Here is a 57,671-nt window from a genome sequence, read left to right on the forward strand (position 1 = left end):
CCCGCTACGACAAACGCGCCCGCCACTACCAAGCCATGGTCACCCTCGCCTGCCTCCTGCTCTGGCTGCCCTGACTTTGCGGACACGACCTAGGGCCGCCCATCCAGCGCTCAACGCCTGAGCGCCCTGCCACGCGAGTTCGCAGCGTTCACGGACCGTCTGGCTGTCGTCCTCGCCCTCTTCGGTCCTATTCACCGCCCGCCACTCATTTACCACGCGAACGCGCCCGGAACTACTGCAAGCTGCGCTCCAACTGGCGTGAAGGCGGGACCCCTATATCCCCAGGTCTGGATCGAGCGGCATGACGGCACTGCGCGCTGGCCTTCCGCGAGGCCGGCTCGATGCCAGCAAGGACCCAGGAAGGCATATGGCAACCGTCTCCTCGAACCGGCGCGTGGAACGGGCCGGCGTCAACGCGCTGAGGTCGTTCTTCGACGAACACGACCACTTGGTGCAGGAGATGGCCAGCGGCACGGATCACGGCGAGGACTGCTTCGTGATGCTGACCCGCCAGCGGAAACGAACGGGCTACTCCTTCACCGCCCAGGTCAAGGCGGGCAAGAAATACAAACGTGCACGCGGCTACGCGATCGACGTCGGGGACCACTTCACGGACTGGCAGGCGAGCAAGGTCCCCGTGATCGGGGTGGTGTACGACGTCGACGAACGGCGCATGTTCTGGGTCAACCTCACGCTGCGCCTCAGCGCTGTGCCCACGGCCCCGCGGTGGGTGCAGATCCCACGGGAGAACGAGTTGTGCGCCGCTTCGCTCGACACTTTTGTCACGCACATCGAAGAATTCACCGATACGCGTGAGAAGTTCTCTGCCCACTCGGCAGATGGTCAGGCGGCGGAAGGCATGGCTTCCCCTCGTAGACGGGAGGACCTCGGCGAATTGCGTGCGTTTCGCGCACCGGTACGACAGTGGACTAAAGCCACCACCGCACCTGGTGCCCGGCAGCCGCAGGTCGCTGAAGGGTACGCAGTGGTGCGCCACGGCCATATGATCCGTGTCATCGACGCGGTGTCAGGGGTCGGGGCATGGTCAGCGAGTTCGGCCTTTAGCTGGCCCTGTCCGATGGGTGATGAGGCTCTCTACGTGTCCGCAGGGGCCGGCCGCCTACGCGCCGTGGCGCTGCATTCCGGGCGCGTGCGCTGGGAGCAGCCCCTGCGAGTGCGTGACGACCTCGCCGTCTACGCCTCAAAGGCGCTCTACGCCCCTGACAAAGAGGGCAGGGTCTTTGCGCTGGACACCCGCGGGGGCAACGTCCTCTGGTTGTCCCCGGCAGCCGGGCAGCAGCTCGCAGCTCCGCTCCTCGTCAACGACGACTCGGTCTTCACCCTGCGCACAGCACGCGTCGGCAGTTCCCCAGAGCCTTCGTCGGGCGCCCGCGAAGTGGTGGCACTGAGCGTGGCGGATGGGGTCCAGAAGTGGCGCCATAGGGCCGACTGCGCCTTGTCACCTGCTTGGGCACTGACCGATGACGTTCTGTACGTCGTGGAACGGCCCGACGACGACAACAGCGTCCTGGTCGCCCTCGACTTGGCCACCGGCCGTCATCTATGGAGGTCCTCCCTGCCAGCACCGGTATCATCTGCGGCCGTCGTGTCGGGCGAGTTCCTGTACGTCTCCGGCGGACGCGGAGGCCTGTACCGGGTGTCCCGCTCTGATGGCGCCTGGCACCGCAGCGACACTGCCGCTTCCCTCATCGCCTCCCCTGTAGTGGCGGACGGCATTGTGATGGTGAATACAGGGCGCGCACTCACCGCGTTCGACGCCGCGGACGGCACCCTCAGGTGGGTCAGGCGTCTGCCCGGCCTTGCCCAGGGACAGCCCTTCGTCATCGGCAGCGCTGTGTACATCGGCCACCGGACCGGCATTGAAGCCTGCGATGTCAGGACAGGAAGACGTGTGTGGTCGGACAACGTCACCTGGGATCCTGAAAGCCAGGGAAGCCCGGTCGCTACGGCCGATGCTCTCTACGTCACCGACCGGCGCGGAGCCGTCCATGCCTTTCATGCGCCGTGACTGGGTTGGCACGTATTGCACGCAGGATTCGCTGCCGAGGCCGACCATGAGGGAGTCCCCCGACGTCCCGAAACCGCCTCCTGGAACGGGGCAAGGCCATCTCGCTGAACCGGCCTCCGGGGCTGGTGATCATTCAGGCAGCGGAGACCGAGACGGTGCTCGGCCTCATCCGATCTCCCTCGATCCGACGAACGGCCGTGACCAACCCGCTGGGGAGCTTCTTCGGATGATGCAGAAGAAGATCGACAGCTGCGACGCTGAATGACCGCCGGCGCTCTCGGGCGGCCTGCTCCTCTACCGTTCTTGCTTCGTCTCCGACCGGACTATCAACGCCTGAAAGTCGGCAACGGCCAAGCCACGCGCAACACGCCTGCCAACACGCACCAGTTCGTAAGCGGCGTGGGTCGCATATTGGCTTCCGGACACACGCAAGCGCTCGCTCTTACAGGGGGGGCACGCCCGGCTGACGATGGACTGGCTACCACTCCCGTTGTCAACCACTCGCCACAACGCCCTGTTCTTCACGGTGCTCTCCGATCGGGGTGAGTGCACCCGGGGCGGGTGCGATGCGCCGGGTCGCTCGGCACTGACACCAACTTATGGGCTGATCAACCCATCCGTAGTCCCGCAGGCGCTTGTCGGCGATAACGTTCGGTACGTTCGCGCGCAACCTGCTTTTCGCGACCGCGGCGACACATCAGAGTCCAACAGCGCAGGAGGTGAAGATGGCGCTGAACATGAAGGGTTCCCGGCGGATAACCGTTGACGGGATCGAGTACCGCTGGCGGATCCGCAGGAAGGCCTCCTACATGCAGGGACTCTGCTGGTCACCGATGGCCTATGCGGTCGAAGCGGCCAGCGGCAGCCAGTCGGGCACGACCTTGGTCGTCACCAGCGGCCAGGCCCATCCCAGCAACTGGGTGGGCGTCGAGACGGAGCCGATTCGTCCGGCTCACGTTGCTGCCAGCATCCGAGAGGCACGGCATCAAGGCTGGGATCCGACCCAAGTCGGTTCTCCTTTCCGGCTGGATCGATCCGCAGGATTTATCGCCCGGTCATGAGATCAAGCGGAGTAGGGCCCGGCATCATGTCCTGGTGACCACGTGGATGCGCTGCTACTGGGACGAGGAAGACGTCTGGTTCTACTTCGAGGTCGGCGCGGATGGCTGGGTGACCAGGCAAGTGGAACTTCAAGGGCCTGCGCTAACCCCGATCGCAGCCGCCTCGCTCGCCGAATGGCAGCAGGCCCACGAAGCGGGCCGCCTCGATGAGTACGACAGCAGGTTCGGGATCACGGCCGAGCTGCCCGTCTCGGAATGGGAAGGCCACGACCCTGAACAACTCACCTCCGCGGAGTTCGAGGAAACCTGGCGAGCTGCCCGTCGGCAGATCGCATCCCAGCCCAGCTGACCTCTCGGCTCCGCGGAAGCTTCTTGGCATCATCTTGGCATGACCCTGCCCCTTCCCCGCACTGTCCGAGCCGTCGACACTGCTCAGCTCCTGGGGCTGGCTCAAGAGGCCGCCATACACAGCTTCAGCCAGCGGCTCCCAGTCAACTGGCTCCGGCAGCACCTCGCCGCAGATGCGACGCACTACCTGTTCCCGGCACTCGTGCAGCGGCTCACGCACCGGCCCGAGACGCCGCTGCAGTGGAGGTGCCAGCAACTGATGACCCTCAGCACCGGCGAACAGATCTGGGGTCTGCTCGACGTCCTTCCCGACACCTTCGACAAGATCCCGGAGACCTTGAACACGGCGTCCAAGAAGGACATCGACAGCCGCATCGAGCGAGCGGTGAAGGTGCGTAAGTGGGTGGAACGGATAGCCGCCGATGCAGTGCGGTGTGGCGTGATCCCACAGTCGGCGTAGCTCGGGGCTGGGTAGGCTCCGGCTTATGACCAGCGGGCCAACCGCAAACGACGCGGCAGCAAGGGCGGCCGCCCCACCGGCTTCGACGGCGAGATCTACAAACCGAGGAACGAGGTCGAGCGGACGATCAACCGGCTCAAGAACTCCCGGGCCGTGGCCACCCGCTACGACAAGAGGGCCTACGTCTTCCACGGCACCGCCACGGTCGCGGCGATCCGCCTATGGCTCCCGCCATGATCCACTGGCACACTTCAGACGCCTGAGGGATCGGTGTGATCCCCGCTTCGGCGGAGCGGCAGCAACTGGCTGAGGGCAATCAGGAGTAGCCCAGCAAACAGGAGCGCGTTCCCACCGAAGAATCGGGCCTCCCAGGAAACGCTCAGCAAAACTCGAAAGTAGAAGAGGCTCTGCAGAACGACAGAGGTGCCCATGAGCAGGGCACCGAGACCGTGGAGTTGGGGCCTGGTGACGTGGCGGCGCGCCGTGGGCAGGACCCACCCTGTCCGGAGCGTGACGATTCCCGATGCGATCGCCAGCAGCCCCAAGATCGCGCCCGCTCCTACTAGCCATGCCATGGTGTCGCCCCGCTCCGATCGCAAGAGGCCCGGAACGCGAGTAGCGCGCGCCCGATGATGCCGACATTGTCGCTGGATCCGGTGGTGTCTGACCATGCCGGGCCCGGCAATCTCCGTCCTGCCCCGCTGCCGTCTGTGAGCGCAAAGTGCTCAAGATCCGCCGGACAGGGCCTAGGTTCCTTGGCGACCCCCACTCGTCTAGGGCATGGACGTGTCACGTCCCGTGAAGACAGACGGGATGCATTTGTGCCGGAATGGTCCCTCAAGGTTCGTCCATCGACGGCCATCGCTGGTACGGGTTCGCTCCCCTGGCCGAAGCACCGGCCGGACAGGGCGGCACCGAAGGGCGCGTCGCGACACGCTGTCGGACGCAAGGGTGACGCGAGTGCCTCCGGCGCATACAAGCGGCGCCTCAAGGGATAGGCATGCAGCTGCGCCAGGCGGCGACCGGATGGGCCGTGTAGCCGGACGATGCTCACCTGCCCGTCGATGACGGTGGGCGCAAGCTGCTGTGCGTCCGGCATCGCGTCCCCCATCTGTTGGTTCCTCCGCGTGCAACAGATGGTGGCGGGTGCCAGGCACCCCAAGTACCCCTCCTAGGGGTAGCTGGGACTGCTCACGTCGCCGAGCACCACTCCGCGAAGTTGGAGAGCGTTTCGGAGTCCCCGCGCTTCAAGCGGCGCAGAGTAGAGGCGTCTTCACGCACCCACGGGTGCTCGCGGGTGTGTTGCGGCGCAATGCGCCGGGCCACCTTCAGCGACTCGAACGCATCGTCGGCCATACCCAACCAGAGCTGGGCCCGGGCCAGTTCGATGTAGAACCCCGAGCGGCGCTCCGCGGGCCGGTCTGCGGGCGGCTTCCACTCGCTGGCCACGTCCAAAGCACGCCCGATGTGAGCGTCCCCAAGGCTCACAGCCACGGATACCTCGTGAATGCGAACCGAGTCGGGCCTGAAGGCGGTGCCGCCGTACACGTCCTCCGGCACCTGCTCGGCGAGCGCCTCGGCCTCCGCCAGATGCGTGACGGCAGCCGATGCGTCCCGCGCCCGGCCGGCGATGACCGCCGCCCTCATGTGGAGCGCGCCGCGCGCCGCGGCCTCCTGCCGACTTGACGGCGCTGGGGCGGCGTCCAAGGCCTGCTCGAGAGCACGAAGGCCTGCGGCGTGGGCGCGCGCGGCGAAGAAGGTCTCGGTGCGCACGTAGGCGACGGACGCAGCCAGCAGCGGATCGTCTGCTTCTGGCGCGGACCGCCTCATGAGCTCGATGAGTCGCGCGGAGAGGTCGCGGGCGCCGAACTTGTACGCGACCGCGTCGGCTGAGCGGTACGCCCGGACCAGAAGACCCGCCAGCTCGGCTCGTTGCTCCGGCGCGGCGGCACGATAGGCGCGAGCCAGCTCGGCGAGCAGGTCTGGCATCCGACGGGCGATCCGCGTGTACTGGGCGGACAGACGCCAATCGGCAGCCTCACGGACGGCGACGTGCAACTCCGGGACGGGCCGGATGGGGCCGTCTTCGGGCACGTCGTACGTGGCGATGACTGCGGAGAGGGCTGGCAGGAAGTCGCGCACCGGAGTCTGGGCCGGGCTGCGGTCTGTACGGAGCTGCGGCGGGTCCAGGGACAGGGCGGCCGCGATGGCTTCGAGGGTGGCGTCACCTACCCCTCGCTCGCCACGCTCGATCTTGCGGATCGTCCCGAGCGCGACACAGGCAGCCTGGGCAAGCTGCTCCTGCGTCATGCGCCGCAGCCGCCGGTAGTAGGCGATCCGACGCCCTAACCCGCCATACCCAAGTGCTGCCATTGCGGCTCCAGTTCAGTACGGTCATTTCAGACCGTACCGGCATCGAGACGCTCTGTGCACGCCTTGGGAGATGGCGAGGGCGCCGCGTCGGGGCCGCAGCCGTGGTCAACTACCGGTCAGCTCCACGAGCTGGGCGAGGCTATCGATCCGCCAGTCCGCCGCTTCCCTGACATCCGGGTCATCCGCCCACAGGTGCCCCCACGGGCCACGGCGCAGGTGCGCGACACGCAGCCTAGCCGCCTTCGCGGGGAAGACGTCGTTCGCCGGGTGGTCGCCGACATACAAGGTAGCCTCCGGGGCCGCATGCGCCACATCGATAACCCGCTGAAAGAACTCCGGCTGCGGCTTCGCCACCCCCCACTCCCCCGACGTGACGATCAGATCAGCCGGCAGGTCCAGGTCACGGAGAAGCTGCCCCGCGCGCGGCGTCTGGTTCCCCGCAATGATCACGCGCGAACCGGCCTGCCGGAGAGCTGCCAACGCCGGGCGCACATCGTCATAAAGGTCGCTCTCCCCCCAACTGCTCCCCTCGGCCAGCAGCCTCCCGGGCCTGATATTCGGAAGCGACGTCGATGTCCGGTCGGGCCAGGCGCAGCGCCTCGGCGTTGTCTAGGCCTTGGGCGACCACTGCACCGACGAGGGCGGACAGTGTGTGATGCGGGATGCCGAGCCAGTCGGACCAAGAGGCCCAATAGCGGTCATCCCTCGTAATGGTCTCGCCGACGTCGAACACGAACGTATCAATCACGCCTGGAGCCTACGGCGCGTCGCACCGGCTACGTGCAAGCGAGGCCGGCGGCCCGATCCCGGGATGCCAAGCAACTCGAGCACATGTTTTTCTGGGGGCGTGCTGGCTGCTCTCGCCTGGCCGAGCGAGTTCGTGCGGCGGACACCCCGATCGGCGCAGTGTCATCCTTTCGCCCGTGGGGAGGCGGAATCCCGCCTCCTTGTACAGATTCCGAACTTTCTCAGCAAGATCCGTCTGGTCATGCAGGTCGATATCAGGGGGCGTGCCCGACGGCGGGAGCGGAATACGTCCCGCGGACTGCACTGCAGCGGCCGCGCCCACGGGCCGAACGCGCCGCCGTGGCAGGGCTGCACCCGCACCCGCACCCGCACCCGCACCCGCACCCGCACCCGCACCCGCACCCGCACCCGCACCGAGAGAGAATAGGAGGTACTGAGGGGTAGTCAGGAAACCCCGCGTCAGTAAGGGTTCGACCTTTGACGGTTAGCGAAGGAAAAGAACGCGGGGCTCTGCCCGGTCCCCGCTCCGAGCCGTGTGAGCCGGAGACCCAGGCGACACCCTCAGGCGAGGTGAACTTCCCTCCGGTGCAGAACGGGGTCGACTACCTCAACAGCGCCTGCGACCACCTCCGCCTGGGCAGGCCAACCCCGAGGGGGCTGAAGTACGCCGTCCTGCACCTCCAGGCCGCCGTCGAAGTCCTACTCAAGACCCGTCTGCAGCAGGAGCACTGGAGCCTCGTCCTCAAAGACCCCGGCACAGCCAAGCGCGAGAGATTTGAAGCTGGCGACTTCGACAGCTGTACCACCGCCGCGGCCATCGCCCGACTGAGGGACATCGCCGGCGTCGCCATCGACGACAAGTCCGCCAAGAGCCTGGCCATCCTCTCCAAGTGGCGCAACGCGCTCCAGCACTACGGACTCAAAGCACCCGCCCGAGCCATCGAGACACGCGCCGCCCAGGTCCTGGACTTCCTCATCACCTTCGTCCACGACGAACTCCTCCCCTCCCTGCCGGCCCCGGAGGCCGACGCGGTCGAAGACGACCTGGCCGACGTCGGGTTCAAGGTCCGGGGAATTCAGGGGTACATCGACACCCGCCTCAAGCGCCTGGCCGAGGAGCTGAAGGACTTCCGTGACCGTACGCTCCGCTGCCCTGACTGTGACCAGTGGGCGCTGGTGATCGGAGACGGCACCGACGTGATCGACTGCCGCTTCTGCCACGCGCGTTACTATGGTCCTGACCAGGCAATATTCCACTGGGCTCAGGTCTACGCCTTGCAGCACTCGGTGGACTTCGTGAAGTGTCCAGAGTGCAGCGAGACGGAACTCTCCATGGTCCGTGTCCGGGTGCTCGCGGCTCCCGACGAGGACCGGCTCATCTGTGGCCACTGTGGCAATCACTTCGACGCCATCGAGCTGTGCAGCGCGTGCGGTACCCCCTATCAGCCCGGCGAAGACGACCTCGGCCTGTGCACCGGTTGCCTCTCGACTCACTACGTCAGGTTCTGACCCACCACACCGGATGTGCCTGGGCTGCAAGTACGCCCGTACGCCGGCCACAGGAAGTTCAGGAGCGAACACGGTGACCACGACAGCGACCGAAGTGACTGAGCCCCACGAGGTTGTCTACGACGCCGAGATCGTCGACGAGGACGAACCGCCCCTGCCCGCGGCCACGGCAGACGCCACCGCCCATTCCGCATCACCCGGCACACGATCCTCGTCGAGGGAGAGCTACCGCCACGTGCCGGTCAGCAACCACCTTCACCGAACGCGACTTCACCGTTCCGAAATCGGCCAAGCGGCGGACGGAACACCGCGGCGCCCGGAACCCCCAGGTCAACCGGGACACCACAAGGGCCCGTTTCGATGCCTGGTGCGAGCAGGAAGGTCGCGCGACCTGGCCCTCAACCACAACGGCGAACGTCCTCGCATACTTCGACAACCTCATTGAATCGCGCTAACCGGACGGCAGCCAGTACAGCCCGGACACCCTCCTCGCCTACCTTCCGTCCATCGACGCCTCCGTCGTCCGCGACGCGATCGAGGACTATCGGCTGGAGGGCTACATCAAGGCGGACGGCGAGCGGGAGCAGGCCGCCACGGTCACGCTGAAGTACCTCGTACCGATCCTCGCCGATATTGACGAGAGCACTCGCCTCGGCCGGCAAGATGCTGCCCTGCTCGTCATCGGCTACGGCAAACTGGCCCGTGGGATCGAGACCGCGGACCTGCTGAACAAGACGGTGCGGATGGTCGACCACGGCGTTTGGGTCCTGACGGCGAAGAGCAAGAGGCGGCGCAGCGGCAAGGGCAAGTGGCGGTTCATCCGGTACCGCGCCGACCTGCAGATCGTTCGCTGCGTACGCGCCTGGCAGACTGACGTGCGAGAACTCGGAGCTGACGCCCCGCACCTGCCCTTCTTCCGTGCCCCTGACCACCACGGGCAATCTCAAGGGGCGGAGCAACGCCACCGTGCGCGGCCTGTTCCTTTCCGGCCGAGCGATCAACGAGATTGTGAAGAAGCGCGCCAAGGCCGCCGCCATCGAGTATGTCGACGGCCTCAAGGTCACCCGCCACTCTCTGCCGCGGCCCCGGGCCGCAAGAAGTGGCGGCGGGCGACTGTCGTCGCTGTCGCCTGCAAGCGTGGTGTGCTGCCGCCGGCCGACCAGGACGAGCACGAGGACCTGGTCGGCGCCGCCGAGGCAGCCCGGATCCCCGGATACAGCAACGCCGACAGTTTCATCAGTGCGCTCGGGCACGGGCCCGACCTCGAGCAGCCCGACGGATAGGAATATCGACGTGGCAGCGCCGACCGTCCTCGTCAGCAGCGCTGGAAACGTTCCCGCCTCGAGGAGCTGGCCACGCGCCGCGCCTCGACGTCCTGACTGCAGCGCGCCGAGGCGCGCTGCAGGCGAGATACCGTAGGACCGCGGCTTCTGGTTTGAGGGATCGACGAAGTCCCGGCGGCCCAGACGCCGCACGATGGCCGGCATGACGCGGCTCGCCACCGCGTCCCGCAGCAGCCACAGACTGCTGAGGCCGGGCACGGCCTTCTCCGCCTCGGTGAGCGGCTCGCACGCCCCGTCGATCAACAGCAGCAAGCGCACCGCGTCCTGCTCCCGGCTGGTCACCGCAACCCCCGGCCCCTGCCCCACCCCCTCGTGATCCATCGCGCCAGAGTAATCACCGGCACACGAGCCTGACCATGGAGTGACGAGACGAATAGGAGGACCCGCGGCGCAGCGGGATGGGGACGGCGAGCACTGCGGCGGCGAGTACCGCCGGGCGCTGCAGCAGCGGGCCCCCGGCGCCGGATACCTGCACCCCAACGGTAGAACGCAACAGCAGCGCGAGGTAACCGTTTTGACGCCGCCGGACCAGGCGCGCCAGCGGGACGCGAGCGCCGCGCCACAGGGCCGCTGAGACCGAGGGCCAGGAGCCACTTCGGCAAAACGGCCATGCAATCACGAGAACTTGCCTCCATTCAAGTTCACTTGTAGTCAGTCAAAATTTCGTGCACGCTTCACGGCATGACTGATGAGACGCCGGAAATGTTCCAAGCTCGCTACGAGGACATCTCCGCCATCCGCTGGCCGCGGCCGGCTGATCCGCGACAAGAGGAACTCGACACGTTGAAGGCCAGGCACCTCGCGTGGAACGCCTGGTATAGGAAGACGGCCAAGGCGGCACAGGAGCACGGCCCGCAACACGACGCGCTCCTGGTCGCTCTCGAAGACCTCGTCGAGATCAAGCGGGATGCCGACGAGAAGATCCGACTGCTCCTGGCCTACGGACGGATCTTCCACCAGCCCCGCCCGCACACGCTGGAATCCCTCGGCGCGGCCGCCGGCCTCAGCCCCTCCGGCGTCAGCCGCGCTTTCGGCGCCGAGGAAGTAATGGCCGTAGCGGAACTGACCGGCAAGCGCCCACCCGCCGTCGATGTCCAGCGCCATGACCCCGACGTCATCTCCGGTCACGCCAGGAAGAACCGCTGCACCTGGGGAGGCAGCAAGGCCAAGCCCTGCACCGAGACGCCCAAGTACGCCGTCACCGACAAGTCCGGCGCGAAGTGGGCCTGCTGCGACAAGCACCTGCCCGGCTACCTGCGCTCCCGCGTCTGAGCCGCATGGCCACGACGGCCGCACTGCGCCTTTGTGGCCGGGTGTTCGTCCTACAACCCGGCGAACACCCGCGCAGCAGGCACTCGTCACCGTCGATCCGGCACAACAGCCTTGGCGTCACTCGTCCTGCCGGCGGCGGGATCGCCGCGGCTGCCGGCGCCGCCCCCGACGGCGCCCCGACCCCGCTCCCCGCGCCCCACCGAGACTCTGGCGGAGCCAGCTGATGGACACCAAGCACTGCGCGCGTCGACGGCTCGGTCGATGCGATACCCGCGCCTGGCCCGCGCACCGGGACCGCCACCTTTGACCTGATGGTCCGACCCGTCGACATCGACGCTCTCCCCGACGACGCCCCCGACACGGTCGTCACCTCCACCAGCGGCGACCCCCGGATCACGCACGAGCTGCTGAACGGCATCCAGCCCGGCGACCTGCTGCGCGTCACCGGCACCCTGGTCCAGCCGTCGGCACCCGGCGAGGCCGCCCGGCTCACCGTCGACGCCCTGGAGGTCCTGGACACCGGACTCATTCCGGTCCTGCGGGACATGGTGATGGACCGCTACGGCGACTACTGCGTCATCTTCGCCGCCGACCGGCAGAAGGTGCCCGTCTTCACCGCGCTCGGGCAGTGGGTCGGCGAGGCAGACAACCCCGACGCCATCGCCACCCTCATCGACATCCACGAGCGCGTGAACGGCGGTGACGCCTGATGGACAGCACCAGCACGCAGGCCCGCACCGTCCTGGAGCGGTTCCCCGCGGGAGGTCCCCGCGGCTCCAGGCTGGCCGAAGAATGCGCCGCCGCCCAGCGCGCTCAGGGCATCAACGCTCAGGTCGTCATGGTCCTGCGCACCGACCAGTTCCTCGTGGTCACCGGTATCACCATCCAGTAGCACCCCCGGAGCGCCGGGCCCGCCCCTTCTGGCTCGTAGTCGGGTCGAATGTATGACCGAGGTCTGACAACGGTTCCCATCGCGACCAGCCAACGAGCCAAGCAATCGAGGCGGCTGCTTCGGACTGTCGGCGGAGCCGGCGGTGGCGAGCGACGACGCTGCCTCGGAACTCAAGCCCAACGCATACGGCTGCGCAATCGGCTTCAACAACCCTCACCAGACGCGACTATTGGAAGTTCACATGTCGACCCCGTGCACAGAAGCCCCAGACGGCGACAGGCGCCGTCTGGGGCTTCTGTGGTGTCAGTTACCTGTAACCCGGCAGCCAATCCAACCGCTGAAGTGCGGTCAGGTCACCACGGGTCAACATGACCAGCACTTGGATCATGTCGGCACGCGAAACATCTTGGAGATGGCGAGGCTGGACGTTGCTGTCGTCGAGATTTTCAAGCACCAAACTTCCATCTTGGAACGCCGAAACGGTCCAGGAAGAGTTGTCATCCGTGACCGAAACGTCCGGGTGCTCATCGTCGATGGGCCCGTCGAGTTCGGCGACGAGCGACGGTACACCGGCCTCGTTGCCTTCGTCCATCCCCCCGTCTCGATGTGTAAACGTAATCGACATCGTGGACTCACCTTCTATTACGTGGGGCACCGTTCGGAATTGCCCACTCTGAGTATCCGCCGGAGCCACCTGGATGCAGCAGATGCTGCCAGAGCGATCCGGGATCATGCTGCGAGCGTGGTACGAGACGCATCACGCCCTGTCGACCGTCGGCATTAGACATCGGCTCATGTTGCCAAGTCCACCCAGCCGGGGTGCGCCTCCCTCCCCTCGAGGAGACAGCTGCATTGACTCCCGGAATCAGTTGCTCCATCGACTGGGCGAAGCCAGCGTCCGACTGAAGTGCCGCGTCAAGTGCCTCGTTCGCTCGCCTGAAGTGCGTACCCCGCGATCGACCGAAGTCCGCCGCATCGAGGGTCATTTCAAAGGCAACGGAATAGGCTTGCGGCCCACCCCCGCAATCACACGCCTCACCGGCAGAATCCACGCCAGAGCTGCAATTGTGAACAAGGACTGGTACCGAGCCCGTCATCACGAAGTACGTGTGGACGTCGGACACCGTCACGTTGTGGACGGTGACGTCCTGGACGGTCCAGCGCTCAACCGCCGTGATCTGGACGTAGGTACCCGCGCTGGTCTGCAGCCACTCGCCGACCCCGAGATCGGTGGCCTTGATCCAGGCGTGCAATGCCGGGACCCAGAAGGGGTGGCCGTCGGTCGCGACGACCGAGGCGGTCTTCGGACCCTTCATGCCGTCGATGCCGATCGTGACCTTGACCAGGTGCTTCAGGCCGTGACCGCGGATCTCGGCCGTGACCGTCTCGATGCGACGCTCACCGGTCTTAGGGTCGGTGGTGACGACCTTGTCGCCGGTCTTGACCTTCTCGATCGGCTTGGTGGTGCCGTCGGCCATCAGGACCCTGGTGCCGGGGACAAAGCTGTTGCACGTCCCGCCCTCAGCGCCGGCCTTACCCGAGCCGCCGCTGCCGCTGGATCCTCCCTTGCTCTTGGCAGAGCCGCCGGACTTGCCGCCAGGTTTGGAGCCCCCGCCTCCCTTGCCACCGCCGCTATGGGACGACGATTTCGGGGCTGCCTTAGCCTGGGCCGCCTTGTGACGAGGATTGCCCGTTTTACGAGCGGCAGCAGCCGCCCTGTCAGCTGTTCGTTTGGCCGCCTCCGCAGCCTTCTTTTTCGCTCTCTGCGCCGCGAGTTTCTTGGCGCGTTCGATGGCGAGTTTCTTCGCCCGTAGAGCTGCGGCTTCGGCTGCCTTGGCCGCCTTGAGTACCAGTTCGGCTGCCTTCTTGGCCGCCTTAAAGGATTCGACGGCCTTGATGGTGCGCTTGACGGCCTTGATGACGGACGGGATCTTGCCGAGCTTAGTCCAGGGGATGGCGTCGACCGCGATGCTGATGCAGGACCACATGTCGCCGCCGAAGCACGCCATGGCGTCGTTGATGCCGATGAAGTCCTTCAGCGTCTCCCACGCCACGGCCAGGATGACCGAGGTGAGGGACTTGCCCTGCATGGCCTGCGCCTGCGCGACCTGCGCCGCGGACAGACCCGCGCCTGCCAGGGCTGCTGCCCGCTCGGAAGCGGTCAGCGCGATCGATTCACCCGTCGGGTCGGAGAAGGTGACGGGATTGTTGTGGGCGTAGGCGTACCCGTTGGACTGCAGGACGTCGTTGAGGTCCAGCACCGGGTCGGCGGACAGGAACCGTCCGACCACCGGGTCGTACAGACGGGCGCCCAGCGGGGTGAAGCCCGAGCCGTTGTCCTCTCTGGCACCGAGGAACCCCGAGTGTGACTGCCGGTTGACAGCGGTAGTATCCGCGCCCCTTTGGTTGCCGAACGGGTCCTGCTTGCGGATCCGCACGGACATGCTGCTGTCAAGGGTGACCTCGGCGTACGGGCTGCCCTGGTGATCAGCGCACACAGCGACAAGGCGCTCGATGCCGGTGCCGTAGGCGTAGCGCATGACGGCGCCGCCGGGAGCGTCATAGGTGCGCTGGGTGTTGACCAGCACACCGCCCTTCTGAACGGTCACCTCGGCCTCACCCAGGCTGAGCGTGGCCTGCTTGCCCTTGATAGTCAGCAGCGTCGAGCCGTCAGGACCGTAGATGTACCGGGTGTCGTTCTGCGGCAACCACAACTGCTCGACCTTCGTGCCGTCGCAGGTGGCGAGCACGATGGGGGTCGAATTCGCCGAGTTGGCGCCCTGGACCGCCAGGCACAGGCCCGACGCCACGTGGGTCAGCTGACCCGAGGCGTTGCGCTTGAGCTCCTGGCCGGCCGAGCCGTCGCACTTCTGGAGCTGAACGGCCGAGCCGGCGGTGTTGCCGGCGGGCTGGACGCACCAGTTGTCGTAGACGTTCAGCGTGCCCTGGTCGGGGTTGGTCCCGCCCGGGGTCTGGCTGAAGCGCCAGTTCTGCGCCGGCGAGGCGTTGCAGCCGTAGAGCTGGATCGCCGTACCGGCGACCGCGAGGCCGCCCCTGAGGTCCAGGCACTTGTCGGCGAGACCCACATAAGGCGTTTTGCCGCCGGTGCCCGCACCGGTGATGCGGTCGACCTTGCCGTCGTACGTCCAGGACAGGGACTGCTTGTCGCCGTTCTGGATCGAGGTGACGGACTTGGTCTCGCCGGTGAGCTCGTACAGACGCTCCGCCTCGGCCTTGACCTGCGCACCCTGCGGGGTGGTGTAGGTCTTGGACACCTTGGTCAGCGTGTGCGGCTGGGTGCCGTCGGCCTTGCCGTAGGCGTAGGTGCTGGTGGCGTCCTTGGCGGTGTTGCCGGTGAGGTCCTTCTCGGTCAGCTTGGTGCGGTTGCCGAGCAGGTCGTACTCGTACTCCTGCCAAAAGCCGGACTTGTCCGTGCCCGGTGCCACGTTCAGCGAGCCGTCCGCATTCTTCGGGGCGGTGCAGGCGTTCTGGTCCTTGGAGGTCCAGGCGCTCTTCAGCTGGCCCAGCGGGTCATAGGCGAAGCACTGCCGCTCGTCGATGCCGGTCGCCGACTCCTTGACGGACGTGACGTTGCCGGACGGGTCGTAGGTGTACGACCGCTTGGAGACGAGGTTGCCGGCAACGAGGGACTTGTCGCTGGTTGCCTCGCGGTAGACCTGCTGATCCTTCAGCTCGCCGCTGGACTCGTCGAACGTGTTCTGCGTCCACACCCGGTAGGGCTGTGCGCCGAGCGTGGAGCGCAGCACCTGGCCGTAGGGGTCGTAGACAGTCTCGGAGCCGTACCAGTCCTTGCCGGAGATGGAGAGCGGCTTACCGTACTTGTTGTACCGGACGACGAGCTTCTCGGAGTCGAACTTGCCGATCTTCGGCAGTGTCGATTCGTCCAGCATGCCGGTGTCGCTGTACTTGTAGTCGTAGGTGTACGACTTGTCCAGCCCCCAGGTGGAGGCCAGGTCGTCCGGCAGGGTCAGCGTGGTTGAGGTCGGCTGGTAGTCCTTGTTGTAGCCGTCGACCTGCTGGGTGTAGGCCTCACCGTCGGTGTAGCGCGTGGCGGTGTAGGGCATGCCCTTGCCGCCCGGCGCCAGGTCGTAGGTGTAGTTGGCCAGGAGCGTGCCTGTGGAGCCGTTCAGGCGCTGTTCGGTCGGGCGGGAGATGGCGTCGTAGTCGTTCCAGACCGTGCCGCGCGCGTTGGTCGTGGTGACGGGCCGGTCGAGGCTGTCGTACGTCGTCTTTGTGGTGCCCGAGTCGGGGTCCGTCGCGGTGTCCATACGGCCTCGGTGGTCGTATGTCCACGTCCAGGAGTGTGCGGCGTCGGCGGAGTTGGTGGCCTTCACCAGCTGGCCGCTGACGTCGTACTGGTAGCGCATCGACGTGAAGCCGCCAGGCGCTGCCGGGTTGAAGGTGTCCACTCGCTGGGTGCGGCCGAGGGCGTCGGTGTAGACCCGGTAGGACGAGACGCCCTGCGGGTTGTTCACCTTGGACCAGTCCAGGCCGTACTCGTAGCGGATGGCGCGCTCAGGGACCTCCTTGGAAGAGGACTCCCCCGTCAGCGGGTCGGCGACCTTGAGGACGGGAGTCTCCTGCAGCACGCGGCCGGAGCCGTCGTAGCTGTAGCGCGTGATGTTGGGTACGAGGGTCTCGCTGAGCGGGGTGAACAGCTCCCCGGGCTTGGCTTCCTGCGACAGGTAGGCGTTGTTGGTCTGCCAGACCTCACCGGAGCTGTTGTACAGCGTGTCGGTGATCAGCCAGCCGCCGCCGTCGGCTTCCTCCTGCGTCTGCCGTTCGCGGCCGAGGCCGTCGTAGATGGTGACGGAGGTCTCGACGCGGTCGTCGTAGCCGCGGCTGTAGGTAGTGACGTAGGACGGCTTGCGGTCCTTGCCCTCCTCGTACTCCGGCACGGTGTATACGGCGCGGAAGTCCGGGACGGCCGTGTCGGACGGGGCACGGTCGGCGGCCCAGGCCTTCTCGAGCCGGCCCAGCGGGTCGAACTGAGCCTGCGTGACGTGGCCGTTCGCGTCGATCGACTTCAGCGTGGTGCCACGACCCGGCTCGACTTCACGGGTCTCGGAGTGACCGAGTGCGTTGGTCTCGGTGACCTTGAAGACCTGGCCTGTCGACGGGGTGTAGGTGATCAGGCCGGAGTTGCCCTTGGGGTCGGTCCTCTTGACCACGCGGCCGATGGCGTCGAACTGGGTCGTGCCGTCGGACTGCCAGTCGTCACCGTCACCGTTGATCGACCAGGTCTGGGACGCCTCACCCTTCGTGGTGTCGGCGAGCGCGACGCCGTAGCCCTGGCCGTCGTACGCTGTGCGCGTACCGCCGCTGAGCGTGGACAGGTCCGCGAAGTTCGCCGCCGCGCAGGTGGTCGGCGAGACCAGCACCTGCTTGGACAGACCGATCAGATTCTTCGCGAGGTTGTGGATGTACTCCGACTTCGTGCACGACTCGTCGCCGGTCTTGCCCGTGTCACCGAGGGACTCCACCAGCACGGGCAGACCGTAGGTCGGCTCGTAGGTGGTGTGGGTCTTGACGATCCGCTCGGTGCGGGTGTCATCGCTGTTGGTGCCCGACGACTTGGTATAGGCGATCTCGTCCGGCTCGGTGACACGCCAGGCGCGCAGCGGGTCCAGGCCGTCGTCGCGGTCGCGGTGGGCCAGCTCGGTGGCCTCCGGGACGGTGACCGAGCGAGACACCCAGGCGGTGTCGGCGTCGTCGGCGTCGTTGTAGTCGAGTTCCTCGGCGATCCGGCCGGCGAACGGTTCACGGTCCTTGGCGATCTCCGCACCGGTGATGTCCTTCACGGACACGGTGTCGCCCATGCCGCGGAAGAAGCGGGTGACGGACTTCGACCGCTTGGAGCGGATGGACGGCTCGTCGGCGCCGGTGATCACCGTGGTCTGCTCGAAGCCGGCGAACTGGGAGTAGGTTCGAGTCGACTTCTTGCTGAACTCGGCATCGGCGAGCTTCCAGCCGGCGTTTTTGTACGCGTAGGCCGTCTTCGTGGAGAAGGTGCCGTCCACGTTGGGAAGTTCCTCAATGGACTTCACCACGTACTTGTGGAACCAGTCGATGTCCTCGACTTCAGGGTCGGGATTCCAGAACATCGGGTAGCACAAGCGTGTGTTGGCCTTGAGCTGGCTCTGCAGTCGCGTGAGGGCCTGCTGTCGGGTCTCCCCGGGCTGCTGGTCGAGCCGAGGGAGGCTGCCGGTGGCACAGTCGCCCGCGGCGGGCTCGTACATGACGACGGTTTCGCCGCCGTACTCGTTGATGACACGGCCGATCCGCAGCCGGGAAAAGCTGGGCCGAGGGTCATTGGGGCGCATGACCCGGTTGGGCATGTCCTCATCGTTGGACTCGAAGCGCACCGCGTTCATCCGGACGGCATTGCCGCTGGGACCGTAGCCGGTGCGCTGGAACGACTCCAGCCACAACGCGGTGTTCGCGCCGGTCTTCAGAACCGGGAAGCTCTGCGTGAGCTTGTAGGTGTCCACCGCCTGGCGGGCGGTAGAACCGCTGACACGCTGCGCCTCGGTGCTGATGCTGGTGAGGCGCTTGCGGCTCCAGAAGGAAGGACCGGCGTTCCAGCACTTCCTGGTGTATGTCGAAGTGACCTGCTTGCAGTTGAGGTCGGCCGGGGTGTCGTACCAGATGCGGTACTTGCCCGGGTCCTTGTCCTCGAAGTTCGCATCCGAGCAAGTCAGGGTGCCCTCGGGCAGACAGCGCTCGGCCACGGTGAAGTTCACCCGGGCGGGAGCCGCCGCGGAGAACAGGGTGTCCTTGCGCTGGCCGTAGTCGATGTGGTCGAGCCAGCCGTCACGGTCGTAGACGACCGGGGCCTTGAAGTCGAAGTTGCGCGCGTAGTAGTTCTGCGCCTTCTTCCACCACAAGGACATCGCGTTGCCGTGGATGTCCTCGACGTAGTCGAGGTTCCACCGCCAGCCCTGAGTGCAGGCCGAGCCCTTCCAGTCTCCGGCCTTGTAGCAGTCCTCGCCCTCGTGGTTGCCGTAGACGGGAACGTTGAGGACCGAGTCGGTCGTCGGCTGCCCGGACGCCCAGCCCGGCAGCTTGTTCATGCCGAAGTAGTAGCGGGTGCCGTCCTTGGTGGTGACCACCCAGTACTCGCCCTTGTAGGCGCCGTTGCCGTTGCCACTGTTGTACAGCCGCTCGATCTTCGAGCCATCACCGTTGGCGGTGAACCACTTGCCCTGAGTCTTGTCCCAGACCAGCTCGGTGGTCATCCCGCCCAGCGACAGCGTGGCGTTGTCCGAGCCCCAGCACAGGTCCGCCGTGCGGTGCGTCTTGTTGTTGGACCCGTCCTTCTTAGAGTCCTCACGGCAGTTGGCGTAGGTGCGGGTGATCGAACCGGGGTTGTAGTCCCAGCCGTCACCGATCCAGGAGGCCTGGTTGTTCGTCGCCGAGGTACGTCCGTCCACCGACTGCGAGGAGTAGCCCAGGGAGATCTTCGGCATCAGACCGCCGGCGGTCTCCGGCACCTGCACGTCATAGGAGTACGTGAACGCGCCGGAAGAGGAACCCGCGGCCCAGGAGCCGGAGGACAGCAGGGGGCTCGCGGTGAAGTCACCGCTGGCCGAAGCGCCCGTGTCCATTGCGCCGATCACCTGCGGGCCAGAGGCATCGACGACGGGCAGGACGTCGTTGTCGCTGCGCAACGAGGCAGTGCGCACGGACGCCTTGTCAGCCGTTGTGCCTGCGTCGCCGGCCAGCAGGCTGCCGACCGGGATGGTGCCGCTGAGGATCGTGTGGGTGCGCACCGTCTTTGCAGACTTCGCCCTGGTAGGCGCCTGTGCGGCGGGCACCTCCTTGACTGTGCTGCGAAGCCGCTCGGGCTGCTTTTGGCTCTTGCCCGACATGGTTGCCACGCCGCTGTCGGCGCAGTCACCAGTGTCTGGGGAGTCCATGACGCAGTTGGGTAGCAGGACCAGGCCGAAGCGGGCAGCGGCCTGCGGGCCGTAAAGGTCGGCGAAGCTGCTGGTGTCGACGTCGATCGCGATCTGTGCGGTCGGATCAGCGTCCGCCGGCGGCGTGACCTTCATGATCATGCCGGAGACGTTCGCGTCCTGCGACGCCGTCGGCGCCGCCAGATCGACCTTCCAGGCGCCGTCGATCGCGGCGGGGTCGGTTCCTCCCGGCACGCCTAGCGCAATCGGCAGGTCTTCGACCGGAACCGTGGTGCCCTCTGCAGCGTCCGCCGACAGCGTCGCGACGCCCGAGTCCCCTGACCATGGGGTGACCGCTCTTGGTACGTAGGTCTCGACGGGCACCTCGGGTGCCGTGGTGAGGTTCTTCTCGGCTTCCTCGTCGACTTCGACGTTGGAGCCTTCCGGCAGGTCGGGGAGCTTGACCTCCTGCCGGTTCATGCCGGGAGCCGGGATCGCCCAGGCCTCCGTGCCGAGGCTGCTCACCAGCAAGGCCGTGGACAGTAGAAGGACGGTCGCCGCGCGGCTTTGCCGGCGGCGCCGTCGTTGTGACTCCGTCCCGGCGGGGCGTATCAACCCCAGCCAGGACGGCGGACTTTGAGCGCGCATTCGCGTCGACCCCACCAAGACATGCAAAAGAAACGACAGATGGACTCTGCACCCTGTGGCATGGCTGACGCCGAATTCAAGATCGTCTCAGATTGGTTCCCGGCCTTCATGTGATCTGCGGCACGGGATGAATGCTGACCAACATCGGACTCGCGGATGAATCGGCAAGATCACGATTACCCGCCCCTATGACTGCACTTCGGGTGGCGATAAGCCACATCCGGGACACAGTCAAGGTGAAGTCAAGGGCGCCCCAGCAGTCCATCTCAACTTCATAAAATTCTCATGTGTGGACTGACTGTGTGGAGCATGTGATCGTTTGCGCGACTCTGCCCCGCGGCCTGCCGACCGGGGCTGTTCGTGCTGTCCGTATCCATCTGGTTCACACGGGAGTAGACCGCCGCCGTGTCCGCGCCGCCTCGTTTCCTCAGCCCCTTCGTGCGCACGCGCACCAGGCTGGCTGTCACCCTCGGCCTCGTCCTCGTATCCCTGACCGCCGCCCTGTTGCCCTGGTGGCATCAACCCGGCGATCCCCCACCAGCCCAAGCCGGCAAGGCCGCCCAAGCCCGAAAGGCCGCGACCGGTCCGCGTAACGAGGCCGCCGCCCAGACAGAAGCCCGCCGCACACGCAAGCCGGTCCTCGTCGACACCGCCACCACGGCAACCTCGCAAACCTGGGCGCAGCCGGACGGCATGCTGCGAACGCAGATCACCACCCTCCCGCAACGGGCGAAGACCGTGACGGGCACGTGGGCGCCGATCGACACCCGGCTGCGCCGGGTGAAGAACGCCGCCCGCGGCCTGAGCATCCAGCCCGTCAACGCCGCCCAGCCCACTCGTTTCTCCGCCGGCACCAAGGCTGCCCGCGCCGACCGCTCCTTCGCCCGCATGCCGCTGGCCGACACCTCCCAGTCACCGCAGGAGTCGGTGCTGGCCGAGGTAGACATCGACGGTCACACCATCACCTACACCTGGCCCGGCCCGCTGCCCGAGCCGGTACTGGACGGCCCCCGTGCCCTGTACTCCGAAGTACTCCCCGGTGTCGACCTTCTCCTCCTCGCCCGGCAAGAAGGCGGCTTCGCCCAACTGCTGATCGTCAAGAACGAGCAGGCCGCACAGAGCAACGCACTGGCCACAGTCACCTACGGCCTGCGTTCACCGACGGCCGTCTTCCACCACGACACTGAAAGCGGCAGCGTCCTCGTCCAGGACAAGTCCGGCAACGAACTGGGCTCCATCCCCACACCCTTCGCCTGGGACTCCTCCGGCCGTGACCCAGAAGGCGACGTGAGCGAAGACAGCGTGCGCACCTCGGTCGCCACACCCGCCGACGTCCTGAAACTCTCCGGCCTGAGCGGCATCGAACCCGGCGCCCACAGCGCCCCCATACCGATGCACCTCGACGGTGACGCCACCAGCACCGCCCGGCTCGACCTGAACCCTGCCCAGACCGGCCTGTTCACCGACCCCGACATCAAGTACCCGCTGTTCGTCGACCCCACCCTCAACTCCGGCTGGCTCGCCTGGACCGTGGCCTACAAGCCCTACCCCAACACCAGCTTCTGGAACGGCACCAACTTCTCCTCCGGCACCTCCGACGCCCGCGTCGGACACGAGAGCGACAGCGGAGGCACCGCCCGCTCCTTCTGGCGCATGAACTACACCTCCACTCTCAGAGGTGCGATCGTCAACTCCGCCACCTTCAAGGTCCTCAACAACCACTCCTGGTCGTGCACCACCCGCGAGTTCCAGCTCTGGCTGACCGGAGCCATCTCCTCCGGAACGACGTGGAACGCCCAGCCGAGCTGGTCCACACTCCTGCAGAAGAAGTCCTTCGCCCACGGCTGGTCCCCCTCCTGCCCCGACAACTACGAGGCCTTCGACGTCAGGACCGCCGCGCAGAAGGCCGCAGACGGCGGCTGGTCGAACATCACCCTCGGCATGCGCGCCACCGCCGAGACCGACACGCAGACCTGGCGCAAGTTCCAGGCCACCAGCGCCGTCATGGAAGTGGTCTACAACCGGCCTCCCTCAACGCCGAGTTACGTCACCAGCACGCCCGGAAGCAACTGCAACCAGAACACGGGCGGCAACACCATCGGCCTGGCCAACCTGATCCTTTCGGCGAAGTCTTCCGACCCAGACAACAACCTCAAGGGCCTGCGCTTCCGCTTCTGGAAGTCCGGCGCGGCCACGCCGGCCGGCACTCTGGTCACCAGCGACTCCAGCGGAAAGGCCACGCTGACCATCGCCTCGACCAGCCTGGTCGACAAGGGCGTCTACTACTGGGACGTACGCGCGGAGGACTCCGGCGGCCTCAACTCCGCCTACTTCCCCACCAGCGGCAACCGCTGCACCCTCACCGTCGACGGCTCCGGCCCGCCCCCGCCCAGCATCACCAGTCCGGAATTCCCCGAAGCCACCCCTGACGGCCTGACCTGGGCCACGGTCAAGTTCGGCGACACCGGCACCGCCACCCTGAGCTCCGAAGGTGCCGCGAAGTTCACCTACACCGTTGAAGGCGTGGGCGGCTGGGGCACCGTGACAGCCACCAACGGCACAGCCAAGATCCCGACAGTCAAGCCACCGCACTCCGGCCCCAACTGGCTACTCGCCTACGCCTTCGATGCGGCCGGCAACGCCAGCAAGCGCACGGACTACAACTTCTACGTCCCGCCACGCGACAAAGCAGACGTCCCCTTCGACACCGGCGGCGACGGCATCGGCGACCTGCTGACCGTTGACGGCAACGGCAACCTGCGCAACTGCACAGGCGGACCGGACGGCGACCTCTTCCGCTGCCTGCCCGCTTCCTACGACGAGAACAAGAAGCTCGACCCCCAAGGCCACTGGTACGACCCGGCCACCGGCAAGGCCGCCCTGATCACCCACTGGCAGGACACCTACCCCAGCGACGGATCGACCGACCTCTTCGCGGTCACTCCGGACGGCCGCTTCTACCTCTACCCCGGCGACGGCTACGGCAGCTTCGACGTCGACCAGCGCCTCAAGATCCGGCTGCCCTCCAACACCCCGTCGCCCTCGACGTGGAAGCAGATCAGAGCCACCGGCGACATCACCGGCGACAGACTGCCCGACCTGATGCTGCGCTCCGGCGACGAATGGTGGACGCTGTCCGGCTACACCGGGGCCACCTTCCAGACCGCGACGCGAATGGAGACCGGTCCCTGGGCCCGCCAGGAGATCGTCAACGTCACCGACATCAACGGCGACAACACCCCGGACGTGCTCTGGCGCAACCTCGACACCGGCACCATGAACCTCCGCCAGGGCAAGCCCGGCACCGTCGCCGGCAGCGTCGACCTGGAGTCCCTCAAGCAGGCCGCCAACTCCCGTACCGGCAAGGACGAGCCCTACGGCACCGGCTGGGCCGAGACCGCCGTGTCGGCCGCCATCGGCATCCCGGACGTCAACAACGACGGCATCCCCGACATCTGGGCGCGCCTCGTCTCCGACAGCCAGATGTGGATCTACCAACCGTCCCGAACGGCCACCAACCCGCCCGTACGCGTCGTCGAACCGGGGAGCTGGAACTCCATCAAGGCCTTCGGCTGACACTCCCCCACCACCACCGGGCCCCGGCCACCCTCTCTCAGCGGTGGCCGGGGCCCGGCCGATGCACGCCCACCGTAGCTGACCAGCAGCTTTCGGCTTCGACCGATTTCGGGTCCGTCGACCCGACGCTCATAGGGCCAGGTCGGCGGCGTCGAGGCAGCCGTCGATGACCTCCGGCCGGTATTGCAGCATGTTCCGGGTCGGCCGCAGCACGGTTGCCGGTGTCGCGCTTGACCAGCGACCAGACACCCTCGGTCGGGTACAGGGTCCGGAGCATAGGTGGGCAGCTGGAACACGGTGAGCCACTCGGCGTTCGCTTCGATGAACTCGCGCATGCCGGCCTTCAGGTGCAGGCGGACGTTGTCCCAGACCAGCACGATCGGTCCGCCGAGCTGGATGCGAGCGTGGAAGATCAGCTCGCGGAAGTCGCGCCAGCCGAAGCCCTTCGGCTCCGCCTTGCGGCCCCGGTACTCGCGGATCGCGTGGATCAGCCGGGACCGCTGGCCGGGCTTTTAGCAGGTCAGACCCGCCGTCGACACGCGCCCCGAGCCCCGGCCCCTCACCATCACGACCAGAGTCTGGCCGACCCGGCCCCTGGTCCTGGCGCGCGGCGGAGTCATCGGCTACCCGGCCTCGTCCTCGAAGACGGTCGCAGCCGCGCGCTCCGCCGCGGTGCTCTTACCCGCGGCCAGATCTCCTTCTTCCACACCTCGACCGCGTCGTCATCGCGCTCGATCGCGCGCCTGGTGGGCTGCTGCCGGCTCCAGCCATGGTGCTCCAGCAGCCGCCAGGTGCCCTCGACCAGCTCGATACAGGCCTCCTACGAGAGGGCGCGCGGTCTCCGCACGCCGGATCGACCGCTCAGGCGAGTTCGGTCCAGCGCTTGGCTCCATGCTGATGGCGAAGAGCGGTCGCAGGAACTCACTGGCTTCGACCTTGCCGCGCCCTGGCGGCGCGTGGTCGAGCGGTTGCCCGCGCTTGCGGACTGAGCGTGTTCCGGTTCGATGTCAGTGTCGGCAGGCAGGACGGCAAGTGCATCCATCTCGACGCGGGAACGCCGGGTGGACGAGTCCGGCGACCTTCACCAGGGGGCAGGTTGGCGGGCGGCCTGGGTCCAGATGCTCGTCGTGGATCCGGCGGAAGGCGTCCAGGTCGGCCAGGCGGTCAGGTCGGTCAGGTCGGTCAGGTCGGTCAGGTAGACGATCAGCTTCACCACGCCCTGGAGACGGGCTCCCGCAGCATGGAGTGCCGTGGCGAGGTTCAGGAAGCCCTGCCGGATCTGAGCCACCTGGCCGGAGACCGCGACCATGGGCCCGGTGAACGTCACCGCGCGGCTGTAGCCGTTGACGGGTGGACTGCCGGGCGGACGGACGCAATGCTGCACGGGGACTCCATCGTGGCGGTCGCGACGGGGGTCGTGAGTCAGCGACCGGCACGGCGCTTGGGGCGACCGGCGCTGCGGTCGGTCAGAGCTGGGACGAGGGCACCGAGCATGGCCGCGGCGGTCAGCGCGAATGCCCACGGGTAGCCAGTTGCGGCAGAGAGCCAGCCGAAGGCTACGGCGCCGACGCCCATGCCGGCGTCGTAGGCGAAATTCCACAGCGCGCTGACCGTGCCGTAGCCGGCGGCAGGGACCCGCGTGTACATCAGCGCGAGCGTGGCGTTCTGGGCAACGCCGAAGCCGGTGCCGAACAGACCGACAGCAATGACCACAGCCACCGGGTTGCCGGTCAGCGCCATGAGCCCGGTGCCGAGCGCGGACAGCAGCAGAGCCGGCAATACGAGCCCGGCGGAGCCGTGTCGGTCTCCGTGACGCCCGGCAAGCCAGCGGGCCAGCGTGGCCGCCGCGGGCTGGACGAACAATGCCGCCGCGACCAGGCTCGTGAGCGACGCAGGGACGGCGAGCGGCAGGAAAGTAACGACAATCCCTGCCGCGAGCGCCGTGACCGCGAAGACCACGGCGGGACGCAGCAGTTCTGCCGTGCGGAGCCCCTCGGTGATGCCGATCGGCCGCCCGGAGGCGCGGATCCGGTCGGGTAGGCCGGGCACTGCGGGGATCGCGGCGAGCGCGGTCACGGCGCCGGCCGTGAAGACGACGCCGTAGCCCGCGTGTGCGGCCAGCCACACCCCTATCGGCAGGCCCAGCAGCGAAGGTAGTCCGCTGATGATGCCGACCAGCGCCAGCCCTTCGCCGCGCCGTTCGGCCGGGATGAGGGAGGCGGTCAACGCGCCGCCCGCGACCACGGTGAACGCGAAGCCGAGTCCGCGCAGGAGGCATATCGCGACGATCCACCCGAGGCTCCGGGAGAACCCGAGCGCCAGCGCGGGTGCGCCCATAAGGCCCAGGCCGACGGCCAGTACGACGCGGTAGCCGCAGCGGCGGACCAGGACGGGGGTGGCGAGTTCACCCAGTACCGTCGCCAGCATCAGCGCTCCCGTGGCCAGTCCTGCCGCGCCGCCGCCTCCGCCCCGGTCGCCGGTCGAGGCGTAGCGCGGGACGACGGACAGCAGCAGGTAGAAGCTGGTCGAGGCGCCCAGGATGGACACGAAGCGCAGCAGCAGCGGCCGTGTCAGCAGAGCCGGGCGCGCGGTGGTCGTGGGGGAGGCGGTGTCGGGTGTTTCGGTCACAGCTGGACGCTAAGAGCTCGACCGGATCGCCGGTAAGGTCCACTTCCATGCCGCTGAAGTGGTCCAGTTCCCCGCCCGAGCGGCTGCTGGCCGTCGACCGGGCCAGCAGCCGACCGCTGCACGCCCAACTGCAGCACGGGCTGCGGGACGCGATCCGCACCGGCCGCCTGCAGGTCGGCGAACGCCTGCCGTCCTCCCGTGATCTCGCCCGGTCGCTCGGTGTCTCCCGCGGCCTGGTCCAGGAGTGCTACGCCCAGCTCCAGGCCGAGGGTTACTTGACCAGCCGTCCCGGGTCCGCCACCCGGGTGGCGACCGGCGCCGCCGTACCGCCCGGCGTCCCGCAACCGAGTACCGCCGCGTCGCGCCTGGTGGCCGACTTCCGCAGCGGCGTACCGGACCTCGGCTCGTTCCCGGTCCAGGACTGGCTGTGGGCCCTGCGCGAGGCGGCCCGCACCATGCCGACCGCCCAGTTCGACTACGGCGACCCGCGCGGCGCCGCGGCCCTGCGCGAGGTCCTGACCGGGTACCTGCGCCGGGTGCGCGCCGCGGCGACCGACCCGCAGCACATCGTCGTCTGCAACGGCTACGCCCAGGGCCTGGGCCTGACGCTCCGCGTCCTCGCGGACGCGGGTGTGCACACCGTGGCCTTCGAGGACCCCGGCTCACCCGGCACCGTCACCACCGCAGCCGCCACGGCGGGCATGCGCGCGATCCCCGTCCCGGTGGACGAACGCGGCATCGACGTGCAGGCGCTGACCGCGACCGCCGCCCGCGCCGTCGTCGTCACCCCTGCCCACCAATGGCCGACCGGGGTCGCCCTCGCCCCCGAGCGCCGACTGGCCCTCGTCCAATGGGCTCGCGACCGCGATGCGGTCATCATCGAGGACGACTACGACGCCGAATTCCGCTACGACCGCGAACCCGTCGGCGCCCTCCAAGGGCTGGCCTCGGACCGGGTCGTCTCCATCGGCACCGTCAGCAAGTCCCTCGCTCCCGCCCTGCGCATCGGCTGGACCGTGTGCCCACCCCAACTCGCTGGACCGATCGCCGAGCAGAAGCACCGCAACGACCGCGGCACGTCCACACTCGACCAACTCGCCCTGGCCAAGCTGATCGAGTCCGGCCGCTTCGACCGCCACCTACGCCGCATGCGCGCAACCTACGCCGCCCGCCGCACCGCCCTGCTCGCCGCACTCGCCGAACACGCCCCCGAACTGCCGGTCACCGGCCTCGCCGCCGGCTTCCACGCCGTCGCCCACCTGCCCGCGGGCGCCGACGAACGCCACGTCGTCACCGCCGCCCGCGAACGGTCCGTCGGCCTCTACGGCATCAGCACCCACCGAGCCTCACACGCCAACGCGCCGGCGCAACTCGTCCTCGGCTTCGGCAACGTAGGCGAACGAGCGATCGCCGAGGGCATCGCGACCATCGGCCACCTGCTGACCGGCCGGTCGTAACGTACTGGCCCATGACCACCAGTACGGACCGCCGCTCCTACCAGTGAGCAACGGACGTTGCGGCAGGGGCCGGCATCACCGGCAGGTGATCAACGGAGTTCTGCATCGGGTGCGGACCTCGGTGCAGTGGCGTGACCTGCCCGAGAGGCTCGGCCGAGGAAGACCGTGCACAAGAGGCATCTGCAATGGTCGGCGGACGACACGTGGGAGCGACTCCCGCAGCAAGTCCAGGCCACAGACACCGAGGGATCCATCGACTGGGACATCTCGGCCGACTTCACGGTAATGCGCCCCCATCAGCACCCCGCGGGCGGGCTCCCGCAAGGCCCCGCCGCCAGCCTTCTCAAAGGAGGCGATGACGACAGGACACCAGATCGATCCGGCGTGGACGAGCCTGCTCGGCCACATGGAGGAGGTGGTGCTGCACATGAGGGCCTGGGCCGCTCGCGCGGCGGGTTCACCACCAAGGTCCACCTGAGCGCCGCCGTATTCAGGTTTCCGGGTCAAGGCCCACAGGGTGATGGACCCGATTCCTGTACCGGAGGATACTGAACCGCCCGCTCCCGACCAGCCCAAGGGGCCCCTCACTTCGGAGACGACATGCGCAAGCCCTTCGCCACTGCCGCCGCCCTGAGCACCGCTGTTCTGGCCGCAGGCATGCTCTTGAGTGCTCCTGCCGCCAACGCCCAAGCCTCCGCCTACCCGGTCAGCAACTTCGACGTCACCCTCGGAAACACGTACACCCGGGGCACCGTGACCTGGTACAACCGATCGGTCCTCGTGTCGGGTGAACACAAGTCGGTCGACGTGAATAGCTGCCGGGGAACCACCGCCTTCCTTCTTGACTCCAACAGCAACGACGTAGGCCACTTCACCAGCCTCTACAACGTGTGCGGCACGAGCGACAAGTTCAGCTTCACAGTGGACACGTACCTTGCCGGAGTCAACGTCGTGCGGATCTGCCTCGACGACGGCGCCAAGCAGTACCCAATCACCTACCTGAAGTGCGTTCGCTACAGCCGCCCCTGACGGTCCATAGCACGAGTCACGCTGATTGAACGCACCGAAGGGCGGCCCCGGCCCATCAGAGCCAGGACCGCCCTACAGCCCGGCTACGCCGCGCCGGCTGGTCTTCCTCGCCCTTCGACCGAGCCCTTCGACCAAGGCGCTGCCCGTGTGCCCGGGACACAAGCCGGACGTAGCGGCCCCTGCACCACCTGCGGCCGCCCTCTCAAAACCACCAGCACCAGAACCTGACGAAGCACTACTAGGAGGCTCCGCCCGGGCTCGTATGCGCGGCGAATCCCCCGCCCACCGTGTACGGGTGGCCGTCGGCAGTCCCCGTGACGGTGTAGCTGTCGTCCTTGGCGTCCCGGCCGCCCTGCTCGTGGTTGTACTGCGCGGCGAAGACCCATTGGCCCGCCGGGACCGTACGACCGTCCCTGAGTGTCCAGGTGTAGACGAGGAAGCCGTTCTGCTCCTGGAGGGTCTGCGTGAAATCCGCCTCGGGCAGGGAGCGCCAGGCGCCGGTGGCGGTCACACCCCCGGTCTGGGTGATCTTCAACTGGACGGGGAGCGCGGTGAGTTGCCCGGTTGTCTTCAGGGTGAGATCGCTTTGGGCCCAGAAGTCTTTGCTGTGCTGGTCCACGGAGCCGTCCGACGACAGGGGGCCGCTCCGCTCGCCGGGGGGCGCGGGCGGCCGGGCGGAGGATCCGGCGTTCGGCGACCGGTTGGCACGAGGCGTGCCGGACGGCCGCGTGGTGCCCGCGCCGGGCGTCGGGGCGGCGGTTCGGAGGGGCGACGGCTCGCGGTCGCGTCCGGCGAGGTGCGGGGGGTGGGAGAGACGGCGACCGTACGCTTGTGCGCCGGGGGCCCGTTCTTCACCGCGGACGCCACCGCGTACCCCCCGACGGCAAGCACCCCGGCGACCGCCACTGTCGCGCTGACCACCCGCACCCAGCGCGACAGCGCCGGCCGCATGGCCCGGTGTCCCACGGGGCGGGACGGCGCGGCCATGCCGCGCTCCACGCGGGCCAGAATGCGCGCGCGGTCGGGTTCGTTGGGCCTCGGCCGCCTCTCGCAGCCGGGCGCGCAGCTCGTCGTGCACGTCCTGCTGCCTCATCGGTTGCTTCCTCTGCTCTCGGCGCCGCCCCGGGCCATCGCCGCGTGCACCTTCCGCTCGGCATCCTGGGCGCCCAGCAGCCGTTGCAGCTCGGCCATGCCCTTGGACGTCTGGCTCTTAACCGTACCCACCGACACCCCGAGCGCGAGCGCAGTGTCCTTTTCCGAGAGGTCGAACGCGTGCCGGAGCACTACACACGCCCGCTTCCGGAACGGCAGCCGGCGTAGCGCTTCCTGGACGTCCACCATGCCCGCGACGCCGGGGTTCTCGGTCCTCTCCTCACGGCGCGACCAGAAGAGCGCGATCCGCCGGCGCTCGCGGACCGCGCTGCGGATGCGGGTGCGGGCCAGGTTGGCGACCACGCCCCGCGCGTACGCCGCCGATCATGCTCCGCCAGAGGCCGCCTCACCTTGCGGTGAACCCTCTCACCGAAAGCTTGAGGGTCGGCGTTGCCAGCGTGGAGCCCGTGTCGGGGCCGCGTGCTGATCCCGGGATCGGCCTAGGCCAGGACGACTGGCCGCTCGGCAGGCCCAAGGCACGCAGCAAAGCCGCCAGCCTGCTTTCTTCGCAGCGACAAACGCGATCGCATCCTCCGGCGCCGACAAGTTGCTCGCCAGCAGATCGTGCAAGGTGGCGTCCTCGCCCATCGGCGTGTCCCTCAGCAGAACTCGCCTGCCGTTCGAGCGGTGCGGCGTCACAAGTCGAACTAATGTGGAGCGCTAGGCCGCTCCTTCAACGAGCGGTGCGAGAGGGGCGCAGGCGACGGGAGAGGATGAGTGCGGCGGGTGTCTGGAGACGGGCAGGCGGATCTGACGAAGCTGTGGCAACAGCGTTGGCCCAGTTGCCCTCCGGTCGGGCACAAGCTCCACGACCCGTATCGGGACGTCTGGGTACGTTTTCACAGCCTGCCGGAATCGAAGCGGTACGCGGAAGGCGAGAGCGAGTACACCGTCGTCCTGGAGCGTTACAACACCGTCCTCGACGAGTTGTTCGCTGGCGCGGACGTGTACGTCATCACTCCGTTTTGGACGACCGAAGCCGAGGTTCCGTCACCAGAACCCGGAGCAGGGTATTGGCAGAGTCTGCTGGTGGAGGACGATCCCGACCCTGAGTTCCGCACGTACTGCCACCTCTTCGCCGCATGCCGGCCCTGGCAGCGCGGCTGCATCGACGACTTGCTCCGCGATACCGCCGACTACAAGGTGGCCGGAATCCTCATCACTGACACCCGCATGCAGCGCATCCACCACCCCTACGACGGTGGTGCCGACGTCTTCCTCACCACGCCCGAAGAACGCGACCGGATGCGCAGTCAGCACGCCGACTGGCTTTCCAATCACCCCTCGGGTCTCTGACCGGCTCGGACCGTAGCCCCACTCAAAATGGTCTTCACCGCACGTACCGGGTTGAGAGACGTAACGAGCTGCCTGGTGGCGACGGCCACGAAGCAGGCGGGCGCATCACCCTCCAGCAACGCGCTCACGTACTCAAGGGTTCCGCAGGCGCGAGCACAGGCAGCCGCTGGCGCAGTGTCCGCACAGCGTACAGCGGCGCCTCCGCGGAGCGCATCGTGTAGATCATCCACTGCAGTGCGCACCGGCAACCCACCTATCCGCGCCCGGTAGTCGGCCTCCCATTCTCCGGTTAACGCGGAGACGACGCCGATCTGGTGCGGCCCTACCGCCCGGCCGGCCGCTTCCCCTACGGAGCGTTCGGGGCGAACCGGAGGCGGGAATCGTCCGCACACCACTACCGTGCGCAACAGCACCACCACGCATCCCGAGGGGGGATCATGAACGACTTCTCCAAGCCGCCGTCCGCATCCGAGCGGCGCCCCATGCATAAGCGCAATGGCTTCTGGATCTTCGTCGGCACGCTCGTCGTTATCGGCGCCGTCGCCAACGGCCTCAAGGAGAGTCCGAGCGCCGACCAGAACGACTCAGCCGCACCCAAGGCGACTCCGAGCTCCGCGCCTTCGCCGACCGAGTCGTCGCTGGATGCTCTGATCGACGACGTCCAGGCCAGCAACAGCGCCGCCCGCAAGGACCTGCAGGAAAAGATCGACGAAACCTCCGCCTCCGCTGAGGCCGCCACGGCAACGGTGCCCAACGTGGTCGGCATGGTCCACGCCGACGCAATCACCGTGCTGCACACGGCCGGATTCATGGTCAACGAGGAGGACGCGTCCGGCGAGGGGCGACTGATCATCCTGAACAGCAACTGGAAGGTCTGCCGTCAGGACCCCGGTGCAGGCGCCACGGATGTCCTGCGCGTGGCGATCTACTCCGTCAAGCTCACCGAGTCCTGCTGACCTCAGACCACCACGCATCCCAAGGGGGGATCATGAACACCCGTCCGTCCGTTCCACCGGCCACGCCGCGCCCGGCCGACACCCGCCCGCTACGCAGGCGCAAGCGCGTGTGGGCCGGGGCAGCGGTGCTGCTGGGAATCGGCACCGGTATCGGCGCCAGCGGCCAGAGCGACACCGCCCAGACCGCCTCGGCGCCTACCGTCAGAGTCACGGCCACCGCCACCCAGACGATCACCGCGACACCGCAGGCGAAAGCCACAGTCACCACCACCGCGACGCCAGAGCCTGCCCCGACCGTCACCGTCACCGCCACGGAAACCAGCTACGCCGCCAGCGACAGTTCCGACACCTTCACGGACGACAGCAACGGCAGCACCAGCACGGGCACCTGCACCATCACCTCGAACGCTGGCAACTGCTACCAAGCCGGTCAGTACTGCCGTGACAGCGACCACGGTGCCACCACGACCAACTCCTCCGGCACACCCATCACCTGCCGCTACAGCTCGGGCGCCTGGCGCTGGAAGTACTGATCCCTGCGCCGCTCCTGCCATGACCGGTGGCCGTGCCTTCACCGATGCGCGCGGCCACCCCCCAAAAAATGGAGACATCGAGCACGCTGAGGTGTTAGAGGGGCCGGATACTCGGTGGCCGGCCCCTCCAACGGTCAGTCCAGTTGCGTGATCCCCGGCAGTGATCCCGTTGCCGCCGCGTTCGCGGCGGGCAGGGCGGTCGGGTAGATGCGTACATCGCTGACCGAGCCGTTGGCGTATTCGCCGTACGCGCTCTGGTAGAGGCGGCGACCTATCTGCACCCCCCCGTCGGCGTTCCACGTGGTGCCCGCGTATGCCTTGGTGGCCGAGAGCTTGCCGTCGACGTACAGGAGCAGCTGGTCCGTGTCCGCGTCGTACACGCCGACGAGGTGGGTCCACTTGCCGACCACGGGCGAGGCGCCGTACGCCGCGGTGAAGGCGGTGCTGGCCGTGTCGTCGTGGTGCCGGCCGAAGGCCCAGGCTTGGGCGCCGGAGGAGTAGTACAGCTGGAATCCGTTGGCGTTGCCCGCCCCGTCCGACTGGGAGACGAAGGTCGAGTTGCCGGTCGCCGAGACCAGCTTCACCCAGGCGGAGACGGTGAAGCTGCTCGAGGTGTCCACGGCCGGGCCGGTCGTGGCGGCGTACCCGGTGGTTCCGGAGAGGGTGAGCACCTTCCCGCGGGTGGCGTCCGTGTTCCAGGCGTACGAGCCGGTCAGTGAGGCGTCGAGAGAGCCCGGGCCGTCGGCAGCCGAAGCGCCCGCGCCCTCGTCCAGGAGCCACTCGTGGGTGGCTGTGTTGCCAACCGCGCCCAGTGAGGCGGGGGCGGTGAACGCGGCCGTGTTCCCCGTGGGTGTGGTGCCCGTGTACTCGATGAGTTGACCGGCGGTGTCGACCGTGTAGAGCTCAGGTTGCCCGTCGGGGCCGCCCGCCGGGCTGTTGAGATCGCCCGGGGACATCACTGCGGGGTACGTTCCCGACCAGAGGACCGGTGCGAGCGCGTCCGGCGGGTTGGTCCCCCAGCCGGCGGCAGCTCCTGTGGTCCAGTTCTGGGCGGTGGTGCCGTTGCAGGTGTAGATCTGCAGCTGTGCGCCGGGAGTGTTGCTGCCGTTCGGTATGTCCAGGCACTTCCCGGAATTGGGGTTTACCAGGCTGCCCGAGGCGCCGGCAGTCCACTTCTGGGCGGCGGTGCCATTGCAGGTCCACAGCCGTACCAGGGTTCCGTTGGCCGTCCCGCCTCCGGTGACGTCGAGGCAGCTGCCCAGCGCCCTGAGCGCGCCGTCCGACGTCAGCATCCAGTTCTGTGCACGGGACTGGTTGCAGGTCCACGTCTGGACCTTGGTGCCGTTGGCGGTCTGCTGCTGGTAGACGTCAAGGCACAGTTTGCCCCCGCCGGCCGCCGCCACCGAGGAGGTGAGGGCCGACCTCACCGGAGCATGCAGCAGCGACGGTATCAACGTGTCGGGGGTGTAGCTGATCGGAAAGCTGAACAGCGAGCCGCTGGAGTCGTCCCGAGCCCACAGGACCGGCCCGGTGACGTTGCCCTTGTCGTCAGCGCCCGTGGGGAGCGTGCCGGGCGCAATCAGGGTGTAGCCGGACCAGTCTCCGTCACCGAGGAGCAGCGGGTGCTTGAAGTGACCGCCGCCGTCGGCCTGGTAGATCCAGAGCTTCTTGTTCTCCACGGTGATCACCGCTGGATAGCCGGCGCTGTTGCCGTACAGGTTGCCGGCCGTGACGATCTGGTCGACGTTCCAGGCACTGGCGTTGTAGCCGGCGGTGCGGCAGCGGGTCTCGTCCGCGATCCGCTCGACGGGCTCACAGGCGTCCTTGGGCACGACGTCGAAGCGCTTGCCCATGAACCCAGGGTAGGTGGAGTAAGGCGAACGCGGGAAAGCGTCGTCGGCGGCGGGGTCGAGGTCGTTCTTGACGATGTACAGCTGGTGGGTCTGCTTGTTGTAGGCGAACAGGTCGTCGACGTCCGAGCCGTGGAGGTTGCCGCGGTGGGCGATGAGGTAGTTGTTCCAGCCCGTCCCGTCCGGAGACTGCGCCGCGGTCGAGACCGTCACCGGGCCCGTCGCCGGGGTGGCGGGACCGGTCTGCGGGGCGGTCTGCGCCGGGGCCACGGGTTGCGCGGCATCGGTGTTGCCCGGCAGCATGACCAGGTCACCGGTGCGGGTGGTGGCCAGCAGGTCGGCGATCCCGTCGCCGCTGACGTCCCCAGGTGTGATCTTGGTCGTCGGGTTCCACGGGACGGTGTATGTGTAGCCGACCGGGAACTGCGAGAGGTTGCCGGCCTTGTCCACGGCGGCGACGTACAGCGTGTGGACACCCCAGGCCGTGACAGGGACGGTCAGCTTCGCGGTGGCGTCGCCGGAGCTGTTGGTGCCGCTCGCGGGGACGGAGGTTCCAGCCTGCGGGGTGGGTTGGGCGTCGAGCCGCCACACGAAGTGGTCCACGCCGCTCATGAGGCACGGGCCCGGGGTGCAGGTGGCGGCGGGAGCGTGGTCGCCCGCGGAGACGTCGAACTGCGTGCTGTTGCCGGGGCCCGCGTAGACAAGCGGGTCGCCCGCACCGCCGCCCACCTGCGGGAAGGACGGGTTGGTGGCGATGTCCGGGGTTTCGGGCGGGCTGAAGTCCGTGCGGAACCAGCAGTGTGCGGAGACCGGCGACGTCAGGTGCGGGGCGGCGTTGTCCTTGGCGTAGACGTCCCAGCCGTACTCGTGACCGTCCTGGAGGGTGATGCCCACGGGAACGTCGGCGTCCGTGCCGGAGGCGACGTAAGAGCTGGCAGGTGTGGCGATGATGGTGCCATTGCCATTGGTGAGCACGGTGCGGTCCCACACCTCGTAGTTGGCGCTGGCCAGTTCACCCGTGACGTTCGTGGTGACCGTTGCGTGCAGTTGGAGGTTGCTGCCGGCCGCGCCGTACGTCGTGGCGCCGATCCAGCCGACCCCGCTGGTCACACAGGGACCCGACGCACCGGCGGCGGACGGGGTGGTGTGCAGGGCGGTCGGGGTGCTGGGAGGGATGTCGAAGGTCGTGGTCAGAGTGAGGACCGTGGACATCCGCAGGTAGTTGTCGTTGTCGCTGGATATCGACTCGTCGCCGAAGAGACCGACGGTCCACCAGTCGGTGCCCGCGTCGGCGATTTTCTGTGCCTGGCCGGTCACGGTGAAGCTGGCGGTGTGGTTGCTGCAGCTGCTGCCGGGGTTCGCCGCGCTCGGGATGGTGGTCTTCACCGGCGCGTAGGTGCTGTCGTTGGTGGCCGGCCTGCTGTTCCAGTCGGTACTGGAGCTGATGGACGCCGTGGTGTGCAGGGTGATGGGCTGGTCCTTGGAGCAGTCCCAGCTGGAGGCGTACGTCGAGGCCACGGTGACGAGCGCTTTGGAGACCACCATCGCGGGATTCAGGCCGCTGGTGTTGATGGCGTAGTACGAGCGCTCCAGGCCCGTGCCGCAGGCCCCGCCCCAGCGCTGGTAGCCCACGCCCTCGCCGTTGGACTGCGGCTTGTCGTACTGAGGGCTGTCCGCGCAGGTCGAGCTGGAATACACCTCGGTGAAGTGACCGGACTTGCTGGAGACCGGGTTGGTGTACGGATCGATGTAGACCGGGTAGACGGTGCCGGGGTCGGTGAGCACGGACGAATCCGGGTGCAGGGTGACCGCGCTCTGGGTGGTGGTCATCGGGACCTGGTCGACCGATGCGCCCGGCCCCGGGCCGTCGACCGAGGAGGCGGGGGTTTCGGCGGGCGCGTCGACGGTCGTCGTCCGGGCTGCGAAGGACGCCGGCTGTACGCCGGCTGTCGGGGTCTGCACCAGGTTCGCAGGGGCGTCAGAGGTGGCGGAGTCCCACATCACGGGGCGCGGTGAGACGTAGTCGAGGGTGCCGTCGGCAGTCTTGGCCTCCATGCCTCCGGAGGTCGTCGGGTGGAGGGTCAGGCCGTTGGTGGTGGCGGTGAGTATCAGCTCCTTGACACGTGGGTCGGCCGCCGCGGCCGCGTCATGGAGGATCAGGATGTCGCTGAAGCCGCCCTGGTCGGTGACGGAGACCGACAGGTCGGCGCCGGGCAGGACCGCCGGGTAGAGGGCGGTGTCGCCGGAGACCTGCGGGGCCGGCAGTGGGAAGGGCATGGTCAGCGCGAGCTGGCTGCCGTCCTGGTGGGTGAGCTTGACCGTGGGGCCGCTGCCGCCACCGGAGAGAACCACTGAGTGCGGGCTGGCCTTTGGGGACCAGTTGCCGTCGGGGTTGCGCTCGAGCGTGGCGTCCACTGGGACCCAGGTGCCGTCCTTCTGAACCCGTACGGGCATGAGGCTGGCCACATTCGTAAATGTGCCGTCCGGGTTGGCCGTCGTCTGGGTGGTCTCCGTGGTGAGCGCGTCCACGGGCACGGGCTTGCCTTCGGTGACCGCCTGCTGCTGTGCGGCGAGCAGGGGCCCTGAGGTGGCGGATTCGCCGTCCTGCGCGAACGCCGGCACGGCGGGTGTGGTCAGCGCCACAGCGAACAGGCCCAGCAGGATTCTCTGAGTCAGTGTCAGGCGTCTGAGTCGTTGCGGATGTCGATCAAGTTGGAAAAGCACGCGTCAAGTTCCTTACAAATCGTGTGGTGCGGAACCATCGATTCCCCCATGCGTCAGGCAGCGATCGCGTGACGGCATGGAACAGCAGGTCCTGCGGTTTGTCTGGTTGACTGATTCTTTATCCCGAACAAATCGGGCAGTTCGCGTGACCGGAATCGCCAATTCCGTTCGAACTGGAGTTCCGAGTCACGGTATTGATCAAACCTCGCGGACATCAATAGCCTCCCGCAGGTCGCACGCGCCGTGTGATCGATGGATGCGGTGGCCTCAGCAGCCACCGTCGGGTGGGGGGATGGCACGTGGCCGATCGGCGTCGCTGGTTCGTGGGCAGAAGATTCCGAAGATGGGGTGGCAAGGGCCTGCTGACCGTGGGTCTTCTGGCCGCACTGTCGGTGCTGCTCCCGCTGGCGTTCTCCCAGGGTCTCGACCTGAACCTGCTCAATGCGGCGTCGAACGACGACTGGGAGGGCCGGGGAGGGCAGGCCGGCCACTACCACTTCCGCGGTGAGGTCTGGAACCCGAAGGAGGTCTCCGACGTCGCTGGGGTCGGCGGTCATCCGCTCACGCCCGTCCCGCCTCCCACGGCGGGTCATCCCCGTGGTTACCTGCCGCTCAAGTCTCACCAGGTGGCGCGCCCCTCTTGGCCGGCCTCCGGCAGCGCGGTCGTGCATCTGGGCGCGCCCGGGACACGTGCCAAGGGCGCCCCGGTACCCGTGAAGGCGGGCCGCCTGCCCGTGTACGTGGTCCCGGCCAAACCAGCGGCCGGTCTTACTCCGCACAGAACCCACAGCGACACGTCCGCCGGCACGGCGGCCGCCCCCGACGCCGTCCGCGTCAAGGTCGCCTCGCACGCACAGGCCCTGCGGGCCGGCGCCAACGGCATGCTGGTCTCCATAGCGCCCGCAGATCAGAAAACCACTCCTGGCAAGGTCCAGGTCGTCATCGACTACGGAGCACTGGCCAAGGCTTACGGCGGCGGATACGGCTCCCGCCTTCAACTCGTGCGCATGCCGACCTGCGCACTCACCACCCCTGAGCTCGCCGCGTGCCGTACCCGCACCCCGATCCCCTACACCAACCGGGCGACCTCCGACCAGCTCACAGCCACCATCCCGGTCGGCAATCCGGCCCCTGCCAAGTCGGCGAAGTCCGCCATGGCCGCCACCACCGCCCAGACTGCCGACAGCACCACCACCATCGGTGTCACCTCCGGCAGCGGCGGCTCGCAAGGCGACTACGGCGTCACTTCACTCAATCCCTCGGGCAACTGGCAGGCCAGCGGCACCGGCTCGTTCACCTACTCGTACCCCATCGACGTCCCGGCCGGCCTCGGCGGCAACGCACCCTCGGTGGCCCTGGGCTACGACTCCCAGTCCGTGGACGGGGAGACCTCGGCCCGCAACTCCCAGTCGTCCTGGATCGGCGACGGCTGGAGTTACGACCCGGGCTTCGTCGAGCGCGCCTACCGCACCTGCGGCAGTCTCCGCGACGCCGACGGCAACCGCGTCCTCAAAGGCTCCGGCGACGAGTGCTGGGGCGGCGCCAACGCACAGATCTCCTTCGGCTCCCACTCCGGGGTCCTGGTGCCGGCCACCAAGGACCCGAACGTCCCCGGCCTGCTCCGCCAGTGGACGCTGCGCGGCGACGACGGCACGATCGTCCAGGAGTTGTCCGGTGCGGCCAACGGCCTCCAGGACGGCACGTACTTCCGCGTCCTGACCACCGACGGCTCCGCCGCGTACTTCGGCTCGGACCACGCCCCAGCCGCGCTCGGCACCGCCGCCGTCCCGCAGTCCGGCACCCCCACCGACACCAGCACCAACTCCGCATGGGGTGTGCCGGTCTTCCACCCGCAGACCGGCGACCCGTGCTACGACACCGCCAAGGGCAAGGCGTCCCGCTGCGACAAGCCCGAGGGCTGGCGCTGGAACCTGGACTTCGTCGTCTCACCCAACGGCCTGGTCCAGCGGTACGACTACACCACCGAAACCAACTACTACAGCCTCGGTGGCGGCCAGGCACCCGACGGCGACTTCGGCGCGCTCACCCCCTACGTCCGGGGCGGCACCCTGGCCAAGATCAGTTACGGCTACACGCTCGCTGACGCGCTCGCCCAACGCACCCCTTCCGCGCAGGTGCTCTTCAACTCCAAGCAGCGCTGCCAGCAGACCGCGGACTTCACGGACTGCTCCGCCGGTAATCTCAAGGACGAGACCTCACCACACTGGCCGGACGTGCCGTGGGACCTGCACTGCGACTCCACGGACAGCACCACGATCCCCGACGGCTCCACCACCGTCCCGAAGGACGTCTGTGTGATCGCGGGCCCGACCTTCTGGTCGACCACGCGCCTGGACTCCATCACCACCCTCGTACACGTCAAGGACGCTGCAAACAGCACCGACAAGCTGATACCGGTTGACTCCTACCAGCTCGGGCACGTCTTCTCCGACGCCGGCGGCAGCGTCGACCCGGTCACCGGCACTTCGGTGGATCCGAAGAATTCGGGCTTCCTGCAGGCCGTGATGTGGCTCCAGACGATCCAGCACACCGGCAAGGACACGTACCAGAACGGGAACACCGACATCACCTTGAACAAGGTGGCGTTCACCGGTACCGAGATCGACAACCGTGTCAACGACGTGTCGCCCTCCGCCCCTCCGCTCTATCACCCTCGGATCTCGACGATCCAAACGGAGACAGGTGAGTCGATCGCGGTCGACTACAACCTCGATCCCTGCGCGGGCAAGAGCCTGTCGTTCGCCACCGCGGACACGAACACCAATTCCTGCTACCCCGTGTACTGGAACGTGCCCGGGGCCTCCAAACCGATCGAGGACTGGTTCAACAAGATCACCGTCCACACGGTGACCACCTCCGACCTCACCATCGCCTCCACCTACAAGCCCGATGGAACGGCCGCCCCGGCCGGCTCGGCCACACGTGTGGCGGCCTACGACTACGCAGGTGCCGCCTGGCACCGTGACGACTCGCCCTTCACCGACGACCAGTACCGAACCTGGGGCCAATTCCGCGGGTTCCGCACGGTGACCGTCCGAACCGGACGCGCCCCCGAGCCGGTCACGCAGACCGTCTCCACCTACCTCCAAGGCATGGACGGCGACTACAAGGCCGACGGCACGCAGCGCTCGGTGAGCGTGACCGCCAAGGTCGGCGGCGCGGTCGTACAGACCGTCACCGACGCCGACCAGCTGGCGGGCACCGAGCTCCAGAAGGACGTCTACACCCAAGCCGGTGGCACGATCACGGCCACATCCGTCAACGCGCCCTTCACCTACACCAGCACCGCCGGCAGTCCCCAGACCGCCTGGACCGGCTGGGACGCGGCCGACCACCCCGGCGAGACCAAGCCGGCCCTGTCCACACTGCCGCCGCTGACCGCGTACCGGATGAAGAGCACCCAGAGCCACGGCTACGCGAAACTCGCCGACGGCACCTGGCGGCACACCCGCACCGACACGGCGTACGACACCCAGGGCCGGATCTCCACGGTCGACGATCACGGCGACGTGAGCGACGCAAGCCAGGAGAAGTGCACGACCACGACGTACGCCACCGCGCCGGCGACCAACCCGGCGATGCTGTCGTACCCCAACCAGATCACCACCGTGCACGGCCCCTGCGGCACCGCCGCCGACGCCTCGACTCTGCTGTCGGACCGGAAGATCTACTACAAGGGTGACGGCACCCTCACCGGGCTCGGTGCCTTCGGCGAGGTCTCACCCGGCGCCACAGCTACGGCCGTGAGAATTGCCACGGGATTCACCGGAACCACCGAGAACTGGCTGACCTCGGCCGCCATGAAGTACGACGGCGTCGGCCGGATCACCGACGCCCTCGACGCCACCGGACAGAACACCCACACCGACTACAACCCCGCCTGGGCCGACACCGGCAACAACACCGCCCCCACCACGGTCACTACCACCAACAGCCAGGGTTGGAAGGTCACTTCCACGCATTCGCCGCTGCGCGGTCTGGAGACCCTGCACACCGACGCCAACGGTCGCAAGACCGAGATCACATACGACGCACTCGGCCGCCGCACGGCGGTGTGGCTGCCCGGCCGCGACAAGGGCGCAGGCCAGAGCGCCGACCGCATCTTCACATACTCGGTCAACCCGGGCGCTGTCGCGGCTCCCGGCGACACTGTCACCCAGCCCGGCGCGCCCACCTCCGTCACAACCAAGACACTCCGCGAGGACGGCACGTACAACGTCAGTGTCGCCATCTACGACGGCATGCTCCAGCCGCGCCAGACGCAGAGCACTCCGCAGGGCGACAGCGACACCGGCCGGATCGTCGCCGACACCTTCTACGACTCGCACGGCTGGCCCATCACCTCCTACGCCCCGTACTACGAGCCGACCACCGGACCCTCGGGCACGCTCTTCGCGGCGAACGAGAACCAGATCCCCTCGGAGAGCACCACCGCCTACGACGGCCAGGGCCGCGCCATCACCTCCACGCTGTGGCACCAGGCCGTCGAACAGTGGCACAGCTCCACCTCGTACCCGGGCGCCGACCAGACCGACAGCACTCCCCCGGCGGGCGGCCGCACGACATCCACCATCACCAACGCGCTCGGGCAGACCGTGCGCACCGTGGTCAAGAACACCGACGCCAGCGTGATCCTGCGCGGCGGCGACGTGATCCCCTCCGGCACCTCCCTCGCCTCCAACAGCGTGCGGCTGACCATGCAGGCGGACGGCAACCTGGTGCTGAGCACCCTGGCCACCGGAAAGGCCGTGTGGTCCAGCGGCACTGCCGGAAACCCTGGTGCATACGCCACGTTCGGGACCGACGGCAACCTCGCCGTCTACACCACGACCGGCACCGTGAAGTGGACCACGGGCCTCGCCGCCACGACCGGCTCCACCCTGCGGGTGCGGACCGACTCCACCGTCGCGGTAGTGGCGAGCGACGACAGCACGGTCCTGTGGAAGCAGGGCACCGCCAACGCGGTTCCGCCGGCCAACTCCACCACGGATTACACGTACACGCCGGGCGGCCAGATCAAGTCCGTCAAGGACAACGCAGGCAACACCTGGTCGTACAGCTACAACCTGCTCGGCCAGCCCCTCACCCAGACCGACCCCAACACCGGCACCGTCAGCTTCGACAAGTACGACGTGGCAGGCAACCTGCTCCAGACCACGGACGCGCGCGGCCAGGTGCTGTCGTTCACCTACGACTGGAACAACCGCCGCACCGGCGAGTACACCGGCGCCTGGCAGGCCACCCCTGACCCGACCAAGCTCCAGGCGAGCTGGCTGTACGACACGCTCGCCAAGGGATACCCGACCTCCTCGACCCGCTATGTACGTGGTTCGACAGGCGATGCGTACACCAAGGCAGTCACTGGCTACAACACGGCCTACCAACCGCTGGGCAGCACCCTGACCATCCCGGCCTCGGACGGATTCGCCGCGGCCGGCCAGTCCGCCGCCCCGACGAGCGGGACGGTCACCTACAAGACGACCGCCGACTACACACCCACGGTCGGCCTCCTGTCCACCACCCACTATCAGGCCGACGGCAACCTGCCGATGGAGGACGTGGACTACGGCTACACGCAGCAGGGGAACCTGGACGTCTTCGGCGGGTACATCAACGCCGCCAACACACCGGCGTACCTCTCGAACACGGTCCACGACGCTTTCGGCCGCGTCCAGCAGACCAACTACGGTCTGAGCGGCAAGCAGATGGCCACCTTCGCCCAGTACGACAGCACCACCGGGCGGGTCCTCCAGACCAGCAGCATGCTGCAGACCTCGGCCACCGCGCTGGACGTCGTCAACTACCGCTACAACCAAGTCGGCGAAGTCACCGCCACCGACGACCTGCAGAACAACACCACACACGACACCCAGTGCTTCACCTACGACTCCTTCCAGCGCCTGACCCAGGCATGGACGGACACCGCCGGTATCACGTCCCCGTCCGCGGCACCGGTCGGCGCGGTCGGCGGCTGCACCACCGGCCGAGTGCAGACGACCAACAGCACCGGGCAGGTCAAGACCACCACGGTCGGCGGCCCCGCGCCGTACTGGCAGACGTACACCTTCGACCAGCTCGGTGACCGCACCGGCATGGTCAGCCATGACCCGAACGGCAACGCGCTCGCCGACACCACGCAGTCCATCGCCTACCCGGGCACGGACGGAACGGTCGCGGCCACCCTCCCCAACCAGGCGGGCACCACGGTCAGCGCCAACCCCGGCGAGGGAACCGCGACGTGGACGAACACCTACACGGACCCCGCCTACGGCAACAAGAACGCCGGCAACACCATCACCCGCAAGGTCACCACCACCGGCCCGCTGAGTACCAACTTCACCATCGCAGGCGGCGGCAAACTGTGCGTCGAAACCGCCGGTGGCGTCGCTACCGCGGGCACCAAGGTCCAGATCAACACCTGCTCGGGCACCAGCAAGGCCCAGCAGTGGACCATCGGCACGGACGGCACGGTCAAGGTGCTCGGCATGTGCCTGGACACCACATCCAACGGCACCGCGGCCGGCACCCTTGTGGTGATCGATACCTGCAGCGCCGACGCCACCCAGAAGTGGAAGGCCACCGCCACCGGCACTCTGGTCAACAACGCCAACAGCGCCGTATGTCTGACGGATCCGGCCGCCAACGCCACCAAGGGCACCCAGCTCACACTGGCGGCCTGCGGCGCCGCGGGCCAGCTGTGGAAGACGGCACAGACCGGAGCGGTCCCGTCCGGCCAGACGCAGACACTCTCCTATGACACCGAGGGCCACACCGCCTCGGTCACCACACCCACCGGCACCACCACCAACACCAGCAAGTACCTGTACGACGCCGACGGCCAGCTGCTCCTGCAGACCAGCACCGTGGGCGCGACCGACAAGACCCGGATCCTGTACTTGTTCGGCGGCGCCGAGCAGATCACCCTGAACGTCACAGCCAAGACCTGGACGGGCCTGCGCCACTACAAGGGCCCCGACGGCACCACCATCACCCGCACCAGCGGCGGATCCGTCAGCTACCAGATCGCCAATGCGCAGGGCACGTCAACGACTTCGGTGGACGCGAGCAGCCTGCTCGCCACCCGCCGGTACTACGACCCGTACGGCAACACACGCGGGCCGAAGCCCACGTCTTGGGTGTCTTCTGACGAGAATCGCGGCTTCCTGAACCAGCCGCTGGATCAGACCACCGGCCTGAACCTGCTGGGCGTTCGCAACTACGACGCCACCACCGGCCGTTTCCTTAGCCCGGACCCGGTGTTCCAGGCAGGCGACCCGAACCAGATGGGCGGCTACACCTACTCGGCCGACAACCCGGCCAGCAGCAGCGACCCCAGCGGCGCCTGCCCCAAGGACGTCTGCGACGGCTACGGCCAGAACCCCACCCACCCCTCCTCCCCGCCTCCGCCCAAAAACACCACCACGAAGACCACGACGGTCACAACGACCACCACGACGTCATCCGGCGGTGGCGGCAGTGACGATGACGACTGCGACGGGTTCTGGAGCTGCGCCGGTCACTACCTGAAGAAGGCCATGCCGGTCGTCGTCGTGGTGGTCGTCGTGGTCGTGGTCGTGGTCGCGGCCTCAGCCTGCACCGTCGAGTCGGGCGGACTGCTCGGCCCGGCGTGCATCGAGGGCGCCGGCGTAGCGTTCACCACCGCCTGCGGGGCGATGATGGGCGACTGCGGGCCTGGCCCGGGCGGCGAGGGGGGCCCGGAAGCGGCCCGGGAAGACGCCAGCGCCGCGGGCAAGGGAGCAAATGCTGCCGAGGCGGGCTCGACGGCATCCAAGGGTGCGGCCTCGGCCGAGGCCGGCGCCGCAGGTCCGAAGGGCGCGGCCTCTGCGGGCGGCGCGGCCGAGGAAGCGTCCAAGGACGCCGCTGGCGGCAATGCGGCGGCGCCGAAGAAGGCGACCGCCCAGGACGCGGCGGAGGCCAGTTCGAGCGCGTCAACTCAAGCGGACGAACCGAGCACCGGAACTCCCGGCACGACCTGCAGCTTCTCCCCCGAGACGCCAGTCCTCCTGGAAGGCGGCACGGCCAAGCCGATCGCGGAGATCACCGCGGGCGACAAGGTCGAAGCGGCCGATCCGGAGAACGGCAAGGAAGAGGGCTCACGTACGGTCGTGGCGACCTGGGCTCACGCCGACAGTGACCTGATCGACCTCACCGTCGAGGTCTCCCCCGGTGACGCTGAAACGCTCCACACCACGTCGGAGCACCCCTTCTGGGACGCCACGACCCACGTCTGGGTCCCGGCCGCGGCCCTGATCCCCGGCCACGCGCTCACCACCCCCGACGGGCGCCCGATCCGCGTCCTCAAGGTCCAACCAACCCCGGGCACCGCCACCCGCTATAACCTGACGGTCGACCAACTGCACACGTACTATGTGCTCGCAGGCTTTACGCCGGTTCTGGTGCATAATGTCTGTCCGACATCCGCTGCACTGAGCGCAGCTCCACATCCTGCAAATGTCTCATTCCATCCGTCGGTGGACTTGTCCTCGAAGACGGCCAGTGAGGCTGGCAGTATTCAGACTGCCAGCGGATACGCTACGGATGTGCCCGCAGGGTACGGCCGGGCAATGCCTGATCAGGTGTATGCAGCAATGCCCATTGCGCGCACACCTCATCCATTCATGGATAATTCCGGGGGTCCCGGCGCCTATTATCTTTCTCATGCAGAAAAGCAGGCGTCAGTCCTCAACCCTGGCTATGCGATTTCGGTCAGTCGAGATATGTGCAATGATTGTATATCTTGGTTCCAGAATCGATCGCAACAACTTGGGGTGCCGATATTTGTTTCCGATCCAACGGCAATCCATGCATTCACGCCTGACGGTCAATGGAATTCGTTCGACTATCCGTCGTGGTGAACTTACCCGATAGGTTGGCGTCGAGCTTTGTTTGAGCTCGGCGCCAACCTATTGACCGGGCCACTAACAGGTTCAGGTGGCGATCCGGTTCTGACCAGTACTGTAGAATCGCACCCGGATCTTTCGACTTGGAGGCACGGATGGGTGAGGGCGCGTTGGATTGGCATTCTTTTCCTGCGGGAGTGTCGACAGCAGAGCTGATCAAGAATGCGGAGGACGCTGAATCTCGGGGCGATTTGATCGGCGCCGGAAATTGGTATTTCCACGCAAAGCGTCGCGGGGCGATGGGAGTAGAAGGGAGAATTGCAGCTCTCGTGCCAGGACTCGAGTTGGCCGTGACGCAGGACAACGGTGACGCGAAGGCGTTGCTTGCTGCCGTTCTCCTGGATCGCAGGGATGACTTGGGCCGTGCTGCGCGACTGTTCGGCGAAGCGGCCGATGCAGGCATTGTAGAGGGGATGCGTGAATTGGGATTTATGCTGACCAATGGTGTCGGCGTGAATCGAGATCCCTTGCGAGCGAATGCCCTATTCCGGCGAGCGGCTGAAGCTGGTGATGGCTATGCCGCATTCAATCTCTCAGTCAATTACTATCACGGCGCTGGCACGGCGCGGAATTTTCGAGAATTTTCGCACTGGTTGCAATTTGCCGCAAACTTGGGAATTCCGGAAGCCTGTGCCGTACTTGGCGATCAATTGGCCAGGGAAGGGCGCGAAAGCGATTCCCTCGATTGGTACGTGAAGGCCGCTAAGTCGGGGCATGCGCCCGCAATGTTTGCGGCGGCTCGGAGATATCGTGATGGAGTTGGGTGTGAGGTAGATCCGGTGCAGGCGGTTAGATGGTTTCTCGCCATGCTTGATCGAGGGAATGGTGATGGAGTCCACGAGGCAATTAAGATGGCGCCATCGATGACGTCTGATCAGATTATGGAGGCGGGACGGTTGGCTGGCCGCACTTCAGAGGCTGAACTGTTGCTTCCGTCATCTCAGTGATCTGGCAGCCCTTTCTGCGACGGTTGACGCCCCACACGGCCTGCACTCGAGGACCAACGCCGCGGTAGCCCGGTCCGTCGTCGGATCGATACGTCTGGGCGCATCGTTCATGCTCACGCCCGCCTCCGCCATGATGTCGAGGCAGGCGCGCTTGTCCTCCCACGGCATGCCCGAGTTCACCTTGAGCCCGAGGTAGCAGTGCTTGCACTTGTAGTTGCAGCCCAAGTTGACTTCCAAACTCGCCTTGCCATAGCCCCAGGTCGACGGGTGGCGAACGAGGAGGAAGACACTCAACGGCCGGTCGGCAAGGTAGAGGTCTTCCCACTGCTCGCGGACGGCTTCCACGAGCCAAGCCGGGCTTGGCGCGGCAAGGTCGAGGGCACGCAGCTCCTCGTACTGGGCCGGCGGCAGGAGGGCACCACCACGGCTGCCCGGCCTTACGAGCACGTGCTGTTCGAGGAACGGGCTGGCGATGAGGGAGTGCATGACACCTCCAAGAGGCGGGAAGCTCCGGGGTGTTCCAGCGGCGGGCCGTGGAGCCTGGCACGAGGGCGTAGTAGTGCAGGGCGTGAAGGTCCATGACCACGGCGCCTCCGTCGAACCACCGGCGGAGGAATCGGTCCACCTCGGCCAGCTCCTCCGTGCCGGCTGCCGCCCACATCAGGGCCGCGGGGATGCGGACGGCGGAGAGGCTGCCTCCACAGGGCAGGAGGGCCACGTCCTGGACGTCCCACGCCAGGCGGGCGGTCTGCCTGTCTCTGTCTTTGACCGCGCCGAGGAGCCACGTCGTCACAGAGAACTGATGCTCGGCGCCGGTGATCACCAGCGGCTCCCGGTCTTCCGCCGCCTGGACCGCCGCAGTCGGGTGGTGAACTGGCTGAACCGTGCCCATGGTTCGCGTCCTCCTCATAGTCTCGAATCGGGACACCACTGACCGTAGTGAGACGGAAAGTGACCCTGAAGTGACCGGGAGTACGGGTATCCACCGGGATTGGACCTCTCATGGTTGCGAGCGCACGCCGAACCCTGACCACCGGTACGGGTAAGCGGTTGAAGGCCCGCTCGGGCCTCATCAGCGGGTACGTCATCCGCGAGCAGCAGGGCTACACACAGGAGGAGGCCGCCGGGCTCCTGCGGGTGTCCCTGGACACGGTCGCGGGGTGGGAGACCGGCCACCGGCCGCTCACCGCGGTACCTGTCGCGCAGATGCTCGGCTTACGGCACCAGCTCATGCAGATGGGCGCCGCCCCCGCCCTCCTCCAGGCTCTTGAGCGTGCCCTGGAGGCCGACGTCCTCCTTGCCTCCGCCTTTGACGAGGACACGCCCGTCGTGGAGTCCCCGCTCGGCGCGATGGTGATGCAACGCGAACTCGCGGAGGTCCTGGTGTGGCCCCTCAACGGCGTGGCCCCTGGGCCGGAGCGTGCCCGTTCCCGCCCGCTGCTTCAGTCGCTGAAACGCCACCGCGAAGAGCAGCAGCGCGACCGTGACACGGCAGGCGCCAAGTGGCAGCACAACGGCTACGTACTCACCGCCCGCAGGGAAGAGCGATCGACCTCGATCAATCACCCGCGCCTTCACCACGCTCCTCCTTACGGCCGACCTCCGCCGCATCCGCTGCCACGACCTCCGGCACTCCACCGCGGACCCTGCTCCTGGAACAGGGCGTCTAGCTCGTCGTGATCAAGGAACTCCTCGCCCACGCCCACATCGGCGTCACCGCCCCCATCCACGCTCACGTCAGCCTCCGCCTCCAGCGCGACGCCATCGACACGTTCAGCACCGCGCTCGGCGGCCGGGAGATCCCCAAGACGGTCACCTCCGACGGCGACGAGCGGCCACCCTGCGCCGCCCTCGTCCGCTGACGTTGCCGTCAACTACTGCCGTCCGCCCACGCAGAAGCCCCGCCAGGACGCACCTGGCGGGGCTTCATCTTTGCTGAGGCCATCGGATGAAATCGCTCTGCTTAACCACGTCTAGCGACGCAGCATTCGCAGAGGTTAGCGCTCCCCAAATATCTTGCGGAGATTCCCCGTCAGGTGTTCATGAATACAGAAACCCCCTTGACCAGAGTATGGCAGGTTTTCGACGAACGAAACTCTGATCAATTCCCTGACTGTGCAATCACCGTGCGCGTACGCACCCTCGATGAAGTTGATCAACCGAAGCCCGATGGCCTCCTCAGTCAAATCCCGGCCAGCCTCGCTGAACAAACTTACCGTCCATCGGACGACGTCTGCGAGGAAAACGTGGGAGAGGAACTCTTCATAGAACTCCACGTGCTCGGCATACAAGCCCTCAAGCTGCGGAAAGTTCAGGAGGAGGCCATGAAAGAACTGCTCTTCGTTCATTTCCATCAATTCCCTGCGAGGGCCGACTTGAGGTCAGCAAGTAGGCTTCTCGCCACGATCAAGTCGCGCGGGTCTCCGTTTCTATAATTCCTTCCTATCCACTTATTTAGCGCCTTAGCGTACTGATTCCCCTTGGCTACGTGGTTACGGCCGTGCACGAGTTGACCTGAGCTGAGCTCATCGCGAATCGCCGACATCGTCGTACCGTCTCCAGTTCTGGCCGGATTGGTCGTCCCCTTATAAAGGTCGTTAACCAAGTTCTGAAGCTTGGAATCAGAAACGCTTGGCGTTGGCAGGATGCAGCCGCTGCTGTTGTGAACCAAGACCGGCGTGGCGCCTGCCAGTACATAGTACGTGTGGATGCCGGTGACGGTGAGGTCATGGGTGCGCTGGCGCTTGTCGAAGTGGCGGGTCGCCGTGAGGGTGAGGACGTCGCCGGACGGCGTTCGCAGGGTCGCACCGGGCTTGAGGTCGCCGGCCTTAACCCAGCGCTTCTCGGACGACACCCAGAATGGGTGGGTCGTCGTGCTGATGAGTGCCGCAGGTCGGCCGGCCTTGGTGGTAATGGTCAAGACGACGAAGTGCTTGTCGTCTTCAGTGACGATAGTGCCAGCCACCTCGCGGGCGGTGGTCTTGCCTGTTTCAGGGTCGGTGACGACGACCATGTCACCGAGGTTGACATCCTCGATGCTTTTCGTGGACCCGTCGACTAGCAGGACTTTCGTCCCAGGCAGGAAACTGTGCGTGGGATTACATGCTTTCCCCTTGCCGGCGAGCGCATTCACCTTGGCTTCTGCTGCAGCCAGTTTATCCTTGGCCTTGCTTAGCGCTTTACTATTTTTGAACCAGTCTAGGGTTCCCTCAAGGAGTTCCTTACCGAGTTGCAGGACTCGCTTGAAGAGTGCCGCGCCCTTTTTGATTCCACTGAAACTACGTCCGTACTTGGCGAGGATCTTTCCGGCGAGTCCTCCTGCGAAGCTTCCGGCGATGTTGAGTGCGGTTTCGCCGCAGGAGCCCAGGTCTCCGCTGGAGAAGCAGTCGAGAGCAGCGTCAACGCCTGTAACCTGCAGGGCGATCTTGGAGAGGGCTTTGGCGGTGTTCTTGAGGCGCTGATTGGTGCCGTTCAGGTTTTGCTGGGCTCCCGCGACCTCTATGGCCGCCTGATTTGCGTCGCCCTGTGCACCAGTGGATGGGTCCGGAGTCGGAGGAGGTTGCTGAGGGAAGCAAACTGTCGGGTACTTCATGCATTCGGGGTCCATGAGACCCGTCGGGTCCGACAGTGTGACGGGGCTGTTGCTTGCGTAGGCGTAGCCGTTGATCTGGTGTGGTCGGGTGTAGTCGATGAGGGGGTCGACGGAGATGAATTTCCCGAGTTGCGGGTCGTATTCGCGTGCCCCGATGTGGGTGAGCCCGGCCTGTGCGTCGAGCGTGCCGCCGACGAAGCCCTTCTCGCCGGGCCAGGTGCCGCTGGCCTTGCCGCGCTCGTTGCCGTAGGGGTCGAAGCGGCGTTGGGAAACGGTACCGGTCGTGGCATTGATGGCGAGGCTGCTAGTGCCCTGATGGTCGGAGCCGAGCCAGGACAGGGTGCCGTTGGTCTCACGGACGGCGATGCTCTGGTCGGCGAAGGTGTAGTAGCGGGTTGCCTGGACTTCAGTGCCCCCCTTGGGGAGCTTGAGTTCCATGCCGGGCAGGTAGACGGTGGTCGCGGTGGCGTCACGGCGTACGACGCGTTCGCCTGAGGCGTCGTAGAGGTACGTCGTCTCCTTGCCGTCGGCTTCGGTCGTCTTGGCCAGCTTTCCCTCGGCGTCCCAGTCGAGTGTCTGGGTGTCGCCGCTGACGGTGCGGGAGTCGGTGTTGCCGGCCTTGTCGTAGGTGTAGAGGGACTGGCGGTCGCCGGTCGGTGTGGTCTCCACGACCTTGGTGACGGCGTGCGGGCCGGCGTTGTCGCCGTAGGTGAAGGTTCGCTTGCCGTTTTCGGAGGCATCCAGGCTGGTGTCGTGGGCGACGTCTTGGGTGCGGTTGCCGATCGCGTCGGTGGTGTAGGACTTCCAGTACGGGGCCGGACCGCCCAGAGCGCTGGTCCCCGGAGCGTTGGTGCAGGCGCTGGGTGTTGTGCCACCCACGGTGGCCCCGACGGTGCCGGAGCCGGTGGCCGTCGTTTGGGTGGCTGCAAGCCAGCCGCCCGCAACACCTCGTGCAGCTGCGGCCAGCCACCCGCTTCGGTCCAGTCTCGCAGGCGCCGCCAGGCCGTCACACCACTGCAGTACACCTGATCAGCCGGAACACCCCGCCAGCTCACGCTCTTGCACAGCACGTAAACGATGCCCCGCAACGCAGCCCGGTCATCCGCCGGCAACCGCCCGGGATACCGGTACCGCCTCGCCGGACGAACAGGCAGCAGCGGAGCCACACGTTCCCACAGGTCATCAGGGACAAGATCAGCAGACACTGAACAGATCCTGCCGACGCAACACTCAACTGCCAAGACCTGCCCAGGCCTGGCATGGTTGCAGCCGTGGCCACGGCGGGCGACGAGCCACTCGCGCCAGCCTGTAAGCCCCCGTCCGCCGTGGCGCATCGCGACAAAGCTCATTCGTCGCGCCCTAAGAGTTGTCCCGTAACTGGGGTTGTGGGACAGCCGCAGCCTCGTCAGGTGCTGGGGTTCCTCCACAGGTGCCGCTCGTCCAGGGTCCCGAACCGCACGTCTCCATGTGCAAGGTCGACGAGGATGGGCCAGCAGTCCAACAGCTGCTCTCTCGCATCACGCGAGGCGAGGTACTGCACGGAGTTGTAGGGCACGATCAGGAGCCCATTGCTCTCGCGGACTCGCTGAGTGTCGATGGCGAGAGGCGGCTCGTCATCGCGCTGGCTGCGTGCGAGAAACGCCACCGCGAGCTGCAAGGCTTCGTCCTGCTCCATCATCCGTCTCCAGTCCGTGGGCTCGACGAAGGCACACTAACCGGCCTGGAATGATCTCCGTGTGGCTGGTGTGATCACGGCGTCGGAACCATCATGGATTGCCCCGTTCACGGGGTTGAGCCCGAGGCAGTTCGGGAAGCTGGTGACGCTTCTGCGGCGCAAGGGTGCGGATGCCGTTCGCAAGGGCCGGCCGTGGAGCCTGCCGCTGGAGGACCGTGCCCTGTTGGTCGCGGCCTACTGGCGCACGAACCTGACCATGAGGCAACTCGCCCCGCTCTTCGGGGCCTCGAAGTCCGCGGCGGACCGCATCATCGACCACCTGGGGCCGATGTTCGCTCTCCAACCCCGCAAGCGGTTCGCCAAGGGCACCGTGCTCATCGTGGACGGCACCCTGGTCCCCACTCGGGACCACGCCATCGCCGAGCGGTCGAAGAACTATCGGTACTCCACCAACCACCAGGTCGTTATCAACGCCGACACCCGCCTGGTCGTCGTGGTCGGCCGGCCGCTCGCCGGGAACCGCAACGACTGCATGGCGTGGGAGGAGTCCGGCGCCAAGACCGCAGTCGGCAAGACGACCACGCTCACCGACGGCGGCTACCCGGGCACCGGACTCGTCATCCCGCACCGCCGGCAGCGGGGCCAGGCCGAACCCCCGGCCTGGAAGGAGGAACACAACAAGTCCCACAAACAGGTCCGGGCCCGGGTCAAGCACGTCTTCGCCCGCATGAAGACCAGGAAGATCCTCCGCGACTGCCGCCTCAAAGGCGACGGCGTCCACCACGCCATGCTCGGCATCGCCCCCATGCACAACCTCAGCCTCGCCGGGTAGAACCGCGGGTCACACAACGGCCGAGCATGTCCGAGCGACCCGGAGATCATTTGCGGGACAACCCTTAGTCAGCCATCATGTCCGTTTCAACGGCGGGAGCCCGCGGAGCGAGCCAGTGCTGCGTTTCGGTCGATTCCAGGATCCGGTCGAGACGGAGGATCGGCGTCATGTGCTCTAACACTCGACCCACGCCCATGGCGTAGTTGCCGTTCGGCGGCTGCAGGACGAGGACGCGGGTGCCTTGGAGGAGGTCTATATCGACGGGCACGCCTTCCGGGCTGATGTAGGTTCCCTGGCCGTCGAAGAGACGGAAGCAGCGGATAGCTGGGGCGCCGGGGCCGAGGTAGGGGTTGCCGCTGGTCGCCGCATCGACCCCACTAAGACCCGGCAGCAAGGGCGCGAGGGCTTCCACGGCGGCCGTCAGGCCGTCAGGGCCTTCCGCCCGAGCGGTATCCGCAAGCCGCTTCATCGCGGCTCGGTAAGCGGGTGCGGAGCCCGACTTCATTTGCGTGACGAGTTCGTCGACCAGGCGCGGTATCTCCGAGGGCACCGAAGGAGGTTAGCAGCGGTGATGGTTCGCTCAGAGTGGTCATAGGCTGGCATCTTCTCCGACGGCAACGTCGGCAGACCTCAGCGGCACTGAGCTCCGGTTGTTGATCTCGACCCTTGCCCATCTCGATGCCAGGCGACCTCATCGGGATCGGGGACCACGGCGTCCGGCACCACGGCTTCGTGCACGCCGAGCCAGTGACGCCTCAGGCCGCTGCGGTTGATGAACGTGAACAGCAGGCGCGGCAGCGCACGAATGCCCAGCTCTTCGGCCAGCTCCCTCGCGGCGGCCTGTTCGTAGGACTCGCCGGCATTTGTCCGCACCACCGACCTCGACCTCATAGAGCCCCGGGAAGCCCGATACCTGCTCCGACCATCGGTGGGCGAGGATCCGTCCACGCTCATCACGACACACCGTCACGGCGACTCGGTGCAGCCAACCCTCCCGGGTGGCCTGCCGGCGGCTGACCACCATCCCCAGTAGACGATCTTGGTTCTCGACACGCTCCACCAGTTCATTCACCACGCACACCCTGGCAGAGCCCACTGACACTGACGGAAGAGTCATCAATGTTCGTGTCACTGCGGCCGGTGTTGGAGGTGAACAGCCGGAAACCGCATCCCGTACTTCCATTGGCAGCGCCACTTGTAGCGTCGAACAGACGCTGTACGCCATGCGGATGCGCCGGCACGAGGCCGCCGCGCTCGCTACAGCGAGTGCGAGCCCTGGGAGCGCCTCGCCGACCACTTGCCGTGACCTCCCCGGTAGTCAGATGGCCGGTCGGTTACGCCTTACCCTCCGTCGCGCCAGCGGTCTGCATACTCGAAGGTCTCCCTCAGTGTCAGGAAACGGCACTCGCCCGTTACCAGATTCACGCAGACCGGCGTGTTGCCCCCAAGTGCCTGTGTGCTGTCGCCTTCCAAAAAGGCAACACTGTTGTAGGGGGCGATCAGTTCCGAATCCGTGACGTATACGGACTTCTCAATAATGCGCACTGGTTTACCCCAGGAGAGAGCACGTTCTCCAAGGTAAAGCCGGGCCAGCTCCAGCGCTTCGCCTTTGCTTATTTTAGGGTTCGTGTTCACAGATTGTCCGTTCGCAGTACCTGCCATTCATCCCAGCGACCAAGGTGCCAGGCGAAACCTTGCTGCGCATCGATGAACGCGATCTTGCCGCCGTCATTGATGACATTGAAGTAGTGGCCGATACCCTCTCCCTTACTCCTACCGAATACAATCGCTCGAGATCCAGAGCCCCAACGTTTGAGATCTCCGACTACTCCAGTGATACCCCGTCGATGACGCCAAGGCCCGGCGCTAAGGAATTCTCGCAGATGATTTGTGAAGACTATGGCGTCGTTCCCGGGAACAGCCTGCGCCGGCCTCCCTGCCAGTGCCGCATCAGCTGAGATCGCGCACAAGCCGCAGTTGTTCTCGCCTCCTTCGGGATTGACCGCCTTTTTCAGACCTGGGGTGTGTGGGGCGTAGTAGGCGTCTCCATTGAGAGTTTTCCCCGCCGACGTCATCCACCATCCGGAACGTCCGCCAGCGGCTGTGCTCCCCTTGAGACCGAACCGGAATCCTTGGAAAGCCTTCCAGACGGGCTTGACCAGGTTACCCAATCCGCCTGTGAGGGCGCCGACGAGGAGGTCTGTGGGGGTGGTGGGCTGGCATTGGGCGGTGTTGATGGCCCAGGTGAAGGCCATACCGATGCCGGCATCGGTGACCACTGCGACGGCGAGTGCGCGGCCGCCTGAGAGGCCGAGTGTTGCGGCGAGGCTGGTGCCAGCGGGGGCGAGGAAGCCTCCGATGGCGCCGATGGCTGCGCCTTCGAGTGTGGCGGTGGCGAAGTCGCCCCAGCTGAAGTCGTCGTGGTGCTGGAGGAGGTAGGCGCCGCCGCTGACGAGGGCTCCGATGCCGGCGCCGATGCACATCGGGCACTGGCCGGTGGGGTCGGCGAGGTTGGCGGGGTCGTTGTCGGCGTAGTTGTACGGGGACTGGTTGGGGTTGTCTGCCGCGGCCGGGAGGGGGTCCTGGGTGGTGAAGCGGCGCTGGGTGGTGTCGTAGGAGCGGGCTCGGAGCTGGAGGCGGTCGGGGACGTAGGCGTCCTTGTACTGGCCGGTGTAGCCGAAGGGGCTGGTCTGGCCGCCGGTGATGGTGGCCTTGCCGCTCTGATTGCCCCAGGGGCTGTAGGTGTAGCGGTAGTTGTCGGTTCCGGCGGCGTCGTAGACCGCGCTGGTGGAGTTCTGTCGGTCTTGGGTGAAGTAGTAGGTGCCGGCGGTGCGGTCCATGGAGCGGGCCGTGCCGTCGGGGTCGTAGTGGTAGTCGGCGACCAGGGCGCCGGAGGCGTCGGTGTCGGTGGCGATCTGGGGGAGGTCGCCGACGAGGTCCCAGCGGGAGGTGCCGGCCAGGGCGTTGTTCTTCTTGACGGTGGTGCGGTTGCCGTCGGCGTCGTTGGTGAAGGCGAAGGTGTTGGCGCCGATGGTGGCCGACTTCAGGCGGTTTGCGGGGTCGTAGGTGTAGGTGCCGTCGTCGTCCTTGGTCTGGTTGCCGTCGGCGTCGTAGGTGTAGCTGGTGGCGGCCGTGCCGGCGGTGGTGGAGGTCAGCTGGTCGCCTGCGTCGTAGGCGTAGGTCGTGGTGGTGCCGGCTTCGGCCGCGGTCTTGAGGTTTCCGGCCTTGTCGTAGGTGTAAGTGCTGCCGGTGGTTCCGGTCAGGCAGGAGGTGGCCGAGGTGTCGGTGCACTGCCGGGTCATGCGGCCCGCGTCGTCATAGCCGTAGCGGGTGGGGTAGCCGGTGGCGGGCTTGTCGGTGACCAGCCGGCCGTTCGCGTCGTAGGCGAACGTGCTGTTCAGGGTGGGCGTGGTCAGTGACGCCAGGCGGCCGGCTGCGTCGTAGGTGCGGGTCTCGGCGCGGGCGGTGGTGGTGGGCAGGGTGACGCTGGTGAGGTTGCCCGCCTTGTCGTAGCCGTAGGTGAGGGCCTTGCTGTTGGTCGTCTGGGTTTTGGTCCGGCCGGTCTTGTCGTAGGTGTAGCTGGTGGCCCGCCCGTCGGGGTAGGTGCGTGTCTTGAGGGTGTCGTCGGTGTTCCAGGTGTAGCTGAACGGCTTGGTGGCGCCCGGCGAGCTGATGGTGAGGATCTTGTCGTCGTTGTCGTAGGTCAGGGTGCGGGTGCCGGTGGCGTCGGTGACCTGCTGCATACGGCTGGCGTCGTCATAGGCGTAGGTCTGTGCCGGAGTGCCGTCCGAGTAGGTGATCTTCGTCGGCAGGTTACGGCCGTCATACGTCGTGACGATGGTCTGCGCGCGGGCGTTGGTGTACTTGGTGCGGTTGCCGTC

36 protein-coding genes and 6 pseudogenes (1 of these 42 running past the window's edge) are annotated in these 57,671 nt (G+C 67.0%); 22 read left to right on the forward strand and 20 right to left on the reverse strand.

Annotated features, from left to right (window positions below; all coding sequences use genetic code 11):
• The first annotated feature begins 367 nt into the window (after nucleotides 1–367).
• The 5 genes and pseudogenes from ACZ64A_RS33275 to ACZ64A_RS33295 form a co-directional block, all read left to right on the forward strand.
• Nucleotides 368–2,029 carry an outer membrane protein assembly factor BamB family protein gene (locus tag ACZ64A_RS33275; protein ID WP_469815666.1) on the forward strand — a complete coding sequence of 554 codons (1,662 nt, stop codon included), beginning with the start codon at nucleotides 368–370 and terminating at the stop codon, nucleotides 2,027–2,029.
• A gap of 725 nt (nucleotides 2,030–2,754) precedes the next feature.
• Nucleotides 2,755–3,090: a hypothetical protein gene (locus tag ACZ64A_RS33280; RefSeq protein WP_469815667.1), complete on the forward strand. Its 336-nt coding sequence runs from the start codon at nucleotides 2,755–2,757 to the stop codon at nucleotides 3,088–3,090.
• Nucleotides 3,091–3,136: 46 nt separating this feature from the next.
• Nucleotides 3,137–3,439 (forward strand): hypothetical protein, encoded by a 303-nt coding sequence (locus ACZ64A_RS33285; RefSeq protein WP_469815777.1) that lies wholly within the window; start codon nucleotides 3,137–3,139, stop codon nucleotides 3,437–3,439.
• Nucleotides 3,440–3,478: 39 nt separating this feature from the next.
• On the forward strand, nucleotides 3,479–3,898 hold the full coding sequence (locus ACZ64A_RS33290; protein WP_469815668.1) for a hypothetical protein: 420 nt from the start codon (nucleotides 3,479–3,481) through the stop codon (nucleotides 3,896–3,898).
• A gap of 27 nt (nucleotides 3,899–3,925) precedes the next feature.
• Nucleotides 3,926–4,135 (forward strand): annotated as a pseudogene (locus ACZ64A_RS33295) (IS5/IS1182 family transposase); the annotation flags it as partial.
• A gap of 954 nt (nucleotides 4,136–5,089) precedes the next feature.
• Here ACZ64A_RS33295 and ACZ64A_RS33300 read toward each other — a convergent pair.
• Both ACZ64A_RS33300 and ACZ64A_RS33305 read right to left on the reverse strand, forming a co-directional pair.
• Nucleotides 5,090–6,271, reverse strand: a complete 1,182-nt coding sequence (locus tag ACZ64A_RS33300) for a helix-turn-helix domain-containing protein (RefSeq protein ID WP_469815669.1) — start codon at nucleotides 6,269–6,271, stop codon at nucleotides 5,090–5,092.
• Nucleotides 6,272–6,376: 105 nt separating this feature from the next.
• Nucleotides 6,377–7,019, reverse strand: a pseudogene (locus tag ACZ64A_RS33305) (HAD family hydrolase).
• Nucleotides 7,020–7,588: 569 nt separating this feature from the next.
• On the opposite strand from ACZ64A_RS33305, the gene ACZ64A_RS33310 reads away from it, so the two are divergent.
• Nucleotides 7,589–8,527: a hypothetical protein gene (locus ACZ64A_RS33310; protein WP_469815670.1), complete on the forward strand. Its 939-nt coding sequence runs from the start codon at nucleotides 7,589–7,591 to the stop codon at nucleotides 8,525–8,527.
• Nucleotides 8,528–8,925: 398 nt separating this feature from the next.
• Here ACZ64A_RS33310 and ACZ64A_RS33315 read toward each other — a convergent pair whose 3' ends face one another.
• Nucleotides 8,926–10,191, reverse strand: coding sequence for a hypothetical protein (locus tag ACZ64A_RS33315; protein ID WP_469815671.1), 1,266 nt, complete (start codon nucleotides 10,189–10,191; stop codon nucleotides 8,926–8,928).
• A 360-nt stretch (nucleotides 10,192–10,551) separates the two neighbouring features.
• Here ACZ64A_RS33315 and ACZ64A_RS33320 point away from each other — a divergent pair, with 360 nt between their 5' ends.
• The 3 genes from ACZ64A_RS33320 to ACZ64A_RS33330 all read left to right on the forward strand — a co-directional run bounded on the left by ACZ64A_RS33320 (nucleotide 10,552) and on the right by ACZ64A_RS33330 (nucleotide 12,034).
• Nucleotides 10,552–11,142 carry a hypothetical protein gene (locus ACZ64A_RS33320; RefSeq protein WP_469815672.1) on the forward strand — a complete coding sequence of 197 codons (591 nt, stop codon included), beginning with the start codon at nucleotides 10,552–10,554 and terminating at the stop codon, nucleotides 11,140–11,142.
• 311 nt (nucleotides 11,143–11,453) lie between these two features.
• Nucleotides 11,454–11,852: a hypothetical protein gene (locus ACZ64A_RS33325; protein WP_469815673.1), complete on the forward strand. Its 399-nt coding sequence runs from the start codon at nucleotides 11,454–11,456 to the stop codon at nucleotides 11,850–11,852.
• Nucleotides 11,852–12,034, forward strand: a complete 183-nt coding sequence (locus ACZ64A_RS33330) for a hypothetical protein (protein WP_469815674.1) — start codon at nucleotides 11,852–11,854, stop codon at nucleotides 12,032–12,034. The genes ACZ64A_RS33325 and ACZ64A_RS33330 overlap by 1 nt, the downstream gene beginning before the upstream one ends.
• A 307-nt stretch (nucleotides 12,035–12,341) precedes the next feature.
• Here ACZ64A_RS33330 and ACZ64A_RS33335 read toward each other — a convergent pair whose 3' ends face one another.
• A complete protein-coding gene (locus tag ACZ64A_RS33335) occupies nucleotides 12,342–12,626 on the reverse strand; it encodes a hypothetical protein (protein WP_469815675.1) in 285 nt (94 codons plus the stop codon).
• Nucleotides 12,627–12,666: 40 nt separating this feature from the next.
• Nucleotides 12,667–20,433 (reverse strand): ricin-type beta-trefoil lectin domain protein, encoded by a 7,767-nt coding sequence (locus ACZ64A_RS33340; RefSeq protein ID WP_469815778.1) that lies wholly within the window; start codon nucleotides 20,431–20,433, stop codon nucleotides 12,667–12,669.
• Between the two features lie 861 nt (nucleotides 20,434–21,294).
• Between ACZ64A_RS33340 and ACZ64A_RS33345 the strand changes: the two genes are divergently transcribed.
• Nucleotides 21,295–24,177: a DNRLRE domain-containing protein gene (locus ACZ64A_RS33345; RefSeq protein ID WP_469815676.1), complete on the forward strand. Its 2,883-nt coding sequence runs from the start codon at nucleotides 21,295–21,297 to the stop codon at nucleotides 24,175–24,177.
• Nucleotides 24,178–24,306: 129 nt separating this feature from the next.
• Here ACZ64A_RS33345 and ACZ64A_RS33350 read toward each other — a convergent pair.
• The 3 genes and pseudogenes from ACZ64A_RS33350 to ACZ64A_RS33360 form a co-directional block, all read right to left on the reverse strand.
• Nucleotides 24,307–24,979, reverse strand: a pseudogene (locus ACZ64A_RS33350) (transposase); the annotation flags it as partial.
• Nucleotides 24,980–25,258: 279 nt separating this feature from the next.
• Complete coding sequence (locus ACZ64A_RS33355) at nucleotides 25,259–25,561, reverse strand: RidA family protein (protein ID WP_469815677.1); 303 nt, start codon at nucleotides 25,559–25,561, stop codon at nucleotides 25,259–25,261.
• A gap of 38 nt (nucleotides 25,562–25,599) precedes the next feature.
• Nucleotides 25,600–26,805 (reverse strand): MFS transporter, encoded by a 1,206-nt coding sequence (locus tag ACZ64A_RS33360; RefSeq protein ID WP_469815678.1) that lies wholly within the window; start codon nucleotides 26,803–26,805, stop codon nucleotides 25,600–25,602.
• A gap of 47 nt (nucleotides 26,806–26,852) precedes the next feature.
• On the opposite strand from ACZ64A_RS33360, the gene pdxR reads away from it, so the two are divergent.
• The 4 genes from pdxR (at nucleotide 26,853) to ACZ64A_RS33380 (ending at nucleotide 29,291) form a co-directional block, all read left to right on the forward strand.
• On the forward strand, nucleotides 26,853–28,262 hold the full coding sequence (pdxR, locus tag ACZ64A_RS33365) for a MocR-like pyridoxine biosynthesis transcription factor PdxR (RefSeq protein WP_469815679.1): 1,410 nt from the start codon (nucleotides 26,853–26,855) through the stop codon (nucleotides 28,260–28,262).
• A 43-nt stretch (nucleotides 28,263–28,305) separates the two neighbouring features.
• Nucleotides 28,306–28,548: a transposase gene (locus ACZ64A_RS33370; RefSeq protein WP_469815680.1), complete on the forward strand. Its 243-nt coding sequence runs from the start codon at nucleotides 28,306–28,308 to the stop codon at nucleotides 28,546–28,548.
• Nucleotides 28,549–28,617: 69 nt separating this feature from the next.
• On the forward strand, nucleotides 28,618–28,740 hold the full coding sequence (locus ACZ64A_RS33375) for a hypothetical protein (protein WP_469815681.1): 123 nt from the start codon (nucleotides 28,618–28,620) through the stop codon (nucleotides 28,738–28,740).
• Between the two features lie 122 nt (nucleotides 28,741–28,862).
• Nucleotides 28,863–29,291: a hypothetical protein gene (locus ACZ64A_RS33380; RefSeq protein WP_469815682.1), complete on the forward strand. Its 429-nt coding sequence runs from the start codon at nucleotides 28,863–28,865 to the stop codon at nucleotides 29,289–29,291.
• A gap of 238 nt (nucleotides 29,292–29,529) precedes the next feature.
• On the opposite strand, the gene ACZ64A_RS33385 is transcribed toward ACZ64A_RS33380, so the two are convergent.
• A complete protein-coding gene (locus tag ACZ64A_RS33385; RefSeq protein WP_469815683.1) occupies nucleotides 29,530–29,910 on the reverse strand; it encodes a hypothetical protein in 381 nt (126 codons plus the stop codon).
• Nucleotides 29,911–30,380: 470 nt separating this feature from the next.
• A pseudogene (locus ACZ64A_RS33390) lies at nucleotides 30,381–30,761 on the reverse strand (sigma factor-like helix-turn-helix DNA-binding protein); the annotation flags it as partial.
• Between the two features lie 408 nt (nucleotides 30,762–31,169).
• On the opposite strand from ACZ64A_RS33390, the gene ACZ64A_RS33395 reads away from it, so the two are divergent.
• From ACZ64A_RS33395 to ACZ64A_RS33405, 3 genes are all read left to right on the forward strand, one after another.
• The gene (locus tag ACZ64A_RS33395; RefSeq protein ID WP_469815684.1) at nucleotides 31,170–31,739 is read left to right on the forward strand and encodes a DUF3885 domain-containing protein; all 570 of its coding nucleotides are present in this window, start codon (nucleotides 31,170–31,172) and stop codon (nucleotides 31,737–31,739) included.
• A gap of 437 nt (nucleotides 31,740–32,176) precedes the next feature.
• Nucleotides 32,177–32,695, forward strand: a complete 519-nt coding sequence (locus ACZ64A_RS33400) for a hypothetical protein (RefSeq protein WP_469815685.1) — start codon at nucleotides 32,177–32,179, stop codon at nucleotides 32,693–32,695.
• Nucleotides 32,696–32,727: 32 nt separating this feature from the next.
• The gene (locus ACZ64A_RS33405) at nucleotides 32,728–33,228 is read left to right on the forward strand and encodes a hypothetical protein (protein ID WP_469815686.1); all 501 of its coding nucleotides are present in this window, start codon (nucleotides 32,728–32,730) and stop codon (nucleotides 33,226–33,228) included.
• Nucleotides 33,229–33,362: 134 nt separating this feature from the next.
• Here the strand turns inward: ACZ64A_RS33405 and ACZ64A_RS33410 are convergent, their stop codons facing one another.
• Nucleotides 33,363–37,721: a LamG-like jellyroll fold domain-containing protein gene (locus ACZ64A_RS33410; RefSeq protein WP_469815687.1), complete on the reverse strand. Its 4,359-nt coding sequence runs from the start codon at nucleotides 37,719–37,721 to the stop codon at nucleotides 33,363–33,365.
• 380 nt (nucleotides 37,722–38,101) lie between these two features.
• On the opposite strand from ACZ64A_RS33410, the gene ACZ64A_RS33415 reads away from it, so the two are divergent.
• Nucleotides 38,102–46,699 (forward strand): ricin-type beta-trefoil lectin domain protein, encoded by an 8,598-nt coding sequence (locus ACZ64A_RS33415; protein WP_469815688.1) that lies wholly within the window; start codon nucleotides 38,102–38,104, stop codon nucleotides 46,697–46,699.
• A gap of 182 nt (nucleotides 46,700–46,881) precedes the next feature.
• A complete protein-coding gene (locus ACZ64A_RS33420; protein WP_469815689.1) occupies nucleotides 46,882–47,691 on the forward strand; it encodes a tetratricopeptide repeat protein in 810 nt (269 codons plus the stop codon).
• Here the strand turns inward: ACZ64A_RS33420 and ACZ64A_RS33425 are convergent.
• Complete coding sequence (locus ACZ64A_RS33425) at nucleotides 47,680–48,177, reverse strand: hypothetical protein (protein ID WP_469815690.1); 498 nt, start codon at nucleotides 48,175–48,177, stop codon at nucleotides 47,680–47,682. The two genes, ACZ64A_RS33420 and ACZ64A_RS33425, sit on opposite strands and share 12 nt — an antisense overlap.
• 516 nt (nucleotides 48,178–48,693) lie before the next feature.
• Here ACZ64A_RS33425 and ACZ64A_RS33430 point away from each other — a divergent pair.
• Complete coding sequence (locus tag ACZ64A_RS33430) at nucleotides 48,694–49,371, forward strand: helix-turn-helix domain-containing protein (RefSeq protein ID WP_469815691.1); 678 nt, start codon at nucleotides 48,694–48,696, stop codon at nucleotides 49,369–49,371.
• Nucleotides 49,368–49,553, forward strand: coding sequence for a hypothetical protein (locus ACZ64A_RS33435; protein WP_469815692.1), 186 nt, complete (start codon nucleotides 49,368–49,370; stop codon nucleotides 49,551–49,553). The genes ACZ64A_RS33430 and ACZ64A_RS33435 overlap by 4 nt, the downstream gene beginning before the upstream one ends.
• A gap of 135 nt (nucleotides 49,554–49,688) precedes the next feature.
• On the opposite strand, the gene ACZ64A_RS33440 is transcribed toward ACZ64A_RS33435, so the two are convergent.
• From ACZ64A_RS33440 to ACZ64A_RS33455, 4 genes and pseudogenes are all read right to left on the reverse strand, one after another.
• Nucleotides 49,689–50,039, reverse strand: coding sequence for a DUF7674 family protein (locus tag ACZ64A_RS33440; RefSeq protein ID WP_469815693.1), 351 nt, complete (start codon nucleotides 50,037–50,039; stop codon nucleotides 49,689–49,691).
• Between the two features lie 5 nt (nucleotides 50,040–50,044).
• Entirely contained in the window at nucleotides 50,045–52,162 is a 2,118-nt protein-coding gene (locus tag ACZ64A_RS33445) for a polymorphic toxin-type HINT domain-containing protein (RefSeq protein WP_469815694.1), read from the reverse strand.
• A 50-nt stretch (nucleotides 52,163–52,212) separates the two neighbouring features.
• Nucleotides 52,213–52,488, reverse strand: a pseudogene (locus ACZ64A_RS33450) (transposase); the annotation flags it as partial.
• A 200-nt stretch (nucleotides 52,489–52,688) separates the two neighbouring features.
• Nucleotides 52,689–52,961 (reverse strand): YrhB domain-containing protein, encoded by a 273-nt coding sequence (locus tag ACZ64A_RS33455; protein WP_405444469.1) that lies wholly within the window; start codon nucleotides 52,959–52,961, stop codon nucleotides 52,689–52,691.
• 58 nt (nucleotides 52,962–53,019) lie between these two features.
• On the opposite strand from ACZ64A_RS33455, the gene ACZ64A_RS33460 reads away from it, so the two are divergent.
• Nucleotides 53,020–53,790, forward strand: coding sequence for a transposase (locus ACZ64A_RS33460; RefSeq protein ID WP_469815695.1), 771 nt, complete (start codon nucleotides 53,020–53,022; stop codon nucleotides 53,788–53,790).
• A 64-nt stretch (nucleotides 53,791–53,854) separates the two neighbouring features.
• Here the strand turns inward: ACZ64A_RS33460 and ACZ64A_RS33465 are convergent, their stop codons facing one another.
• From ACZ64A_RS33465 to ACZ64A_RS33480, 4 genes and pseudogenes are all read right to left on the reverse strand, one after another.
• Entirely contained in the window at nucleotides 53,855–54,340 is a 486-nt protein-coding gene (locus ACZ64A_RS33465) for a hypothetical protein (RefSeq protein WP_469815696.1), read from the reverse strand.
• A gap of 128 nt (nucleotides 54,341–54,468) precedes the next feature.
• Nucleotides 54,469–54,907 (reverse strand): annotated as a pseudogene (locus ACZ64A_RS33470) (NUDIX domain-containing protein); the annotation flags it as partial.
• Nucleotides 54,908–55,131: 224 nt separating this feature from the next.
• Nucleotides 55,132–55,425 (reverse strand): hypothetical protein, encoded by a 294-nt coding sequence (locus tag ACZ64A_RS33475; protein ID WP_469815697.1) that lies wholly within the window; start codon nucleotides 55,423–55,425, stop codon nucleotides 55,132–55,134.
• Nucleotides 55,422–57,671, reverse strand: partial view of a DUF6531 domain-containing protein gene (locus ACZ64A_RS33480; protein WP_469815698.1) — the final stretch only. The gene runs 3,126 nt beyond the window's last position; only the last 2,250 of its 5,376 coding nucleotides appear in the window; its start codon lies off the right edge, out of view — the gene reads right to left on this strand; its stop codon occupies nucleotides 55,422–55,424. The genes ACZ64A_RS33475 and ACZ64A_RS33480 overlap by 4 nt, the downstream gene beginning before the upstream one ends.

It is taken from the genome of Streptomyces sp. NPDC104814, assembly GCF_055583185.1.

Excerpts from the sequence above, each read along its gene's own strand:
- ACZ64A_RS33320 (WP_469815672.1), top strand. The coding sequence starts at position 10,552 with ATGACTGATGAGACGCCGGAAATGTTCCAAGCTCGCTACGAGGACATC.
- ACZ64A_RS33440 (WP_469815693.1), bottom strand. The coding sequence starts at position 50,039 with ATGAACGAAGAGCAGTTCTTTCATGGCCTCCTCCTGAACTTTCCGCAG.
- ACZ64A_RS33290 (WP_469815668.1), top strand. The coding sequence starts at position 3,479 with ATGACCCTGCCCCTTCCCCGCACTGTCCGAGCCGTCGACACTGCTCAG.
- ACZ64A_RS33380 (WP_469815682.1), top strand. The coding sequence starts at position 28,863 with ATGCGCAAGCCCTTCGCCACTGCCGCCGCCCTGAGCACCGCTGTTCTG.
- ACZ64A_RS33330 (WP_469815674.1), top strand. The coding sequence starts at position 11,852 with ATGGACAGCACCAGCACGCAGGCCCGCACCGTCCTGGAGCGGTTCCCC.
- ACZ64A_RS33280 (WP_469815667.1), top strand. The coding sequence starts at position 2,755 with ATGGCGCTGAACATGAAGGGTTCCCGGCGGATAACCGTTGACGGGATC.
- ACZ64A_RS33285 (WP_469815777.1), top strand. The coding sequence starts at position 3,137 with ATGCGCTGCTACTGGGACGAGGAAGACGTCTGGTTCTACTTCGAGGTC.
- ACZ64A_RS33300 (WP_469815669.1), bottom strand. The coding sequence starts at position 6,271 with ATGGCAGCACTTGGGTATGGCGGGTTAGGGCGTCGGATCGCCTACTAC.
- ACZ64A_RS33400 (WP_469815685.1), top strand. The coding sequence starts at position 32,177 with ATGAACGACTTCTCCAAGCCGCCGTCCGCATCCGAGCGGCGCCCCATG.
- ACZ64A_RS33275 (WP_469815666.1), top strand. The coding sequence starts at position 368 with ATGGCAACCGTCTCCTCGAACCGGCGCGTGGAACGGGCCGGCGTCAAC.
- ACZ64A_RS33425 (WP_469815690.1), bottom strand. The coding sequence starts at position 48,177 with ATGCACTCCCTCATCGCCAGCCCGTTCCTCGAACAGCACGTGCTCGTA.
- ACZ64A_RS33455 (WP_405444469.1), bottom strand. The coding sequence starts at position 52,961 with ATGATGGAGCAGGACGAAGCCTTGCAGCTCGCGGTGGCGTTTCTCGCA.
- ACZ64A_RS33325 (WP_469815673.1), top strand. The coding sequence starts at position 11,454 with ATGGTCCGACCCGTCGACATCGACGCTCTCCCCGACGACGCCCCCGAC.
- ACZ64A_RS33405 (WP_469815686.1), top strand. The coding sequence starts at position 32,728 with ATGAACACCCGTCCGTCCGTTCCACCGGCCACGCCGCGCCCGGCCGAC.
- ACZ64A_RS33335 (WP_469815675.1), bottom strand. The coding sequence starts at position 12,626 with ATGGACGAAGGCAACGAGGCCGGTGTACCGTCGCTCGTCGCCGAACTC.
- ACZ64A_RS33375 (WP_469815681.1), top strand. The coding sequence starts at position 28,618 with ATGACGACAGGACACCAGATCGATCCGGCGTGGACGAGCCTGCTCGGC.
- ACZ64A_RS33345 (WP_469815676.1), top strand. The coding sequence starts at position 21,295 with ATGCTGCGAACGCAGATCACCACCCTCCCGCAACGGGCGAAGACCGTG.
- ACZ64A_RS33430 (WP_469815691.1), top strand. The coding sequence starts at position 48,694 with ATGGTTGCGAGCGCACGCCGAACCCTGACCACCGGTACGGGTAAGCGG.
- ACZ64A_RS33340 (WP_469815778.1), bottom strand. The coding sequence starts at position 20,433 with ATGAACCGGCAGGAGGTCAAGCTCCCCGACCTGCCGGAAGGCTCCAAC.
- ACZ64A_RS33315 (WP_469815671.1), bottom strand. The coding sequence starts at position 10,191 with ATGGATCACGAGGGGGTGGGGCAGGGGCCGGGGGTTGCGGTGACCAGC.
- pdxR (WP_469815679.1), top strand. The coding sequence starts at position 26,853 with ATGCCGCTGAAGTGGTCCAGTTCCCCGCCCGAGCGGCTGCTGGCCGTC.